The 54968-nt window shown below is 68.4% G+C and carries 54 protein-coding genes and 1 pseudogene (1 of these 55 running past the window's edge); 35 read left to right on the top strand and 20 right to left on the bottom strand.

Annotated features, from left to right (window positions below; all coding sequences use genetic code 11):
* The 7 genes from gph to AABN02_RS17945 all read left to right on the top strand — a co-directional run.
* Positions 1-416, top strand: partial view of a phosphoglycolate phosphatase gene (gene gph / locus AABN02_RS17975; protein ID WP_338416280.1) — the 3' portion only. It extends 283 nt beyond the left edge of the window; 416 of the gene's 699 nt are visible here — the last part of the coding sequence; the start codon falls outside the window, past its left edge; its stop codon occupies positions 414-416.
* Positions 404-1195 (top strand): HAD-IA family hydrolase, encoded by a 792-nt coding sequence (locus AABN02_RS17970; RefSeq protein WP_338416279.1) that lies wholly within the window; start codon positions 404-406, stop codon positions 1193-1195. Before gph ends, AABN02_RS17970 begins: the two co-directional genes overlap by 13 nt.
* Positions 1196-1208: 13 nt before the next feature.
* A complete protein-coding gene (fba, locus tag AABN02_RS17965) occupies positions 1209-2231 on the top strand; it encodes a class II fructose-bisphosphate aldolase (RefSeq protein WP_338416278.1) in 1023 nt (340 codons plus the stop codon).
* 77 nt (positions 2232-2308) lie between these two features.
* Positions 2309-2869 carry a hypothetical protein gene (locus tag AABN02_RS17960; RefSeq protein ID WP_338416277.1) on the top strand — a complete coding sequence of 187 codons (561 nt, stop codon included), beginning with the start codon at positions 2309-2311 and terminating at the stop codon, positions 2867-2869.
* 52 nt (positions 2870-2921) lie between these two features.
* Positions 2922-3251 carry a c-type cytochrome gene (locus AABN02_RS17955; RefSeq protein WP_338416276.1) on the top strand — a complete coding sequence of 110 codons (330 nt, stop codon included), beginning with the start codon at positions 2922-2924 and terminating at the stop codon, positions 3249-3251.
* Position 3252: 1 nt separating this feature from the next.
* Positions 3253-3615 carry a hypothetical protein gene (locus AABN02_RS17950; protein ID WP_338416275.1) on the top strand — a complete coding sequence of 121 codons (363 nt, stop codon included), beginning with the start codon at positions 3253-3255 and terminating at the stop codon, positions 3613-3615.
* Between the two features lie 96 nt (positions 3616-3711).
* Positions 3712-4077 (top strand): metalloregulator ArsR/SmtB family transcription factor, encoded by a 366-nt coding sequence (locus AABN02_RS17945; protein WP_338416274.1) that lies wholly within the window; start codon positions 3712-3714, stop codon positions 4075-4077.
* Positions 4078-4092: 15 nt separating this feature from the next.
* Here the strand turns inward: AABN02_RS17945 and AABN02_RS17940 are convergent, their stop codons facing one another.
* The 5 genes from AABN02_RS17940 to AABN02_RS17920 form a co-directional block, all read right to left on the bottom strand.
* Positions 4093-4539, bottom strand: a complete 447-nt coding sequence (locus AABN02_RS17940; protein ID WP_338416273.1) for an OsmC family protein — start codon at positions 4537-4539, stop codon at positions 4093-4095.
* Between the two features lie 34 nt (positions 4540-4573).
* Entirely contained in the window at positions 4574-4864 is a 291-nt protein-coding gene (locus AABN02_RS17935) for a metal-sensing transcriptional repressor (RefSeq protein WP_338416272.1), read from the bottom strand.
* Positions 4865-4925: 61 nt separating this feature from the next.
* Positions 4926-5150: a DUF2892 domain-containing protein gene (locus AABN02_RS17930; RefSeq protein ID WP_338416271.1), complete on the bottom strand. Its 225-nt coding sequence runs from the start codon at positions 5148-5150 to the stop codon at positions 4926-4928.
* Between the two features lie 2 nt (positions 5151-5152).
* A complete protein-coding gene (locus AABN02_RS17925) occupies positions 5153-8371 on the bottom strand; it encodes an efflux RND transporter permease subunit (protein WP_338416323.1) in 3219 nt (1072 codons plus the stop codon).
* 56 nt (positions 8372-8427) lie between these two features.
* On the bottom strand, positions 8428-9486 hold the full coding sequence (locus tag AABN02_RS17920) for an efflux RND transporter periplasmic adaptor subunit (RefSeq protein ID WP_338416270.1): 1059 nt from the start codon (positions 9484-9486) through the stop codon (positions 8428-8430).
* A gap of 149 nt (positions 9487-9635) precedes the next feature.
* On the opposite strand from AABN02_RS17920, the gene AABN02_RS17915 reads away from it, so the two are divergent.
* Positions 9636-10706: an adenosine deaminase gene (locus AABN02_RS17915; protein WP_338416269.1), complete on the top strand. Its 1071-nt coding sequence runs from the start codon at positions 9636-9638 to the stop codon at positions 10704-10706.
* A gap of 20 nt (positions 10707-10726) precedes the next feature.
* On the opposite strand, the gene AABN02_RS17910 is transcribed toward AABN02_RS17915, so the two are convergent.
* Both AABN02_RS17910 and AABN02_RS17905 read right to left on the bottom strand, forming a co-directional pair.
* Complete coding sequence (locus AABN02_RS17910) at positions 10727-11110, bottom strand: type II toxin-antitoxin system VapC family toxin (RefSeq protein WP_338416268.1); 384 nt, start codon at positions 11108-11110, stop codon at positions 10727-10729.
* Positions 11110-11352, bottom strand: coding sequence for a type II toxin-antitoxin system prevent-host-death family antitoxin (locus tag AABN02_RS17905; protein ID WP_338416267.1), 243 nt, complete (start codon positions 11350-11352; stop codon positions 11110-11112). The genes AABN02_RS17910 and AABN02_RS17905 overlap by 1 nt, the downstream gene beginning before the upstream one ends.
* Before the next feature lie 143 nt (positions 11353-11495).
* On the opposite strand from AABN02_RS17905, the gene AABN02_RS17900 reads away from it, so the two are divergent.
* Genes AABN02_RS17900 through AABN02_RS17885 form a run of 4 tightly spaced genes read left to right on the top strand, consistent with a single transcriptional unit; the run spans position 11496 to position 15840 of the window.
* Complete coding sequence (locus AABN02_RS17900; protein WP_338416266.1) at positions 11496-12596, top strand: BMP family ABC transporter substrate-binding protein; 1101 nt, start codon at positions 11496-11498, stop codon at positions 12594-12596.
* A 60-nt stretch (positions 12597-12656) separates the two neighbouring features.
* On the top strand, positions 12657-13856 hold the full coding sequence (locus AABN02_RS17895) for an AAA family ATPase (RefSeq protein WP_338416265.1): 1200 nt from the start codon (positions 12657-12659) through the stop codon (positions 13854-13856).
* Positions 13853-14512, top strand: a complete 660-nt coding sequence (locus AABN02_RS17890; RefSeq protein WP_338416264.1) for a DUF4276 family protein — start codon at positions 13853-13855, stop codon at positions 14510-14512. Before AABN02_RS17895 ends, AABN02_RS17890 begins: the two co-directional genes overlap by 4 nt.
* A 53-nt stretch (positions 14513-14565) precedes the next feature.
* Positions 14566-15840, top strand: a complete 1275-nt coding sequence (locus tag AABN02_RS17885) for a DEAD/DEAH box helicase (RefSeq protein ID WP_338416263.1) — start codon at positions 14566-14568, stop codon at positions 15838-15840.
* A gap of 83 nt (positions 15841-15923) precedes the next feature.
* Here the strand turns inward: AABN02_RS17885 and AABN02_RS17880 are convergent, their stop codons facing one another.
* Positions 15924-16346, bottom strand: coding sequence for a signal peptide protein (locus AABN02_RS17880; RefSeq protein WP_338416322.1), 423 nt, complete (start codon positions 16344-16346; stop codon positions 15924-15926).
* 97 nt (positions 16347-16443) lie between these two features.
* Complete coding sequence (locus tag AABN02_RS17875) at positions 16444-17292, bottom strand: PA4780 family RIO1-like protein kinase (RefSeq protein ID WP_338416262.1); 849 nt, start codon at positions 17290-17292, stop codon at positions 16444-16446.
* 109 nt (positions 17293-17401) lie between these two features.
* On the opposite strand from AABN02_RS17875, the gene AABN02_RS17870 reads away from it, so the two are divergent.
* Positions 17402-18211: a hypothetical protein gene (locus AABN02_RS17870; protein ID WP_338416261.1), complete on the top strand. Its 810-nt coding sequence runs from the start codon at positions 17402-17404 to the stop codon at positions 18209-18211.
* On the opposite strand, the gene AABN02_RS17865 is transcribed toward AABN02_RS17870, so the two are convergent.
* On the bottom strand, positions 18160-18591 hold the full coding sequence (locus tag AABN02_RS17865; RefSeq protein ID WP_338416260.1) for a hypothetical protein: 432 nt from the start codon (positions 18589-18591) through the stop codon (positions 18160-18162). The genes AABN02_RS17870 and AABN02_RS17865 overlap by 52 nt on opposite strands.
* Before the next feature lie 78 nt (positions 18592-18669).
* On the opposite strand from AABN02_RS17865, the gene AABN02_RS17860 reads away from it, so the two are divergent.
* Positions 18670-18840, top strand: coding sequence for a hypothetical protein (locus AABN02_RS17860; RefSeq protein ID WP_338416325.1), 171 nt, complete (start codon positions 18670-18672; stop codon positions 18838-18840).
* Here AABN02_RS17860 and AABN02_RS17855 read toward each other — a convergent pair.
* The 3 genes from AABN02_RS17855 to AABN02_RS17845 are packed head-to-tail and all read right to left on the bottom strand — an operon-like array spanning position 18800 to position 21353.
* Complete coding sequence (locus tag AABN02_RS17855) at positions 18800-20071, bottom strand: lytic murein transglycosylase (RefSeq protein WP_338416259.1); 1272 nt, start codon at positions 20069-20071, stop codon at positions 18800-18802. The two genes, AABN02_RS17860 and AABN02_RS17855, sit on opposite strands and share 41 nt — an antisense overlap.
* Positions 20068-20412 carry a hypothetical protein gene (locus AABN02_RS17850; RefSeq protein ID WP_338416258.1) on the bottom strand — a complete coding sequence of 115 codons (345 nt, stop codon included), beginning with the start codon at positions 20410-20412 and terminating at the stop codon, positions 20068-20070. The genes AABN02_RS17855 and AABN02_RS17850 overlap by 4 nt, the downstream gene beginning before the upstream one ends.
* Positions 20409-21353, bottom strand: a complete 945-nt coding sequence (locus tag AABN02_RS17845; protein WP_338416257.1) for a LysR family transcriptional regulator — start codon at positions 21351-21353, stop codon at positions 20409-20411. The genes AABN02_RS17850 and AABN02_RS17845 overlap by 4 nt, the downstream gene beginning before the upstream one ends.
* A gap of 100 nt (positions 21354-21453) precedes the next feature.
* Here AABN02_RS17845 and AABN02_RS17840 point away from each other — a divergent pair, with 100 nt between their 5' ends.
* On the top strand, positions 21454-21726 hold the full coding sequence (locus AABN02_RS17840) for a hypothetical protein (RefSeq protein ID WP_338416256.1): 273 nt from the start codon (positions 21454-21456) through the stop codon (positions 21724-21726).
* Positions 21727-21808: 82 nt separating this feature from the next.
* Here the strand turns inward: AABN02_RS17840 and AABN02_RS17835 are convergent, their stop codons facing one another.
* Complete coding sequence (locus AABN02_RS17835) at positions 21809-22990, bottom strand: acetyl-CoA C-acyltransferase family protein (RefSeq protein ID WP_338416255.1); 1182 nt, start codon at positions 22988-22990, stop codon at positions 21809-21811.
* A 120-nt stretch (positions 22991-23110) separates the two neighbouring features.
* On the opposite strand from AABN02_RS17835, the gene AABN02_RS17830 reads away from it, so the two are divergent.
* Positions 23111-24205: an endonuclease/exonuclease/phosphatase family protein gene (locus AABN02_RS17830; protein ID WP_338416254.1), complete on the top strand. Its 1095-nt coding sequence runs from the start codon at positions 23111-23113 to the stop codon at positions 24203-24205.
* Here AABN02_RS17830 and AABN02_RS17825 read toward each other — a convergent pair.
* Entirely contained in the window at positions 24127-24774 is a 648-nt protein-coding gene (locus AABN02_RS17825; RefSeq protein WP_338416253.1) for a hypothetical protein, read from the bottom strand. The genes AABN02_RS17830 and AABN02_RS17825 overlap by 79 nt on opposite strands.
* 72 nt (positions 24775-24846) lie before the next feature.
* Between AABN02_RS17825 and AABN02_RS17820 the strand changes: the two genes are divergently transcribed.
* The gene (locus tag AABN02_RS17820; protein WP_338416252.1) at positions 24847-26196 is read left to right on the top strand and encodes an NYN domain-containing protein; all 1350 of its coding nucleotides are present in this window, start codon (positions 24847-24849) and stop codon (positions 26194-26196) included.
* A gap of 45 nt (positions 26197-26241) precedes the next feature.
* Here the strand turns inward: AABN02_RS17820 and AABN02_RS17815 are convergent.
* A pseudogene (locus tag AABN02_RS17815) lies at positions 26242-27900 on the bottom strand (EAL domain-containing protein); the annotation flags it as partial.
* A gap of 509 nt (positions 27901-28409) precedes the next feature.
* Positions 28410-29258, bottom strand: a complete 849-nt coding sequence (locus tag AABN02_RS17810) for a substrate-binding domain-containing protein (protein WP_338416251.1) — start codon at positions 29256-29258, stop codon at positions 28410-28412.
* A gap of 149 nt (positions 29259-29407) precedes the next feature.
* Between AABN02_RS17810 and AABN02_RS17805 the strand changes: the two genes are divergently transcribed.
* The 7 genes from AABN02_RS17805 (at position 29408) to AABN02_RS17775 (ending at position 37075) form a co-directional block, all read left to right on the top strand.
* Positions 29408-29989 (top strand): DUF302 domain-containing protein, encoded by a 582-nt coding sequence (locus AABN02_RS17805; protein ID WP_338416250.1) that lies wholly within the window; start codon positions 29408-29410, stop codon positions 29987-29989.
* Positions 29990-29991: 2 nt separating this feature from the next.
* The gene (locus tag AABN02_RS17800; protein WP_338416249.1) at positions 29992-31362 is read left to right on the top strand and encodes a cache domain-containing protein; all 1371 of its coding nucleotides are present in this window, start codon (positions 29992-29994) and stop codon (positions 31360-31362) included.
* A gap of 10 nt (positions 31363-31372) precedes the next feature.
* Positions 31373-32002, top strand: coding sequence for a response regulator transcription factor (locus AABN02_RS17795; protein WP_338416248.1), 630 nt, complete (start codon positions 31373-31375; stop codon positions 32000-32002).
* Between the two features lie 146 nt (positions 32003-32148).
* Positions 32149-33393: an ABC transporter substrate-binding protein gene (locus tag AABN02_RS17790; protein WP_338416247.1), complete on the top strand. Its 1245-nt coding sequence runs from the start codon at positions 32149-32151 to the stop codon at positions 33391-33393.
* Between the two features lie 122 nt (positions 33394-33515).
* Positions 33516-34391, top strand: a complete 876-nt coding sequence (locus AABN02_RS17785) for a branched-chain amino acid ABC transporter permease (RefSeq protein WP_338416246.1) — start codon at positions 33516-33518, stop codon at positions 34389-34391.
* Positions 34392-34398: 7 nt separating this feature from the next.
* Complete coding sequence (locus tag AABN02_RS17780) at positions 34399-36330, top strand: ATP-binding cassette domain-containing protein (protein WP_338416245.1); 1932 nt, start codon at positions 34399-34401, stop codon at positions 36328-36330.
* 22 nt (positions 36331-36352) lie between these two features.
* The gene (locus AABN02_RS17775) at positions 36353-37075 is read left to right on the top strand and encodes an ABC transporter ATP-binding protein (protein WP_338416244.1); all 723 of its coding nucleotides are present in this window, start codon (positions 36353-36355) and stop codon (positions 37073-37075) included.
* Here AABN02_RS17775 and AABN02_RS17770 read toward each other — a convergent pair.
* Complete coding sequence (locus tag AABN02_RS17770; protein ID WP_338416243.1) at positions 37072-38145, bottom strand: tartrate dehydrogenase; 1074 nt, start codon at positions 38143-38145, stop codon at positions 37072-37074. The two genes, AABN02_RS17775 and AABN02_RS17770, sit on opposite strands and share 4 nt — an antisense overlap.
* A 194-nt stretch (positions 38146-38339) precedes the next feature.
* Between AABN02_RS17770 and AABN02_RS17765 the strand changes: the two genes are divergently transcribed.
* A complete protein-coding gene (locus AABN02_RS17765) occupies positions 38340-38681 on the top strand; it encodes a type II toxin-antitoxin system prevent-host-death family antitoxin (protein ID WP_338416242.1) in 342 nt (113 codons plus the stop codon).
* The gene (locus AABN02_RS17760; protein ID WP_338416241.1) at positions 38678-39190 is read left to right on the top strand and encodes a DUF3368 domain-containing protein; all 513 of its coding nucleotides are present in this window, start codon (positions 38678-38680) and stop codon (positions 39188-39190) included. Before AABN02_RS17765 ends, AABN02_RS17760 begins: the two co-directional genes overlap by 4 nt.
* Before the next feature lie 4 nt (positions 39191-39194).
* Here AABN02_RS17760 and AABN02_RS17755 read toward each other — a convergent pair whose 3' ends face one another.
* Positions 39195-40244 carry an L-idonate 5-dehydrogenase gene (locus AABN02_RS17755; RefSeq protein WP_338416321.1) on the bottom strand — a complete coding sequence of 350 codons (1050 nt, stop codon included), beginning with the start codon at positions 40242-40244 and terminating at the stop codon, positions 39195-39197.
* Positions 40245-40328: 84 nt separating this feature from the next.
* Here AABN02_RS17755 and AABN02_RS17750 point away from each other — a divergent pair, with 84 nt between their 5' ends.
* The 6 genes from AABN02_RS17750 to AABN02_RS17725 all read left to right on the top strand — a co-directional run bounded on the left by AABN02_RS17750 (position 40329) and on the right by AABN02_RS17725 (position 47962).
* Positions 40329-41099 (top strand): glucose 1-dehydrogenase, encoded by a 771-nt coding sequence (locus tag AABN02_RS17750; protein WP_338416240.1) that lies wholly within the window; start codon positions 40329-40331, stop codon positions 41097-41099.
* A 115-nt stretch (positions 41100-41214) separates the two neighbouring features.
* Positions 41215-41526, top strand: coding sequence for a helix-turn-helix domain-containing protein (locus AABN02_RS17745; protein WP_338416239.1), 312 nt, complete (start codon positions 41215-41217; stop codon positions 41524-41526).
* Positions 41526-42815, top strand: a complete 1290-nt coding sequence (locus AABN02_RS17740; protein WP_338416238.1) for a HipA domain-containing protein — start codon at positions 41526-41528, stop codon at positions 42813-42815. Before AABN02_RS17745 ends, AABN02_RS17740 begins: the two co-directional genes overlap by 1 nt.
* Positions 42816-42888: 73 nt before the next feature.
* On the top strand, positions 42889-43128 hold the full coding sequence (locus AABN02_RS17735; RefSeq protein WP_322586796.1) for a DUF4160 domain-containing protein: 240 nt from the start codon (positions 42889-42891) through the stop codon (positions 43126-43128).
* Positions 43112-43360, top strand: a complete 249-nt coding sequence (locus tag AABN02_RS17730; RefSeq protein WP_338416237.1) for a DUF2442 domain-containing protein — start codon at positions 43112-43114, stop codon at positions 43358-43360. Before AABN02_RS17735 ends, AABN02_RS17730 begins: the two co-directional genes overlap by 17 nt.
* Before the next feature lie 225 nt (positions 43361-43585).
* Positions 43586-47962, top strand: coding sequence for a CHAT domain-containing protein (locus AABN02_RS17725; protein ID WP_338416236.1), 4377 nt, complete (start codon positions 43586-43588; stop codon positions 47960-47962).
* A gap of 48 nt (positions 47963-48010) precedes the next feature.
* On the opposite strand, the gene icmF is transcribed toward AABN02_RS17725, so the two are convergent.
* Positions 48011-51301 (bottom strand): fused isobutyryl-CoA mutase/GTPase IcmF, encoded by a 3291-nt coding sequence (gene icmF / locus AABN02_RS17720; protein WP_338416235.1) that lies wholly within the window; start codon positions 51299-51301, stop codon positions 48011-48013.
* A gap of 425 nt (positions 51302-51726) precedes the next feature.
* On the opposite strand from icmF, the gene AABN02_RS17715 reads away from it, so the two are divergent.
* The 3 genes from AABN02_RS17715 to AABN02_RS17705 are packed head-to-tail and all read left to right on the top strand — an operon-like array spanning position 51727 to position 54831.
* Complete coding sequence (locus AABN02_RS17715) at positions 51727-52980, top strand: CmpA/NrtA family ABC transporter substrate-binding protein (RefSeq protein WP_338416234.1); 1254 nt, start codon at positions 51727-51729, stop codon at positions 52978-52980.
* Positions 52981-53040: 60 nt separating this feature from the next.
* Positions 53041-53946 carry a nitrate ABC transporter permease gene (gene ntrB / locus AABN02_RS17710; protein ID WP_338416320.1) on the top strand — a complete coding sequence of 302 codons (906 nt, stop codon included), beginning with the start codon at positions 53041-53043 and terminating at the stop codon, positions 53944-53946.
* Between the two features lie 45 nt (positions 53947-53991).
* Positions 53992-54831 carry an ABC transporter ATP-binding protein gene (locus AABN02_RS17705; protein ID WP_338416233.1) on the top strand — a complete coding sequence of 280 codons (840 nt, stop codon included), beginning with the start codon at positions 53992-53994 and terminating at the stop codon, positions 54829-54831.
* Positions 54832-54968 lie beyond the last annotated feature (137 nt).

Raw genomic sequence — 54968 nt, 5'->3', positions numbered from 1 at the left:
CGTATCCGGGCGTGCCCGAGGCGCTCGACGCGCTGCTGGCCGAGGGCGTGCGCCTGGGCTGCGTCACCAACAAGGAAGGCCGCCACGCCCGGCGCGTGCTGGAGGTCTGCGGCCTGGCCGGCCGGCTGGAGCTGCTGATCGCCGGCGACACGCTGCCCGAGAAGAAGCCGCACGCCTCGGTGCTGCAGCAGGCGGCGCAGCGGCTGGGCGTGGTGCCGGAGCGGCTGGCGCATGTCGGCGATTCGCGCACCGACATCGAGTCGGCCTGCAACGCCGGGGCCGCAGCCTGGGCGGTGCCCTATGGCTACAACGGTGGCGAGCCGATCGAGTCCGCCGCACCACAACGCATTTTCCCCGGGCTGGCCGAGGTCGCCGCCCACGTGATCGAACGCAGGAGAACACCATGCGCCAACTGAACGCCGTGCTGTGGGATGTGGACGGCACCCTGGCCGAGACCGAGCGCGACGGCCACCGCGTCGCCTTCAACCTGGCCTTCGAGGCCCTCGGCTTGCCGTGGCGCTGGGATGTGGCGCGCTACGGCGAACTGCTGACGGTCACCGGCGGGCGCGAACGCCTGCAGCACGACATGGCCAGCCGCACCGATGCGCCGGTCACGGCCCGCGAGCGGCTCATGCTCGCGGAGGAGTTGCATCGGCTCAAGAACCACCACTATGCCGAACGGGTGCGCAGCGGGGCCGTGGTCCTGCGCCCGGGCGTGGTGGAACTCATGGGGCAATGTGCCGAGCGCGGCGTGCGCATGGCACTGGCGACCACCACCAGCCGCATGAATGTCGAGGCGCTGCTGCGTGTGCATCTGGGCTCGCGCTGGGCCTCGTGGTTCGAGGTGATCGTCTGTGGCGAGGATGTGCGCCACAAGAAGCCCGATCCCGAGGTCTACCACCAGGTGCTCGCCGGACTGAAGCTGCGCCCGCTGCAGGCACTGGCCATCGAGGACTCGCCGATGGGTGCGGCTGCGGCGCGGGCGGCCGAGCTGCCCGTGGTGGTCACGCGCAGCGCGTATTTCGAGCAGGCGATCTTCGACGGGGCGACCGCCATCGGCCCCGGCCTGCACCAGCGCCGCGGCTGGCGCCCGGCGCTGTCCATGGACCAGCAGGGGGCCGACGACGCCCTCGTTGGTCTGGACGACCTCATCGACTGGCACGCGCAGATGGACAGCGTGTCGCAGTTTTCATAAGGAAACAACCCCCATGGCCCTCATCGCACTGCGCCACCTGCTCGACCATGCCGCCGAGCACGACTACGGCGTGCCGGCGTTCAACATCAACAACCTCGAACAGGTCCAGGCGATCATGCAGGCCGCCCAGGCGACCGGCAGCCCGGTGATCCTGCAGGCCTCGGCCGGTGCCCGGAAATACGCGGGCGAAGCCTATCTGCGCCACCTCGTGCTGGCCGCGATCGAGACGCACCCGGACATCCCCGTCGTGCTGCACCAGGACCACGGCGCGTCTGCTGCGGTGTGCGTGCAGGCCATCCGCTCGGGCTTTTCCAGCGTGATGATGGACGGCTCGCTGCTGGAGGACGCCAAGACCCCGGCGAGCTACGACTACAACGTGCGTGTCACGGCCGATGTCTGCCGCATCGCGCGGGCGGTGGGCGTGTCGGTCGAGGGTGAACTCGGCTGTCTCGGTTCGCTGGAAACCGGCGAGGCGGGCGAGGAGGACGGCGTCGGCGCCGAGGGCAAGTTGAGCCACGACCAGATGCTGACCGACCCCGCCGAGGCCCGGGACTTCGTGGCGCGCACGGGAGTGGATGCGCTGGCCATCGCCATCGGCACCAGCCATGGCGCCTACAAGTTCACCCGTCCGCCCACTGGCGACATCCTGGCCATCGACCGCATCGCCGAGATCCACGCAGCGATCCCGAACACGCACCTCGTGATGCACGGCTCGTCCAGCGTGCCGCAGGAGTGGCTGGCGATCATCCGCGAGCACGGCGGCGACCTGAAGGAGACCTACGGCGTGCCGGTCGAGGAGATCGTGCGCGGTATCCGCAGCGGCGTGCGCAAGGTCAACATCGACACCGACATCCGGCTGGTGATGACCGGCGCGATGCGGCGCAGCTTTGCGCAGCAGCCGTCCGAGTTCGACCCGCGCAAGGCACTGGCCGCGGCGACCAGGGCGGCGCAGGCGCTGTGCCAGCAGCGCTTCGAGGCCTTCGGCTGCGCGGGCATGGCCGGGCGGATCCGGGCAAACCCGGTTGCGATGGCCTGAAATATCCGCGTCTGCTGATATAACATTGGGCACCGCGCAAATGTTTATTTGCCACCTGCTTGATCTGGTACCTGCTGATGTCCATTTTTCCTGTCCCTGCCCGTCTGTTCGTGTCCGTGGCGGCGGTGTTCGCGCTGTCAGCCTGCGCGCAGATGGACATGCACCGCGGCGGCCATGACCAGGCCACCCACGCTGGTCACGCTGGCCATGCCGGCCACGGCGCCAACATGGAGGCGCCGGCCGCCGCGCCGGTCGCGCTGGCCGCGCGCACGGTGGTCGATGTCACACCCCAGGAGAGCGCGCACGTGCTGGGTGACATGCAGAACCTGCTGCGTTCGGTGGGCGAGATCAACGGCGCGCTGGCGGCCCGCGACTGGGCCACGGTCGAGCGGATTGCCTCCAGTCTGCGCCCCGAGAAGACCATGGGCAGCCAGGAACCGGCCGCCGTGAGCTTCCACGCCAAGCTGCCCGCCGGCTGGTCCAGTTTCGGTGCACCGATGCACCAGGGCTTTGCCCGCATCGCCGACGAGGCCCGCGGCGGGCAGCGCGTCGACGAGGTGCTGCGCACGCTGTCGCAGACCACCCGCCAGTGCGTGGGCTGCCACGCCCAGTTCCAGTTGCGCTCGGCCCTGCGCTGAGCGGCGCCCGTTTCGATCTCCCCTTCCTTTTGTCCGTTCCAAGGAAATGTCCATGCCCATGTCCCTGACCCGCTCCCTGATCGCCCTGGTCCCCGCCGCCCTCGTGCTGGCCGCGCCGCTGACCGCCCACGCCAACCTCGAACTGGCCAAGAAAAGCGCCTGCATGGCCTGCCACGCCGTGGACAAGAAGCTGGTCGGACCTGCCTTCCAGGACGTGGCCAAGAAGTACGACGGCAAGAAGGACGCGGTCGAGGCCGTGATGGCCAGCATCAAGGCGGGCGGTTCGGGCAAGTGGGGGCCGATCCCGATGCCGGCGCAGGCCGCGTTGAGCGATGCCGACGTCAAGACCCTGGCAAGCTGGGTTCTGGGCGGGGCCAAGTGAGATGAGGGCGGCAGCGATCCGTCGCGGCCTGGGCGGACTGCTGCTGGCCGGGGCCGGCGTGATGGGGTGGGCGCAGGCGCAGACGCAGACGCAGACGCAGACCGTGCCCGCCATCTTCCGTGACGCGGACCTCGCCCTCGGTGAGCGCCTGATCCGCGAGCACCGGTGTGCCGAGTGCCACACCCGGCGAGTCGGCGGGGATGGCAGCGACATCTACAACCCGAAGGGGCGCATCTCGACCCCGGGGGCCTTGCGGGGCATGGTGGAGCTGTGCAACACCGAGATGAACCTGGGGATGTTCCCGGAAGAGGTCACGGCAGTGGCCGCCGTGCTGCAGCGCGACCATTACCGCTTTGCACCCTGAGCGAAGCCGCTGTGCCTCCGCGGTCGAGGCCGTATGCGTTTATCCGTGCGTACGAATAGAATAGGCCCCATCCGAATCTGACTGTGGGCTTTCAACATGGACCGCGACGCGGAGGTCAACAAGGCTGACAACGTCTACGAATCGGTGGCCGAGCTGTTTTCGCTGCTCTCCACCCCGATCCGGCTGAAGATCATCGGCGCGCTGTGCCACGGCGAGAAGAACGTGTCGCAGCTGCTCGCCGAGATCGACACCACCCAGCCCAACATGTCGCAGCACCTCTCGACGCTCTACCGCGCCGGCGTGCTCGGCAAGCGGCGTGACAGCACGCAGATCTACTACCGCCTGCAGAGCGAGCGCGTGGCCACGCTGTGCCGCGCGGTGTGCACGCAGGTGGCGATCGAGCTGGATCCGGACGCCGAGGTCGAGCCAACCGACCGGCTGCTGCCGGGCGGCGTGCGCTGACCGGCCTGTCCGGTTTTATTTCAGCCGCGCCCCGGTGCTGTCGAACACCTCGACGCTGACCGGGAACCCCTGCCTCACGCTCTCGGTGACGGTGCAGAAGGCCTCGAACTGCTCCAGCACCCGGTCCAGATGCGCCAGCGTCGCCGCGGGCACACCCAGCGTCAGCCGGGCGTTCATCTGCAGCACGCGCAGGCGCTTGTCGGCGTTGCGGCCCACGTCGGCCTCGACCGTGCACGACAGCGGCTCGGGCGCCAGCTTGTACTTGCGCATCGAGAACAGCAGCGAGGCCGACAGGCAGTTGCCCACTGCCGCACACAGCAGCTGCACCGGCGACGGCCCCAGCCCGTGGCCGAGGGGCTCGGGCTCGTCGGTCACCAGGTCGCGCACCGCTGCACCGAAGTGGGTGTCGAACTGGTAGTCCTGGCGCTGGGTCAGGTGGATGGTGGTCAGGGCGTCGGACATGGTGGTGGGTTCCGGGGGCAATGCGAGGGGATGGTCAGCGCACCTTGCCCAGCAGCGTCTGCATGTCGTCCAGCAGCGCGTCGAGCTGGGTGACGCCGTCGGGCTGGAGGTCCAGGCGTTCTTTCAGTTCCTGCTGCATGAAGCACACCGTCATGCGCACATAGGCGCTGTCGAGCGCCTTGCGCACGGCGGCCATCTGGCTGGCGATGTCGAGGCAGGGTTCGCCAGATTCGATCATGCGCTGGATGCCGCGCAGCTGGCCTTCGGCGCGCTTGAGTCGGTTGAGCAGGTCGGTGCGGCTGGTTTCGTCTTGGAGCTGGGCCATGGTGCAAGCCTCTCGGGAGGTCAGGTCGGTCATCGGATGCCCCATTGTCCCTGCTCCGTGCTCAGCGTGCGCAGGCCGAGCTGCCTTCGGGCACGCCGAGCTTCTTCAGGAACCAGCCCAGCGGGCAGGCGTTGGTGAAACCGAACTGCAGCAGGTTGGCGCCGACGAAGGCGGTGAAGGCCAGCGCCCAGTGGCTGACGAAGAGCGGGCTGCCCTCGACGCCGAGCGCCAGCGAGATCAGGATGAAGCTGCCCGCGAAGATGCGGATGAGACGGTCGACGGTCATGGTCAGACTCCTTGGCCAGGGGCCGGGGTGGGGTGGCGCCGCTGGTAGACGGCGTAGTAGAGAACCGGGATCACGACCAGCGTCAGCAGCGTCGAGACCATGATCCCGAAGATCAGCGCGATCGCCAGCCCGTTGAAAATCGGGTCGTCGAGGATGAAGAAGGCGCCGATCGTGGCCGCGAGGCCCGTCAGCACGATGGGCTGCGCGCGCACCGCGGCGGAGTTCATCACCGCGTCCTTGAACGCCATGCCTTGGGCGACCTGCAGCTCGATGAAGTCCACCAGCAGGATCGAGTTGCGCACGATGATCCCGGCCAGCGCGATCATCCCGATCATCGAGGTGGCGGTGAACTGCGCGCCCAGCAGCGCGTGGCCCGGCATCACGCCGATCATCGTCAGCGGGATCGGCGCCATGATGATCAGCGGCGTGACGTAGCTGCGGAACTGCGCCACCACCAGCAGGTAGATCAGGATCAGCCCGACGCCGTAGGCCGCACCCATGTCGCGGAAGGTGTCGTAGGTGATCTGCCATTCGCCGTCCCACTTGATGGCGTACTGGCGGTACGGGTCGCTCGGCTGGTGGATCCAGTATTCGCCGAGGTCGCCGGTGCCGGGCAGGGCGGCGTCCTTCAGCTTCGGGCGGATCGCGAACAGGCCGTAGAGCGGCGAATCCAGCTTGCCGGCCATGTCGCCGAAGACGTAGCTCACGCCCTGCAGATCCTTGGTGAACAGCGGCTTGTCGATGATCGCTTTCTCCACCCGCACCAGCTCGCTCAGCGGCACCAGCTGCCCGTTCGCGGCGCGCATCGGCAGCGCGAGCAGCGCGTCCAGCCCGACCTGCGATTCACGCGGCAGTTGCAGCCGCACGGGGATCGGGTACTTGCTCTGGCCGTCGTGCAGGTAAGCGGCGTCCATGCCCGACAGCGCGCCCTGCACGGTCTGCGCGACCGCGGCCACCGGGATGCCCAGCGACTCGGCCCGCTGGCGCTGCACGCGCAGGAAGGTGCGCGGGGCGTCTTCCTTGAGCGAGGTGTCGGTGCCGACGATGTCGGGCGTGGCGGCGAAGGCCTTGGCGATGCGCGCGGCGAGTTGCTGGCGGCCGGCCTCGTCCGGGCCGTAGACCTCGGCGACCAGCGGGCTCATCACCGGCGGGCCGGGCGGCACTTCGACGACCTTCACCCGCGCACCGTGCGCCGCGGCGATCTTCTCCAGTTGCGGGCGGTGGCGCTGCGCGATGACGTGGCTCTTGTCGCTGCGGTGGTGCTTGTCGACGAGGTTGACCTGCAGATCGCCCTGTTCGGCGTCGGCGCGCAGGTAGTACTGGCGCACCAGGCCGTTGAAGGTGATCGGGCTGGCCGTGCCGGCGTAGCCTTGCAGGTTCAGCACCTCGGGCTGCTTGGCCAGATACGCGCCGAGATCCTGCAGCGTTGCGGCGGTGTCCTCCAGCGCGGAGCCGGCCGGCATCTCGACGACGACCTGGTACTCCGACTTGTTGTCGAACGGCAGCATCTTCAGCACCACGAGCTGGACCACGGCCAACCCGACGCTCAGGAACAGCGCGCCCAGGATGCCGGCCAGCAGCAGCCAGCGCTTGGCCGCACTCTCCAGGAACGGCGACAGGAGGCGGCGGAACAGCGTCGGCAGCTTCGCGGCGAGGCCGGTCGGCTCGGCGTGCGCGTGCGCGGCGTCCATCGGCTTCATCAGCTTGGCCGCGAGCCACGGCGTCACCGAGAACGCGATCGCCAGCGAGATCGCCATGCCGAGGCTCGAATTGATCGGGATCGGGCTCATGTACGGCCCCATCAGCCCGGACACGAACGCCATCGGCAGCAGCGCCGCGATCACCGTGAAGGTCGCCAGGATAGTCGGGCTGCCGACTTCATCGACCGCCGCGGGGATGATCGCCAGCAGCGGCTTGCCCGGATGGAGCTGCTGGTGGCGGTGGATGTTCTCCACCACCACGATCGCGTCGTCCACCAGGATGCCGATCGAGAAGATCAGCGCGAACAGCGACACCCGGTTCAGCGTGAAGCCCCAGGCCCACGACGCGAACAGCGTGGCCGTCAGCGTCAGGATCACCGCGGCGCCCACGATCACCGCCTCGCGCCGCCCGAGCGCGAAGCCGACCAGCAGGATCACCGAGCCGGTCGCGAACGCCAGCTTCTGGATCAGCTTGTTGGCCTTCTCGGCGGCGGTCTCTCCATAGTCACGGGTGATGGTCATCTCGATGCCGGCCGGCACCACGGTGTTGCGCAACTCGTCGAGGCGGGCACGGGCGGCCTGGGCCACATCGACCGCGTTCTGGCCGGGCTTCTTGGTGACGGTCATCGTCACGGCCGGGTGCGCGCCGCCCGCGCCGGACGCGGCCACGCCGGGCGTGAACCAGACGTGGCGCTGCGGCTGCGCGGCACCGGTCTCGATCTTCGCGACTTCGCGCAGGTAGACCGGCTTGCCATTGCTCACGCCGACCACCAGCTCGCCCACGTCCTCGGCCGAGCGCAGGAACTCGCCGGTCTCGATGGTGAGCATCTGCGCCGCGCCGTTGGGCATGGCGGCATCGCGGTTGACCACGGTGCCGGCTGGCATCGCCAGATTGGCGGCAGCGATCGTCTGCGTCAGGCGCAGCACGTCGACGCCGCGCTCGCGCAGCCGGCTCGGGTCGAGCACCACCTGCACCGCCTGGCCGGGGCCGCCGATGGTCTGCACCTCGCGGGTGCCGGGGACGCGCTTGAGTTCGGCTTCCAGCGAGCGGGCCACGCGCTCGATCGCCAGCGCCGAGGTGTCGTCCTTGCTCCACAGCGTCACGCCGAGCACCGGCACATCGTCGATGCCCTTGGGCTTGACGATGGGGGGGAGGGTACCCAGGTCGCGCGGCAGCCAGTCCTGGTTCGCGTTGAGCACGTCGTAGAGCCGCACCAGTGCTTCGGTGCGCGGCACGCCAACCTGGAACTGCACCGTCAGCACGGCCACACCGGGCCGTGCCACCGAATAGGTGTGCTCGATGCCGGCGATCTGGCTCAGCGCCTGCTCGGCGGGGCGGGCGACCATGTTCTGCACATCCGCGCTGCTCGCCCCGGGGAAGGGGATCAGCACATTGGCCATGGTCACGTTGATCTGCGGCTCCTCCTCGCGCGGCGTGACCAGCACGGCGAACAGGCCCAGCAGCAGCGCGACGATGGCCAGCAGTGGCGTGATCGCGTTCGACTGGAACATCGCAGCCATGCGGCCGGCGATGCCAAGTGCGGGCGTTCCGGTTTCGGCGGTGATGCGGTCGTCGCTCACGGCCGGGCTCCTGCGAGGCCGGCCTTGACCGCGTCGGTGGCGATGCGGTCACCGGCGTTCAGACCCGCCAGCACCTCGGTCGAGCCGCCCTGCGCCGATCCCGCACGGATGGCGCGCAGCACGAACTGCTGGTCCCGGGCGATGTAGACGGCGGTCAGCTCGCCACGGCGCAGCACGGCGGCATCCGGCACGCTCAGCGTCGCCAGCTTCTGGTCCGCACCGGCGGTGGCGTCCGCGAAGCGCACCCGCACCGTCTGGCCCGGCATCAGCAGCGCGCTGTCGGCCCCGCTCAGGTCGAGCCGCCATTCCACGGTCTGCGACACCGCGTCGGCGGTGGGCAGGTCGGTCTTCTTGATGGGGGCGACCCAGCGCTGGTCGGGCAACTGCACTTCGATGCGCTGCGCGTCGCGGGCGGTGGCCGCCTGCGAGGCCGGCACCTGCACGACCGCCCGCAGCGCGCCCGGCGCGTACACGGTGACGATCGGACGGCCCGGCGCGGCGAGGTCGCCGGTGTCGAGGTGGGTGGCGAGCACGATGCCGTCGAATGGGGCGTTCACGCTGGCGAAGCCTTGTGCCAGCGTCGCCTGGCTGCGGCCGGCGCGCGCCTGGGCGACAGCGGCTTCGGCGGCCTTGAACTGGTTGTCGGCGTTGTCGAGCGCGGACTGGCTGACGTAGCCCTGGCCGCGCAGTTCGCGGGTGCGGTCGAGCTGGGTGCGGGCGTTGCGCAGGTTGGCGTCGGCCTGCGCGAGACCGGCGTCGCTCTGGGCCACGCCAGCGGCGGCGACGCGGGCGTCGAGTTGCGCCAGGGCCTGACCCGCCTTGACGCGGTCACCGGCCTTGACGTTCAGCGCGAGCACATTGCCCGCCGCTTGCGCCGACACCGTCGCCTGCCGGACGGGCTGGATCGCGCCGTCGAGGGTGAGGAGGCGGCCGACGCGGCCCGCCTGCACCACCGTGGTCGGCACCGTGACATCGGCGGCCACCGCCCCACCGCCGATCAGCATCGACGTCATCAGCAGCAGCACCGCGAGGCGAGGGGACACAGGGGAACGCATGGTCAGACTCCTTGATACCCTGCATGGTATATCAATAGGGGTGGGGGTATCAAGAGAATGTCTCAAGATGCCTTGAAGCGGGTGTGGTGCGGATAATGCAAACAGCCCGACAAGCCTGCGCCTGTCCAATCCAACGGAGCCTGATGCCCATGACTGCTGCCCTCCTGACCGGCATGACGACTGCCCGCCTAGACGCCATCGAATCGGCCCGGCTGCCCGCGCTGCTGCGCCAGATGCCCAAGGCCGAGCTGCACATCCACATCGAAGGCTCGCTGGAGCCGGAGCTGATCTTCAAGCTCGCGCAGCGCAATGGCGTCACGCTGCCGTATCCGAGCATCGAGGCCCTGCGTGCGGCCTATGCCTTCACGGACCTGCAGAGCTTTCTCGACATCTACTACGCCGGGGCCAGCGTGCTCCTGAAAGAAGAAGACTTCTTTGACATGGCGTGGGCTTACCTCGAAAAAGCCGCCGCCGACAACGTCGTCCACACCGAAATCTTCTTCGACCCGCAGACGCACACCGCGCGCGGCGTGCCCTTCGAGACGGTGATCAAGGGCCTGAACCACGCCGTCCACCGGGCGCACACGGGGCTGGGCGTGAGCGCGAAGCTGATCCTGTGTTTCCTGCGCCACCTGAGCGAGGAAGAGGCGTTTGCCACGCTGGAAGAAGCGCTGCCCTGGCGCCACCACTTCATCGGCGTCGGGCTGGACAGCAGCGAGGTTGGCCATCCGCCGAGCAAGTTCGAGCGGGTGTTCGCGCGCTGCCGCGAACTCGGGCTGCACGTCGTCGCCCACGCTGGCGAGGAGGGGCCGCCGGCCTACATCCACGAGGCGCTGGACCTGCTGAAAACCGAGCGCATCGACCACGGCGTGCGCTGCCTCGAAGACGAGGACCTGGTCGAGCGGCTGGTCGAGGAGCGCATCCCGCTGACGGTGTGTCCGCTGTCGAACACCAAGCTCTGCGTGTTCCCGACGATGGCCGACCACAACCTGCCGGCGCTACTCGACGCCGGCCTGTGCGCGATGGTCAACTCCGACGATCCGGCCTACTTCGGCGGCTACATGAACCAGAACTTCGTCGAACTCTTCGCCGCGCTGCCGCAGCTCACCGCCCGCCACGCCTACCAGCTCGCACGCAACAGTTTCGAGGCCAGCTTTGTCGGCGAGGAGCAGAAGCGGGCGTGGGTGCACCAGCTCGACGCGGTGTTCAACGCCGGCTGAAGTGGCTTGGTCAAGGCCGTTCAGGCCGACTGGACGCTTTTCCCGTAGCGCTTGAGCGTCTTGTCGGCGCTCAGCAGGGTAATGCCTTCATGCATGGCCTGGGCCACCAGCAGCCGATCGAAAGGGTCGCGGTGGACCCAGGGCAGATCGGCCACCCGCATCACATGTTCGGGCCGAATGCCCAGTTCGGTGAATCCTGCGTCCAGCAAACCCTGGCGCAAGCTCGGCGCATCTACCTGGAAGTCTGGGCGTCCCAGGGAACTCTTGATCGCGACTTCCCAGAGGCTGACCACGCTGAAGGCCACCTCGCTGGACTGTGTCGCCAGCAGTTTCATGGCGCGGGGCGGCAGGCGTTCAGGTGCGAGTGCCGCCCACAGGACCAGGTGCGTGTCAATCAGCACCATCAGGTGGAGCCGAACATGGTGTCGATCTCTGCGTCAAACCCTGCCTTGATGTCCTGTGGAATCTTGCCCTGACCTCTGAGGAAACCGAGTGGGCGGATCGTGACGGCTTCGGGTACCAACGCACTGACCTTCACCAGCGGTTTGCCCGCTCTGGTGATGATGATGTCCTCGCCACGAATGGCCTGGTCGATGAGGTGGGACAGGTGTGCCTTCGCCTCGCTCACGTTGACGGTCACGGTCATGGGCATGCTCTCCAGAGTCCGGGGCAGTCTATAGCGTTGGACGACTCTGCGACAATCCCGCCCCTGCCGCCCGCGTGCCCGACGCGGGCGGCTTCGTTTTGCCCAAGCCTTTTTCTACTTTTCGGGACATGTCGAGGAACACCATGTACAAAAACCTCCTGCGCGCCGCCGTGGCCGCCTGGATTGCCATTCCCCTGACCGCAACGGTCGCCGCCCCCGCCGCACCGGCCAAACCCCCGCTCAAGGTCGCCTTCGTCTACGTGAGCCCGGTCGGCACCGCCGGCTGGACCTACCAGCACAACATGGGCCGCCTCGGGATGGAGCACAAGCTCGGCGACGCGGTCAAGACCACCTACGTCGAGAACGTCGCCGAGGGCGCGGACTCCGAGCGCGTGATGCGCGATCTGGCCGCACAAGGCAACCAGCTGATCTTCGCCACCAGCTTCGGTTACCTGGAGCCGGCGCTGCGGGTGGCCCAGGAGTTCCCCGGCGTCGCCTTCGAGCACATGGGCGGCTACAAGACCAGCGCCAACGTCAACACCTACAACGCCCGCTTCTACGAAGGCCGCTACCTCGCCGGCATGGTCGCCGGCAAGATGAGCAGGACGGGGCTGGCCGGCTACGTGGCAGGTTTTCCCATCCCCGAGGTGGTGCAGGGCATCAACGCTTTCACGCTGGGGATGCGCGCCGCCAACCCGAAGGCGCAGGTCAAGGTCGTCTGGCTCAACACCTGGTTCGACCCCGCCAAGGAGCGCGAGGCCGCGCAGAGCCTGGTCAACGACGGCGCCGACATGCTCACCCACCACAGCGGCTCGACCGCCATTCCCCTGCTGGCCGAGGAGAACGTGGCCAAGGGCGTGCGCCTGCTCGGCTACCAGAGCGACATGCGCCCCTTCGCCCCGAAGGCGCAGCTCACCAGCGTCACGCACCACTGGGAGGCGCGCTACACCGCGGTGGCCAAGTCGGTGATCGCCGGGACGTGGAAGCCGAAGCCCTTCATCGGCGGCGTGCGTGAACGCATCATCCAGATGGCACCGTATTCCGACGAGGTGCCGCGTGACGTGCAGCGCCAGCTCAACGAGGTCGAGCGCGCGATGGCGGCCGGGCGGGTGCATCCCTTCTCGGGCAAGCTGGTCGACCAGGCCGGGCAGGTGCGCCAGAGCCGGGGCGTGCTGGGCGACGAGGCGCTTGCGAAGATGGACTTCTTCGTGCAGGGCGTGGTTGGGTCGATGCCCAAGCGCTGATTCTGTCGACGATGTGCTGGCGTACACTGAATTTCGGATGATGGGACGGAGGACGTTTGAATGGACAACACCCCAGCGAGCACTCCCGCGCCCAAACTGCAGGGCCGCATTGCCAAGGTCAGCATCCAGGGGTTTCGCAGCCTGCGCCAGATCGAATCGCTGGAACTGCCGCAACTCGCGGTGCTGATCGGCGCCAACGGCGCAGGCAAATCAACCCTCATCCAGTTTTTCGAGATGCTGAGCTGGATGCTCAAGGCGCAGCACTTGCAGGAGTTTGTATTGCGCCACGGCGGCGGCGATGACCAGTTTTTCATGGGCGCCAGACAAACCCCGGCGATCCACGCCGAAATTCAGCTTGAAACCCCTGCCGCATTCAATGACTACCGTTTCAGCCTGACGCACCTGTCCGCCAACGACACGGTCATGGTGAGCGGCGAGGCTTACCGCCATTCGGACAAGTCCAAGCCGACCGTGGCCCGCTGGCAGGAGATCCCGGACAGCAGCAAAGAAGCCGTACTCCCCACCAAGGCCAGCACCACCGCCAAGACCATCTGCCACCTGCTGCGGCAATGCACCACCTACCAGTTCCATGACACATCGGACAAGGCATCTATCCGGATGCGCTGGGACGTGACCGATGCGGTGCGGCTGCGCTCTGACGGTGGCAACTTGGCTTCCGTCTTGCTGACCCTGCGCGAGAACCATTTCAAGCGTTATCAGCTCGTGGTGCGCCAGATCCAGCGGGTGCTGCCCACCTTCAAGGAGTTTGTGCTGGAGCCCAACTACGGGAAAGTGGATCTGCGCTGGATCGGTCAGCACAGCGACAAGGTGTTCGGCCCGCACCTGACCTCGGATGGCTCCCTGCGTCTGTTCTGCCTGCTGACGCTGCTGAACCTGCCGCCCGATCAACTGCCGGATGTGATGTTCTTCGACGAGCCGGAACTCGGCTTGCATCCCCACGCCATCACCCTGGTGGCCGAGACACTCAAGCGCCTGTCGAAGAATCGCCAGATCTTCATCGCCACGCAGTCGCCATATCTGGTGGACTGTTTCGAGCTGGAGAACATCATCGTCGCCAGCGCCAACAACGGTGAGACGGTGTTGCGCCACCTGTCGCGTGCGCACTATCAGCGTTGGCTGGATGACGAGTACCAGCTTTCTGACATCTGGCTGCAGCAGGCCACAGGCGGTGTGGCCTGGCTGGGCGACAGTCAGCCCCTCAACAGGGACGGCGCAGCCGGCGCGGAGCGCGCCGAATGATCAGGGTTTGCATCATCTGCGAAGGGCCGACGGAGGTCGAGTTCGTCAACCGATGTCTCGAACCCTATCTGCGCACCAGCGGCATCAGCGCATACGGGACTTTGTTGAGTGCCAGATCAGGGCGTCACCGCGGTGGGCGTGTGACCGTGGACCGGCTCGCCAACAAGATTTCATTGCACTACAGCGAAGCCGACAGAGTCACGACGCTGGTGGACTTTTACGGCTTCCAAGACAGGCAGGCGCGTGGCCGTGCACAACTGGAAGCGGACATTGCCGCAACAGTCCATGCAATGACCACGGGCTACGACCCGCGCTTTGTGCTGCCATATGTGCAGATGCACGAATTCGAGGGGCTGCTGTTCACCGACACCAGCGCCTTTGGATGGGCGGAAGACGGCTGGAGCGACGAGGTAGAAACCGCTTTGACCGCTGTGGCGCGGGCATTCGCCAGCCCGGAGGACATCAATGACAGCCCGGAAACCGCACCGTCCAAGCGCATCGAGAAAATATTTCCGGCGGGAGCCTACTCCAAGCCGGAGCACGGCCCATTGATCGCCGAAGCCATCGGCATCGATGCGATCCGGGAAAAGTGCCCCGCCTTTGATGCATGGGTTCGAACAATGCAAGCCTGGGGAATGAACCCCTCGGATTCTTGAGCAGGTTCCTTGCCAAGCGCTGAGACAATCGCCCCCTCACTCCCTGGACCCCCATGTCATTCGCTTCCCTTGGCCTGAACCCGGCACTGGTCCGCGCCGTCCGCGAAATCGGCTTCACCGAGCCGACGCCCATCCAGGCCCGGGCCATTCCCGCGGCCTTGTCGGGCGCCGATGTGCAGGGCGCTGCGCAGACCGGCTCGGGCAAGACGGTGGCGTACGCGCTGCCGCTGCTGCAGGCGGACATGGCAACCCCCCGCGCCTGGCCGCGCGCGCCGCATGGGCTGGTGCTGGTGCCGACCCGCGAGCTGGCGATCCAGGTGGGCGAGGTGCTGCGCGATCTGGCCCGGATGCTGCCGGACCCGCCGCGGGTGTCGGTGCTGTTCGGCGGCGTGTCGATCAACCCGCAGATGATGGGCCTGCGCGGCGGCACCGAACTCGTCGTCGCCACGCCCGGCCGGCTGCTCGATCTGGTGGACCACAACGCGCTGCGGCTGGACGCCATCCGCCTGCTGGTGCTCGACGAGGCCGACCGGCTGCTCGACCTGGGCTTCGCGGACGAGCTGAACCGCGTGCTGGCGCTGCTGCCGGCGAAGCGGCAGAACCTGTTCTTCTCGGCGACCTTTCCGGACGCGGTGCAGGCGCTGGCCGACGGGCTGCTGCAGGCGCCGACGCGCATCGACATCAGCGCGTCCGTGGCCGAAGCCGGTGGCGACGAGGTGCACCCCGACATCGTCGAGCGCGCCATTGCGCTGGACGCGGGCCGGCGCACGGGCGTGCTGCGCTACCTGATCAAGGAAGGCGGCTGGGACCGCGTGCTGGTGTTCGTCGCGACCCGCTACGCGACGGAGCTGCTCGCGCACAAGCTCGGCCGCGAGGGGCTGCACGCCGCGCCGCTGCACGGCGAACTCAGCCAGGGCACACGCGCCGAGGTGCTGAACGCCTTCCGCGCCGGCCAGGTGCAGGTGCTGGTGGTGACGGATCTGGCGGCGCGCGGCATCGACATCCCGCGGCTGCCGGCGGTGGTCAACTTCGACCTGCCGCGCTCGGCCGACGACTACACCCACCGCGTGGGCCGCACCGGCCGCGCTGGCGAGCCGGGCACGGCGGTGAGCTTCATCACCGCGGCGACCGAGTCGCATTTCCGGCTGATCGAGAAGCGCCAGGGGCGGCGCATTCCGCGCGAGCAGATCCCCGGCTACGAGCAGGTCGAGACGGCCACGCCCGACCAGGCGGCCGGCGGCATCAAGGGCCACCGCATGAGCAAGAAGGACAAGCTGCGGGCGGCGGCTGCCGCTGCCGAGACGGCCGAGGCGCAGGCAAAAAAATAGGCGGTGGCCTGGTGCCACCGCCTGTTCGGGTCTGACCTGACCAGACGCTGGCAAGGTGCCAGCGTCGGACCGCGGTCAAGCGCTTACTTGCAGACCTGGCCCTTGCCGACGTGGGCGCCCTTGGCCTTGGCATCGGCTTCGGTCATGTACGCGCCCTTCTTGGTCTTGCCGTAGAACTTCGTGCCCTCGCAGTGGTAGACCTTGCCATTGACCCACACCTTGCCGGCGCCGCCACCTGCGGCGGGTTGGGCTGCGGCGGGCTTGGCGGGGGCGGCCGGTGCCGGCGCAGCGGCCGGAGCGGCGATCGGCGCAGCGGCCGGAGCGGCCGGAGCGGCGATCGACGCTGCAGGTGCCGGGGCGACGACCGACTTCACTTCGGCGGCCACCGACTTGACGGCCGACGCGGCGGCGGGTGCAGCGGCAGCCGCCTTGGTCAGGGCATTGGTGGCCGGAGCCGCGGTCTGCGCGAAGACGGAACCAACCAGCATCGAGCCAGCCACCAGCATGAACAACGCTTTTTTCACTGAGAACTCCCGAGAGTTGCACGGAACTACGTGCTTGCACTCCATAACGAAGCCTCCGCGCATTGGTTGACGGCCTGGCTCAGTTTCCTGCGATCCGCAGGCGCCGCGCGGCGTCCTCGGCCCGGGCGTCGTCGATCTCGCGCACCACGCTGCCGACGTCCACCGGCCCGTGCTTGTGGACGTAGCGGCCGGTCAGCGGCGTCTCGGTGCGCAGCAGGCCGCGCTCGTACAGCGCCCAGAGTTCGTGCCCGTAGTCGCTGCGCAGCAACTCCGGCGCGAAGCGGCCGAAGAAGTTGCGCAGGTTCTCCACGTCGCGCAGCAGCATCCGTTTGGCGTGGTTGTTGCCCGCAGCGTCCACGGCCTGCGGCAGGTCGATGATCACCGGCCCGTCCGCGGCCAGCAGGATGTTGAACTCCGACAGATCGCCGTGCACCACGCCCGCACCGCACAGCATCCGCACCACCTCGGCGATCAGCGTGGCGTGGTGGCGGCGGGCGTCTTCGGGGGTGAATTCGACGTCGTTGAGGCGCGGCGCGGCGTCGCCGTGTTCGTCCGTCACGAGTTCCATCAGCAGCACGCCGTCCAGGAACAGGTGCGGTTTCGGCACGCGCACGCCCGCGGCGGCGAGCCGGTAGAGCGCATCGACCTCGGCGCTCTGCCAGGCGGCTTCCGTCGCCTCGCGGCCGAAACGGGTGCCCTTGGCCATGGCGCGGGCCTGGCGGGTGTTCTTGACCTTGCGGTTTTCGGTGTAGTCCACGGCCTGCCGGAAGCTGCGGTTGGTCGCTTCCTTGTAGACCTTGGCGCAGCGCGTGTCCTCGCCGCTGCGCACGACATAGACCGTGGCTTCCTTGCCGCTCATCAACTGGCGCACGACCGTGTCGATGAGACCTTCCTCGATCAGCGATTGCAGTCTTTTGGGTGGTTTCATCGGGCGATTTTGCGCCAGCGGCGATCGGTCGGCTGGTTTGCGTTGCATCAATACGGCATGGGGTATGTGACGCATGATGCACCTCCATCTGCATCCACCGGAGAACACCATGCCTTTCCTCCTGCCGACCGTGGCCGCTGGCCCCACCGCCCGACGCCAGCTGCTGGCTGCGCTGGCGCTGCTGCCTCTGGTGCACGCACTGCCGGCGGTGGCGGCCGAGACCGCCGCGCCGCTGAAGGACGCAGCCCGTTCGGCGATGGTCGCGTTCGACGCGGTCTACATCCCCGCGCTGTTCCTGACCGGCAGTGCCGGCAAGAGCCCTGAGGGTCCAGCGAAGGCCGAGGCCTCGATGCAGCGCCTGCTCGCCGACTGGCCAACCCGCCGCGTGGCACTGGCGGCGGCGCTGCCCGGGGCCAAGGTCTGGACCGCCGCACTGGACAAGGTCGGACGCAGCCTGACCGAAGCCAGCCAGCAGGTCACCCGCCGCCAGTGGGAGGACTCGCACGCGACGCTGGAGCATGTGCGCGAAGCGATGTTCGAGGCGCGCCAGTCGCTCGGCATCGACTACGCGCTGGACCACTACACCGCCTACCACGGTGCGATGGAGGCGCTGGCGAACGCCACCACGGTGCAGCGCCCCGCGATGGAGGCGGATTACGCCAAGGCCCGTGCACTGTGGCGTGGCCTGGAACAAGTCACCATCGATCCGGCTGCCTACGGCCTGTCTGCGCCACGCCAGGCCCAGCTCCGGAAGGCCCTGGCCGAAGAGACCGAGGCCCTGAGCCGCCTGTCGATGGCCCTGCGCGGCGCCAGCGATGCCGAGTTGCTGAAGGCCGCTGCTGCGCTCAAGCCGCCGTTCGTGCGCGCCTATGTGGCCTTCGGCTGGGCGCCGGGCGAGTCGCCAGTCCTGCCCAGCTGAGCGGACGGCGTCCACAGCCGCCGCAGCACCTCGGCGGCCCAGTCGGTGAGCGACTCGCCATCCCACGGTTCGGCGAGTGTGTACTCGTCGCCGTCGATCACCGCGCTGTGCGTCAGCAGGGCGTGGCCGTCCACCGACAGCGTCACCCAACCCCGCTCGCCGGCTTCCCAGTTGAAGTGGAGGGCGCCATCCGGCTGCGCCTCGATCTCGGGGGCGGGCAGGGCGGCGGTGGCGGCGAGCAGCGCGAGCAGTTGCGTGGCTTCGGCTTCGGTGGCGGGCGTGGGGAGGGTCCACGGGCGGGCAGCGGCGAGAAGGCGGGCTTCCCGGAGTGCGTCGGCGAGGGCGGCGGTGGGGGCGGCGGTGGGAGCTTCAGAGGACATGGCCGTCACTGTGACCGATCCCGCGCGCCGCGTCGCGGGCAGCGTACGATAGCCCCATGACCGGCACATCGCCGCGCCATGAACCCCACCCTGTATCGAACGGAGATCACCATGCCCAAAGGCCAGCGCAGCAGCAAGGAAACCAAGAAACCGAAGAAGGACACGTCGCCGCCGAAGCCGATGTCGTCCGATCCCGTGCGTCCCACGGTCACGACGGTCGTGCCGGATCGCTCGAAGAAGAAGGCATGAGCGGTGTGACCGGCTCGGGGGCTGCCGGCGCGGCCGGTGGAGCCGCCGCCCGCAGTGCCTTCAGCAGCCGCTGACCGGCCCGCCCGTTGACCTCGTGGCCGAGGCGGGCCTGCTCGGTGCGCACCGCGGCCTTGCTGCGGTCGCCGAGCATCCCGTCCGCCTCGCCGATGTCGTGGCCGCGCGCCGACAGCAGCGTCTGTACCTCGCGGCGCTCGGCGCGTGACAGGCCGGCATCGTCGGTCGGCCACGGCGTCGTGAACGGCCCGCCGCCGCGCAGCCGGTCCGACAGGTGCGCGATCGCCAGCCCGTAGCTCTCGGCGGCGTTGTAGCTGTAGAGCGCATCGAAGTTGCGCGTCACCAGGAAGGCCGGCCCGGTCGGCCCCGCCAGCGTCATCAGTCCGGCCGGTTCGGCGCCCGCCGGCAAGGGACTGCCATCCGCGAGCCGCAATCCGGCCGCCGCCCAGGCGGTCAGCGGCTGCCGGATCTTGCGACCCTGTCCGGCGGTGGAAAACCCCGCTGGCAGCCGCACCTCCCAGCCCCACATCCGGTCGCCCTGCCAGCCTGCCTTGGCCAGGAAATTGGCGGTCGAGGCCAGCGCGTCCGGCACGCTGTCCATCAGGTCGCGCCGCCCGTCGCCATCGAAATCCACCGCCAGCCGCTCGAAGGTGCTCGGCATGAACTGCGTGTGCCCGAAGGCGCCGGCCCACGAGCCGACCAGCCGCTCCGGCGCGATGTGCCCGGCCTGCAGGATGCGCAGCGTGGCGAACAGCTCGCCGCGGAAATACGTCTGGCGCCGCCCGATGCACGACAGCGTGCCCAGCGCCTGCACCAGCGGGTACTTGCCGAAGGTCTGCCCGAAGTTGCTCTCCACGCCCCACACCGCCACGACGGTCGCCGGATCGACGCTGTAGCGCTGCTGCACCTGCGCGAGCACGGCGGCGTGCTGCACGAGCAGGGCGCGGCCTTGCGCGACCCGCTCGTCGTCCACCAGCCCGGCCAGGTAGTCCCAGATCGGCGTCTTGAACTCGGGCTGGACGTTCAGCTTGTCGATCACCGTCAGGTCGGCGGTCAGGCCCAGGGTGTGGCGGTCGTAGGTGTCGCCGCGCACGCCCGCGGCCAGCGCGGCGGGTTTCAGGTCGGCCAGACAGCGCGGAAACTCGTCGGTCTGGGCCAGGGCGGTCGAACAGGCCAGCGCGAGGGCCGCGGCGGTAGAGCAGGTGGGCAGGGTCATGGGGTGTCGTCGTTCACATCGTCCAGTTCGATGTCGCAGTCGCAGCCGACACCGGCCGCGATCATCCGCCGTGCGCCGCGTTGCAGCAAGCCGCCCAGCGGCCGCCAGCCGGCTGGCAGCACGTCGCGCCGGCCCACCAGCACGCCGCAGAGGTAACGCGCCTGCGTGTCGTCCCACACCAGCGCGGTGCAGGCGCCGCTGCGCCGGCCGCTCAGCACCATGCCGATGGGGCAGGGCACGCTCAGGCAGCACACGCCACAGCCGTTGCAGGGGGCGCCCCAGGCCGGCTTGGGAGGGGCCTCGGCGTGGATGGCGATGGTGGGGCTGGGTCGGCTGATCATGCGTCGGCAGGGTTGTGGCTGGCGCTGGCCTCGATCATCTGCTGGTGCAGCCACCGGTGCGCCGGATCGATGTCATGCCGCCGGTGCCACACCATCTGCAACTGCAGCGGCGGCAGCTTCACCGGCAGCGGCCGGCACACCAGGTCCTCCGCCGCCCCGGTGACGGCCAGGAAGGCGCGTGGCATCACCGTCAGCAGATCGGTCCGTGCGACGACCCGCCCCGCGGTGAAGTACTGGTTCACCGCCAGCACCACCCGGCGCTGCAGCCCCAGCCCGGCCAGCGCTTCATCGACCTGTCCGTGTGCCCGCCCGGAAAAGCTCACCAGCAGGTGTTCCGCCGCGCAGTAGTCCGCCAGCGTCAACTCCACGGCCTCCAGCGGATGCCCGCGCCGCATCACGCAGACGTGTTCGCTCGCGTCGAGCCGCTGGTGGCGCAGCGGTGCGTTGGCGCCGAGCGTGACCTGCCGCGACACCAGCTCCGGAAAATGCCCGATCGCCAGATCGGCTTCGCCGCGGTCGAGCAGCGGTGTCGGGTCGCGCGTGATCAGCGGCAGCACGCGCAGGTCCGCCAGCGCGCGCTGGGCCTGCAGGCGCTGCACCAGCGGCGGCAGCAGCAGCGCCGAGGCCGCGTCCGCCATCGCCAGCGCGAAGGTGCGCGGCTGGTGGACCGGGTCGTAGTCGGTCGGCTCGAAGACGTGCCGCAGCTGCGCCAGCGCCGTGCGCACCTCGGGCCAGAGCGCGTCGGCCCGGGCGGTCGGCACCACGCCGAAGGCGGCGCGGGTGAACAGCGTCTCGCCCACGGCGTCCTTCAACCGGCGCAGCGCATTGCTCACCGCGGGCTGCGTCATGGCGAGGCGGTCGGCGGCGCGGGTCAGGTTGCGCTCGGCCATCACGGTGTCGAACACGCGCAGCAGGTTGAGGTCGAGGGTGCGGAAATTCATTCACAAATCGTATATCAATGATTCACACAATGACCTAACAGCATATCTAGGGTTTACCCGATACTCCGTCTAACCAAGGGTTAACCCTAAGGAGTTTGAAATGTCGATGGTTCTCGTTCCCGCTACCAATGTCTCTGCGACTGCCACCACCGCCCGTTCGTTCGCGGTGTCCCTCGTTGATGCCACGGCCAATGCGCTGCACAAGCTGGCCACGCGCATCGCTGAAGCCGGCCGGCCTTACGAGCCGCGCACCGCTGAAGAGCTGATCGAATGGGCCAACAGCTACGAGGCGACCCAGCCGTCGTATGCGGCCGATCTGCGCGCTGCGGCGCTGCATGCCCAGGAAATCGCTGGCCGCGCCAAGTACAACTGATCCGTTCCGTGTCCGGTCGGACGAAAAAAAGCCGGGCCTTTCGGCCCGGCTTTTCCTGCGTGCTGTGGCCTGAGGCCGTGGATCAGCAGCGTTCGAAGATCGCCGCGATGCCCTGACCGCCGCCGATGCACATCGTGGCCAGCGCGTAGCGGCCGTTGATGCGCTGCAGTTCGTACAGGGCCTTGGTCGTGATGATCGCGCCGGTGCCGCCGATCGGGTGGCCCAGCGAGATGCCCGAGCCGTTCGGGTTGACCTTGGCCGGGTCGAGGTTGAGTTCCTTCGACACGGCGCAGGCCTGTGCGGCGAAGGCTTCGTTGGCTTCGATCACGTCCATGTCGGCGATCGACAGGCCGGCGCGCTTCAGCGCGATGCGGGTCGACGGCACCGGGCCGATGCCCATGATGTTGGGGTCCACGCCAGCGTGCGCGTAGGTCACCAGACGGGCGAGCGGCTTCAGGCCGTGGGCCTTGACCGCTTCGCCGCTGGCCAGCACGACCGCGCCAGCGCCGTCATTGATGCCCGAGGCGTTGCCAGCGGTGACCATGCCGTCCTTCTTGAAGGCCGGGCGCATCTTGCCCAGGCTTTCCATCGTGGTGTCGGCCTTGACGTGCTCGTCGATCAGGAAGGGGACCATGCCCTTGCGGGTCTTGATCTCGATCGGCACGATCTGGCTGGTGAAGCGGCCTTCGGCGATGGCCTGCGCCGCACGGCGGTGGCTCTCGACGGTCAGCTCGTCCATCATCTGGCGCGTGATGCCGTACTTGTCGGCCACGTTCTCGGCCGTCATGCCCATGTGGATCTTGTGGAAGGGGTCGTGCAGCGCGCCGACCATCAGGTCGATCACCTGCGCGTCGCCCATGCGGGCGCCCCAGCGGTTGGTCGGCAGCAGGTAGGCGCCGCGGCTCATGTTCTCGGCACCGGCGCCGATGGCGACTTCGCAGTCGCCCAGCAGGATGGCCTGGGCCGACGAGATGATGGCCTGCAGGCCCGAACCGCACAGGCGGTTCACGTTGAAGGCGGGCGTTTCCTGCGGGCAGCCGGCATTCACGGCGGCCACGCGGCTCAGGTAGCAGTCACGCGGCTCGGTGGTGACGACGGTGCCCATCGCCAGATGGCCGACGGCGTCGGCCGGCACGCCGCTGCGCTCCAGCGCGGCCTTGACGATGGTGGTGGCCAGATCGACCAGCGGCGTGTCCTTGAGGGTACCGCCATAGGTGCCGATGGCCGAACGGGCTGCGCTGACGATGAATACTTCGCGGGTCATGGGTGTCTTCCTCCAGGGGTGGATCGGGATTCCGGAATCGGGGCTCGAGTTCGAGCGCAAACGGTACTCCGCCTGCAATACAGATTGCTGACGTGCATCAAGTCCCGCAGACTTCGGGGCATGAACGAAGCGCTGCCTCCCGAGATCCCCAACGCACCCGACTGGGCCACCCTGCAGGTCGCGAGTTGCAATCTGCTCAATCTGGCCCTGCCGGCGCGGGTGTTCTACCCCAACCAGGAGCCCTACGGCACGAGCGAGTACGAGCGCAAGCTGGACTGGCTGGGCGGCATGTTCCGCCGCCTGAACGCGGACGTGATCGGCGTGCAGGAGGTGTGGGACGAGGCCGCGCTCAAGGCGGCCGTGGCCCGCAGCGGCCTGCGTCCACCACAGGCGCTGGTGCCCGGCGCGGAAACCGGGGCCGAGGGCACGCCACGCGTCGGGCTGGTCACGCGGCTGGCGGTCGAGTCGGTGCGCAGCATCGCCGACTTCGCGCCCGGCGAGGCGGTCACCGTGCCCGAGATCGGCCTGCAGACCCGCTTCGAGCGCCCGGTGCTGCACGCCGCGCTGCGCACGAAACGCGGGCAGCTCCTGCATGTGCTGGTCACGCACCTCAAGTCCAAGCGCCCCAAGTTCCTGCAGGACGCGGCCGGCGTGGAACTGGAGGACCGCAGCGATCCGCGGGTCGTCGCCCGGGCCTCGCTGCGCTCGCTCATCCAGCGCGGGGCCGAATCGGCGGCGCTGCGCGGCCTGGTGACCGACCTGATCCACCGCACGCGCGATCCGCTGGTGCTGCTGGGCGACATGAACGACGGCCCCCAGTCGGTGACCAGCCAGCTCATCGCGGCCACCCAGGCCGTGGCCTACGACCGCAAGGCGCGCGATGTCGCGCTGTTCCACGCCTACGACGTGCAGAGCGAGCCGGCGCTGCGCCGCGACATGGCGTACTCGCACGTCTTCCAGGGCTGGCCGGACCTGCTCGACCAGATCTGGGTCAGCGAGGAACTGGTCAGCACGGCGAAGTTCGCGCTCGGCGACGTGCGCCGGGTCGAGTACTTCAACGACCACCTGCACGAGGGCCGCGACCGCACGCGCAGCGACCACGGCTTCGTGCGGGCGCTGCTGCGCTTCCGCGGGAATCAGGCGGCTGGCGGTTCCGCGGGTGGCTCGGGGGGCGTTGCCGGTGCTGCGGGGGCCTCGCCGCTGGGGGTGTCGTAGAGCCGGCGCAGCCGCTCCAGCCCTTCGCGGTAGGACTGCGCGTCGCCGTATTCGAAGAAGCGCGGGTAGCGGTCGTGGGCCGCGATCACGCGCCGGGCGTGCTTGATCGGGCACCAGTACTGCTCGGTGCGCGCCGCGGCTTCGCGCAGGTAGGCCGCCACGCCGTTGCCGTACGAGCAGTAGAAGCAGTTGAGCTTCTCGATCAGATTCAGGTAGGGCAGGTCGGTGCGGTCGAAGACGATGTAGTCGCTGCGGCGCGCCTTGGGGATGCCGTAGACCGGAAAGCAGACCGCCTGGTAGAGGGTGACGAACAGGTCCATCAGCGCGAAGACGATGAAGCCCGCATAGATCACCGGCGCCGTCAGCACCGTGGCCAGGCTGCTCTGGGCGAGGTAGTGCCACAGCCCGACCTTGTGCTGGCGGTGCAACTGCATCACCTCCTGCGCGAACTTGACGCGGCGGTTCTCGACCACGAACTCGATCTCGTTGCGCCGGCGTGCGAGTTCGGCTTCCAGCTCCGCTTCGAGGTGTTGCATCCGGGTGAGCAGGTCATCGATGTGGGTGTTCATGGGCGGATCTTCTTACACTGCAGGGTTGACGCCTCCCCTGATGATGCAGAACAACAGCTACTGGACAACAAGATGAAGTCGGCCCTGTTCGTGGATTTCGACAATGTGTACTCGGGCCTGCGCAAGCTCGACCCGATGATCGCCGAGCGTTTCGGCCGCCAGCCGCTGGAGTGGGTGCAGTGGCTGATCAAGGATCTGGCCCTGCCGGACGGCGCACCTGCGAACGCGCAGCGCCGCCTGCTGGTGCGCCGCGTCTACCTGAATCCGCAGGTCTACCAGCGCTTCCGGCCCTCGTTCAACCACGGCGGCTTCGAGATCGTCGACTGCCCGGCGATGACCAGCGAGGGCAAGACCAGCACCGACATCCACATGGTGCTGGACATGGTCGACCTGCTGCAGCACCAGGTGCACTACGACGAGTTCATCGTCTTCTCCGCCGACGCCGACTTCACGCCCGTGCTGCGCAAGCTGCGCCGCTGGGACCGCCGCACGACGGTGCTGGCGGTGGGCTTCCCCTCGGCGGCCTACCGCGCGTCGGCCGATCTGCTGATCGACACCGACCTGTTCGTGCGCGACGCGCTGGGCATGGGCGTGCGCGAGTTCGACGAGCCGCCGCTGCCGGTGATTTCGCAGCCGGATGGGTCGCCGCTGTCCACACCGTTCACATCAGCGACGCTGAACGCCGCACCGACATCCGCCCCCGCCCCCGCACCTGCACCCGCCGCACAGCCCTTGCCGACCGCAGACGCCCTGGTCGAGCGTATTCGCGCCGAGGTGGCGCGGGCGGATCTGCCGGTGCCGTGTGCCCGTCTGGCCTCGCGTCTGATGCACGAATACCCCGGGCTCTCGCCGGACTGGCTGGGGCAGGGCGGTTTCCGCCGTTTCCTGGAGTCACTGGCGCTGGCGCCGCTGGTGCTGGACTGGACTGCGTCGGGCGGGCACCTCTACGACCCGGTGCGCCATGTGCTGCGGGCGCCATCGTCGGCGGTCCGGAGCAGCTTCGACGCGGCGGACTGGGGCATCGAGCCGGCCCTGCTGGCGCTGATCCGCCAGGTGCACGACACCACCGGCGTGCCGCTGCTGTCGCCGCGCGATTTCCGGGCGCTGTTCGAGGCGGTGGCCGCCGATGTGGCCGCCGAGCCCTTCCAGCTCAACGACACCGGCAAGCGGGTGCGCGACCAGTTGCGCGAGACCGGCCACGACGTCAGCCGCGAATCGGTCAACTGGGTGCTGCGCGGGCTGCTGCTGTGCGGCCACGAGTTCGGCAAAGGCGAGGACGACGTGCCGACGCTGTCATACCGACTCGTCGGCAACCTGATCAACCTGTGCCGGCGCGAGCAGGTGCTGATGGACGACGGGGCTCCCGCCCTGCTGCAGCGCTGGGTCAGCGGCCAGGTCGCCAGCGAGGGGCCTGAACTCTGAGCCGCGGGCCGGCAAGGGGGCTGGCAGCGCCTGCGGGCGCTGCACGCCGTAGCCCTGCGCGTAGTCGACCCCGAGTGCACGCAACTCGCCGATCACCTCCGCCGATTCGGCGAACTCGCCCACCGTCTGCAGCCCCATCAGGTGGCCGATGCGGTTGATGGTCTCGGTCATGGCGCGGTCGATCGGGTCGGTGGTGATGTTGCGCACGAAGCTGCCGTCGATCTTCAGGTAGTCGACCGGCAGCGTCTTCAGGTAGGCAAAGGAGCTGGTGCCGATGCCGAAATCGTCGAGCGCGAAGCTGAAGCCCAGCACCTTCACGTCGGTCATGAACTGCGCCGTCAGGTGCAGGTTGTTGATCGCGGCCGTCTCGGTGATCTCGAAGCAGACCGCCCCGCGCGGCAGCGCGTGCTGCGCGGCCTGCAGGCGGATGTAGTCGAGCAGGCCCTCGGAGTTCAGCGTCGTGCCGGAGAGGTTGATCGCACAGGTCAGCGGGTGGCCCATCTGCGCGACGAGGTCGTGGTAGCGGCTGAACACCGTGCCGATGACCCAGCGGTCGATGGCCGGCATCAGGTTGTAGCGCTCGGCCGCCGGCAGGAAGGAGCCGGGGGGCACCAGCGTGCCGTCCTCGTCGATCAGGCGGATGAGCATCTCGATGTGCTGGCGACCGCCGGTTTCCGGACCGAGCTGCAGGTAGGGCTGGTAGTGCAGGCACAGCCGGTCTTCCTCCATCGCGCGGGTCAGGCGACCGGCCCAGTCCATCTCGGTGCGCCGCTGCGCCATGTCGCGGTCGCTGCGGTGGAAGACGCAGAGCCGGTTGCGCCCCTGCTCCTTGGCCGAGTAGCAGGCGGTGTCGGCGGCGCTGAACACGTCGGCGCGGTCGCGCACCTCGGCGTCCAGCACGACCAGCCCGAGGCTGGCGCTGACGGTGAAGGCCTTGCCCTCCCACGGAAAACGGAACTCGCGCAGCACGTCGAGCAGCCGGCTGGCGACCTCGCGGGCCTGCGCCAGCGGGCAGTCCTGCAGCAGGACGCCGAACTCGTCGCCGCCGAGGCGGGCCAGCGTGTCCTGCCGGCCCAGGCGCTGGGCGAGCAGCGTGGCCACCTGGCGCAGCAGCGCGTCGCCGGCCGCGTGTCCGCAGGTGTCGTTGACGACCTTGAACTGGTCGAGGTCCATGTAGCAGACAGCGTGGACCCGCCCGTCGGTGCGGGCACTGGCGATGGCGGTCTCGACCCGCAGGTCGAACTCGCGCCGGTTCGCCAGCCCGGTGAGGGGGTCGTGGGTGGCCGCCCACGAGATGCGCTGCGCCATGCGGCGGGTGACGGTGACGTCCCGGAACACCCAGGCCGCGCCGATGACCGCGCCGCCGCCGCCGCGCAGCGGTGCGACCGACTCCTCGATCGCCAGCGTGGTCCCGTCGCGCCGGACGAGCGCGAGTTCTTCCACCTCGAGCGAGCCGCCCTGGCCGTCGTGCAGGGCCTGTTGGATCGGTGCATCGATCGCCGTCATCGTGCGCTCGTCGATCAAGCTGCAGAGTTCGACCAGGGGGCGGCCCCGGGCCTCGTCGAGCGTCCACTGCGTCAGGCGTTCGGCGACCGGGTTGAGGTAGTCGACGCGGCCGTCGCGGTCGGTGGTGATCACGGCGTCGGCGATGGAGTGGAGCGTCACGCTGGCGCGCTCCTGCTGGTCGCGCAGGCGGTCGCGCATGGCCAGATCGCGCTGGTGGAAGCGGCGCAGCAGCCTGGCCAGCAGGCCACCCAGCAGCAGACCGGACAGGGCGGCCACGCCCGTGTCGACCAGCACGCCGCGCAGGGACTGGCGGATCTCGACCCGTCCGACCTCGAGGCCGGCGTCGAACAGGGCGGTGCTGCGTCCCAGATAAAGACTCGGCAACTGGTGCGTGGACTGGGCGGCCACCTGACCGTCGGCGGTCACGACGCGGGCGGCTTCGTCCGGGAGTTCGGCGGGCAGGCGGTTGAGCTGTTCGGTGAGCCGGTGCTCCTCGAAGCGCCACATGTCCGGCGAGTGGCTGATCAGCTGGTTGACCAGCTCGGCCTTGACGGCCAGGCGAGTCTCGACCGCCGAGGCCAGTGCCGAGTAGCGCAGGCCGAACACGCTGAGCGGAATCGCCAGCGCCACCAGCGCCGCCAGGGCGTGGGCCAGCGCGTGCAGCCGGCGCTCGCTGCGCGACGCCATGTCCGCAGACTGCCTGACGGTCATCGGACCCAGTGCCCTGTCTGGCGCAGGATGTCGCGGCCGGCCGGCGAGCGCAGGAAGCCGATGAAGGCCTCGGTGACCGGTGTGACCTGCGGGCCCGTCACCAGGTACAGCACCTTGTGCAGCGGGTAGCGGCCATCGGCGATGCTGCGGATGTCGGGCACGATGCCGTCCAGCGTCAGCGCCCGCAGCGGGCGCTGCTCGGTGAGGATCTGGGCCAGCGTGGTCGTGCCGATCGCACCGGGGATCTTCTCGATGCTGTCGGCCGCTTCCTGGTCGGTCACCGCGAAGGCCATGCCCTTGCGCTGCTCCGCCAGCCCCTTGGCCTGCGCCATGGCGGGCGAGAGCGTCTTGACGAGTTCGCTGTCGGCATCGCCGACGGGCCGCATCACCAGCCGCACGCGCGTCCCGTCGGGCCACTGCTCGACCTGACCGGCATAGAAGTCGACCAGCTGGGCGGAGGTGACGCCAGTGATCGGGCGCCGCAGGGCGGTGGCGAACACGAAGGGGGTGCGGCCGTACTCGGTGGCGGTGGCGCCGGCCGCGGTTTCCGCGCTGCTGAGCGGGCGGGCGCTGAGACCGATCTGGAGCTGGCCGGCGATCGCTGCCTTGATCCCGCCGCCGCTGCCCATGCTCGGGAGCACGGTGACATGCACGTCCGGCCTGGCGGCGATGAAAGCCCGACCGAGGCGCTGCATGGCCCCCAGGCTGGCGCCCGTGCCGCCGATGCGCAGCTCTTCGGCGGCCTGCGCAGGCAGCACCGCCAGCAGACCCAGTGCAGCCAGCCAGGCGGTGACGTTCCGGCGGACAGGGTGCCTGCGGACGGGAAAGAGTGCGGAAGCGGGCATGGCGGTGGGTTGTTGGCGGCCGGAGCTGGTGTCGGTGCTATCGACCACCCACCGTGAAAGCTTGAATGCGCCGACCACGCGCTCTGCGTACACTCGCCCGACCCCCTTGTGCTCTGTGCCTGTTCTCCCCGCCTGCGCGAACCCCGCCGATGACCCGAACTGCTGTGTCCCTGTCGATGCGCCTCGTCCTGTGCGCCAGCCTGCTGGCGTGGCTGACCGGCTGCGGCACCGTGCGCGCCATCGGCCAGACCGAGGCGGGTGCCGGCAGCGAAGCCCTGCAGATCTGGGACCGCTGGGTCGACAGCGGCGGCGACATCGCCGTGGCGACGACCTGGGAGCGCCGCGCCGCGCCGGGGGTGACGGTCGCGCACATCGAGCAGGCCTTTGCCAGCGTCGCCGCCGAGTACAACCTGCGCGCCGTCGGCGAGCTGCCGCTGTCGAAGGAGCTGGAGGCGCGCACCGGCCAGCCGCAGCCCTTCCTCCAGGTCTACAGCTACTGCAACCCGTCCACGGCGCGGCGCATGCTCGACTTCTCGCCCAACATGGCCGCCTTCCTGCCCTGCCGCGTCACGGTGATGGAGCGCGGGGACGGGCTGTGGCTCTACACGCTGAACATGGACATGATGACCCGCATGGGCCGGCGCATGCCGCCCGAGCTGAAGGCCGAGACCAGCAGGGTGCGGGACGCCATCCGGGCCATGGTGGACCGCGGCGCGGCCGGCGAGTTCTGACCGTGCGGCTCAAGCTCAAGGTCATGCTGCTGGCGATGGTGCCGCTCATCGCGTCCGGCGGGCTGATCGTGATGGCCCAGCACCAGCAGGAGCAGCTGCTGGCCCAGCGGCAGGAGGCCCTGGTGCGCAAGGCCTACATCGAGGCCTCGCGCGCCGAGCTGCGCCACTTCGCCGCGCTGGCGCTGTCCACGCTCAGCCCGCTCTACAACACCGGCCGCGACGACGACGAGATCAAGGCCCAGGCCATGCGCCAGCTCGCCGCGCTCGACTACGGCAGCGACGGCTACTTCTTCCTCTACGACTTCGACGGCATCAACCTGATGCACCCGCGCCAGCCGGGGCTGGTCGGGCGCAACCTGCTCCAGCTCAAGGATGAACGGGGCCGCTACCCGATCCTGGCGATGCGCGACCTCGCCCGCACCGGCGGCGGCTTCGTCGACTACAGCTGGAACAAGCCCTCGACCCAGGACCTGGCGCCCAAGATCGCCTACGTCACCCCGCTGCCGCGCTGGAACTGGTGGTTCGGCACGGGGGTCTACGTCGACGACATCGACCGCGTGGTCGCCGATCTGAACCTCGCGCTGGCCGCGAGCACGGCCTCCACCATGCGCTGGATCGGCCTGATCATGGGCGGCGGGTTGCTGCTGATCTTCGGCGGAGGGTTGTGGCTGAGCCTGCACGAACTGCGTCTGGCCGACGCCAAGCTCACCCTGCTGGCGCGCCAGGTGGTCGGCTCGCAGGAGGCCGAACGCGCCCACCTCTCGCGCGAACTGCACGACGGCACCAGCCAGACCCTGGTGTCGATCAAGCTGCTCACCGAGGCGGCGATGGACCGCCTGCCGCCCGAGGAAACGGTGACCCGCGCCGCGCTCGGCCGCGCGGTCGACCGGCTGGCCGATGCGCTGACGGAGGTGCGCGGCATGTCGCACCGGCTGCGCCCGGTCATGCTCGACACGCTGGGCCTCAGCGCCGCGCTGGGGCAGCTCGCCGACGAGATGTGGTCGCTCTCCGGCACGGCGTTCACGATGGAGGTCGACGGCGAGCCCTTCGATCTGCCGGACGACATCAAGACGGTGCTGTTCCGCGTCACGCAGGAGGCGCTGACCAACATCCAGAAGCACGCCCGGGCCTCGCAGGTGGCGCTGGAGTTGGTGTTTTCCACGGGCGGCGTGCTGCTGCGCGTGCGGGACAATGGCACCGGCTTCGACACCGAGGCCGTCCTGCGCCACCCCAGTCGTGGCATCGGCCTGCGCAACATGCGCGAACGCCTGGCCTCGATCGATGGCCAACTGGTCGTGCAGTCGCGGCCCGGGGCGACGGTGGTGCTCGCTGAAGTGTCCGAAGCCGCGATCCTGCGCTTCGCCCGTTCCTAGACCGACACCCATGTCTCCTGCCCGCATCCGACTGATGATCGTCGACGACCACGCCGTCGTGCGCGATGGGCTGAAGGCCGTGTTCAGTCTGGTCGACGACCTGGAGGTGGTGGCCGAGGCGGGCACCGGTGCCGAAGCGCTGGAGCGCGCCCGCAGCCACCACCCCGACGTCGTGCTGATGGACATCGGCATGAAGGGCGAGAACGGCATCGAACTCGCCGCCCGCCTGATCGACGAGAACCCGGAGCGCGCGGTGCTGATGCTGACGATGCACGACGGCGTCGAACACGCCCAGCGCGCGCTCAAGGCCGGCGCGCGCGGCTATGTGCTGAAGGATTCACGCTCGGCCGAGATCGTCGGCGCGATCCGCACGGTGCACGCCGGCGGCACCTACCTGAGCCCCTCGGTGGCGCAGGCGCTGTTCCGCGCGCCGCAGGCCCGGCCGATGCTCTCCGACCGCGAGCAGCAGATCCTGACCTTTCTCGGCCAGGGCCACCCGAGCAAGGTCATCGCCAGCGCGCTCGACCTGAGCGTGCGCACCGTCGAGTCGCACCGCCAGAGCATCCGCCGCAAGCTCAATCTGGCCGGGCAGGCCGAGCTGATCAAGTACGCGGTGGAGCACGCGGGGCGGGGTGGGTAATACCCGTCAGGGTTTGTGCTGATGGGGTTTACGTTTGCGTAAAGCCGCTAGACCGGCGTGCGTAGTCAGACGGTAGCGGCAGGCGGGGACGAGGCAGACACTGCGGTTCAGGATTTCAACTCGAACCACCGCCCGGAGACTGCCCCATGAACCCCGTTGCCAAGCCCATCCGCATCGCCTTCACCACCCTGGCCCTGGCCAGCGCGCTGACCCTGGCCCACGCGGCCGAGCCGATCAAGATCGGCGTGTCCGGCCCGTTCACGGGCGGCTCGTCGTCGATGGGCGTGAGCATGCGCGACGGTGTGCGTCTGGCGACGGACGAGATCAACAAGGCCGGCGGGGTGCTGGGCCGCCAGATCCAGCTCGTCGAGCGTGACGACGAAGCCAAGAACGAGCGTGGCGTGCAGATCGCCCAGGAAATGATCAACAAGGAGAAGGTCGCCGCCACGGTGGGCTACATCAACACCGGCGTCGCCCTGGCCTCGCAGCGCTTCTACCAGGAAGCCAAGATCCCGGTGATGAACAACGTCGCCACCGGCTCGCTGATCACCCACCAGTTCGACGACCAGGCCGAGAACTACATCTTCCGCAATGCTGCGCATGACAGCATCCAGGCGCCGATGATCGTGGAAGAAGCCGTCGCACGCCGCGGCTTCAAGAAGGTCGCGATCCTGGCCGACTCGACCAACTACGGCCAGCTCGGCCGCACCGACCTGGAGAAGGCACTTGAACTGAAGGGCATCAAGGCGGTGGCGGTGGAGAAGTTCAACGTCAAGGACGTGGACATGACCCCGCAGCTGCTCAAGGCCAAGGAAGCCGGCGCCGAGGCCGTCCTGACCTACGCCATCGGCCCGGAGCTGGCGCAGATCGCCAACGGCATGACCAAGCTGGGCTGGAAGGTGCCGATGATCGGCTCGTGGACCCTGTCGATGGCCAACTTCATCGACAACGCCGGCCCCGGCGGTGAAGGCGCGCGCATGCCGCAGACCTTCATCCAGGAGCCGACGACGCCCAAGCGCCAGTCCTTCATCATCAGCTACCTGAAGACCTTCAACCCGAAGAACGCCCGCATCGACTCGCCGGTGTCGGCCGCCCAGGGCTATGACTCGGTCTACCTGCTGGCTGCGGCCATCAAGCAGGCCGGCTCCACCGACGGCCCGAAGATCAAGGCCGCGCTGGAAGACCTGAAGACGCCGGTCGACGGCGTGGTGACGACCTACAACAAGCCCTTCACCGCCAAGGACCACGAGGCCATCACCGCCAACATCCCGGTGTTCGGCGAGGTCAAGGGCCAGCGCGTGGTCTACGCCTACGACGGCGACTTCAAGAAGGCCGCGGAAGTGCGCGTCAAGGACGTGAACGCCAAGGGCGCGCTGACCGTCAAGAAGTGACGCGCTGAGCCCGCGGGCGGCCTGTTCAGGCCGGCCCGCTTCTCCTTTTTCTGTCTACCTCCGCCGGGCCTTCCCCGGCGGCCTGCGTTCGTCTTCTCGGCTTTGCGCCACCGGACCCTGCCATGCAGATCTTCACTCAACTCGTGTTCAGCGGCATCGCGCTGGGCATGATCTACGCCGTCATCGCCTTCGGCTACCAGCTCACCTTCGCCACCTCCGACACGCTGAACTTCGGCCAGGGCGACGCCCTGATGCTGGGCGCGCTGGTCGGGCTGTCGCTGGTCGGCTGGGGCGTCAACTACTGGCTGATGATCCCGCTGGTCTGCCTGTTCGGCGTGGTGCAGGGCGCGGTGGTCGAGCGCATCGGCGTGCGGCCCGCCATCAAGATGAAGTCCGAGTTCGGCTGGATCATGTCCACCATCGCGCTCGGCATCATCTTCAAGAACGTGGCCGAGAACGTCTGGGGCCGCGACGACCTGAAGTTCCCGTCGCCGCTGCCGGAAGCGCCGCTGCATTTCCTGGGCGCCAACGTGCTGCCGATGGAGATCCTGGTGGTGGTGGGCGCGCTGCTGATGATGCTGGCGGTGGAGCTGTTCAACCGCCGCTCCATCTACGGCAAGGCCGTCGTCGCCACCTTCAATGACCGCGACGCCGCCAAGCTGATGGGCATCAACACCGGTCTGGTGATCACCTTCTCGTACGCGCTGTCGTCGCTGACCGCCGCCTTCGCCGGCGTGCTGATCGCGCCGCTGACGCTCACAGGCGCCACGATGGGCTCGGTGCTTGGTCTCAAGGCCTTCGCGGTCGCCATCATCGGCGGCCTGACGAGCGGCATGGGCATCGTGGTCGGCGGCGTCATCCTCGGCGTGGCCGAGACGACCACCGGCTTCTATCTCTCCACCGGCTACAAGGATGTGCCCGGTCTGGTGCTGCTGCTGATCGTGCTGGCCGTCAAGCCCGCGGGTCTGTTCGGCAAGTCGGCGATCAAGAAGGTCTGAACCCCCCATGAAGCCCCAACAACTCATTGCCGCCGCCGTCGCGGTGGCGGCGCTGGTCGCCTTCCCGGTCGCGGTCGGCAACCCGTACTACATCCACCTGGTCGAGACCATCATGATCTACGCGATCGTGCTGTTCGGCCTCGACATCGTCGTCGGCTACACCGGCCAGGTCTCGCTGGGCCACGCCGGCCTGTTCGGCATCGGCGCCTACACGGCTGGTGTGCTGGTGATGAAGCTCGACGCCTCGCTGTGGCTCACGCTGCCGGCGGCGATCGCGTTCACCGCCGGTTTCGGCGCGCTGCTGGCGCTGCCGGCGCTGCGCGTCAGCGGGCCCTACCTGGCGATGGTGACGCTGGCCTTCGGCACCATCATCCAGATCCTCATCAACGAGATGACCTTCCTCACCGAAGGTCCGATGGGCATCACGCTGACCAAGCCCAGCCTGTTCGGCCACCGGCTGGACGAGACCGAGTATTACTGGGTCGTGGTGGTGATGCTGCTGGCCTCGCTGATCTTCGTCCACCGCGTGCTGCGCTCCCACCTGGGCCGCGCGTTCGAGGCGCTGCGCGGCAGCCCGGTCGCGTCGGACTGCATGGGCGTGTCGGTCTACAAGTACAAGGTCTACGCCTTCGTCATCAGCGCCGGTCTGGCCGGTCTGGCCGGGGCGCTGTATGCGTATTCCGAGCAGTACATCTCGCCCAACACCTACAACTTCGAGCAGACCGTGCTCTTCCTGCTGGCCGTGATCATGGGCGGCCGCAAGACCCGCACCGGCGCGCTGCTGGGCGCCACCATCATCGTGCTGCTGCCCAAGCTGCTCGATGACCTGGGCCTGTTCCGCATCGTCTCGGTGCTGCTGGCGGTGCTGGTGACGGTGGCGGTCGGGGTGGCCTACCAGCGCGGCAAGATGACGCTGAAGGACGCGGTGATTCCGGTGGTGGGCAGCATCGCGCTGGCCGGGCTGTCGTTCGTGCTGCAGACCATGACCGACTGGCGCCTGTCGGTGTTCGGCCTGATCACGCTCTTCGTCGTGTACTACCTGCAGGACGGCATCGTCGGCTTCGTGCGCAATGCGCTGAACCTGCGTGGCCACGGCGCCACCGACGCCGACGAGGCCGCGCAGATGGCCCCGAGCGGCGACGCACTCAGCCAGGCCACCGGCCGTGGCGATGGCGGCACGCTGCTCGAAGCCAAGGGCATCCTGATGCAGTTCGGCGGCCTGAAGGCGCTGAACAACGTCGACCTGACCATCCGCCGCGGCACCATCCACGGCCTGATCGGCCCGAACGGCTCCGGCAAGAGCACGATGATGAACGTGCTCACCGGCATCTATGTGCCGACCGCCGGCAGCGTCAGCTTTGCCGGCACCGCGCAGGCAGGCCGCACCTCGTCGGACATCGCGCTGTCGGGCATCGCACGCACATTCCAGAACGTGCAGCTTTTCGGCGAGATGACCGCGCTGCAGAACGTGATGGTCGGCCTGCACCACACCTTCCACAGCACGCTGCCCGAGGTCGCGCTGCACCTGCCGCGCTACCTGCGCGAGCACGGCGATGCCACGGCGCGGGCGATTGGCCTGCTGCGCTTCGTCGGCCTGTCCGATCTGGCCGGCGAAGAAGCGCGCAACCTGCCGTATGGCAAGCAGCGCCTGCTGGAAATCGCCCGCGCGCTGGCGCTGGATCCGCAACTGCTGCTGCTCGACGAGCCGGCCGCCGGCCTGACCGCGCCCGACATCAAGGAGCTGCTGGCGATCATCCAGAAGATCCGCGAACACGGCGTGACCGTGATCCTGATCGAGCACCACATGGACGTGGTGATGAGCCTGTGCGACACCGTCTCGGTGCTCGACTTCGGCCAGAAGATCGCCGAGGGCGTGCCCGCGGCGGTGCAGGCCGACGAAAAGGTCATCGAAGCCTACCTCGGCGGCCAGGCGGCCTGACCGGCACCCAGAGGATCCCCCCATGTTGACCATCAAGAACCTCAGCGCCGGCTACGGCAAGGTCCAGGTGCTGCACGGCATCTCCATCGACGTCCCCCGCGGCAAGGTCGTGACGCTGATCGGCTCCAACGGCGCCGGCAAGACCACGACGATGCGCGCCGTCAGCGGCATGATCGCGCCCACCGGCGGCGAGATCACGCTCAATGGCGAGCGCATCGACGGCAAGGAACCTTTCGACATCGCCCGGCGCGGCCTGGCGCATTCACCGGAAGGCCGCCGTGTCTTCGCGACGATGACGGTGGCGGACAACCTGCTGCTCGGCGCCTTCCCGCGCATGACCGGTGCCCGGCCGCGCGGCGATGTCGCGCAGGATCTGGAGCGGGCGATGGAGCTGTTCCCGCGCCTGAAGGAGCGCCGCCAGCAGCTCGCCGGCACGCTCTCCGGCGGCGAGCAGCAGATGCTGGCCATGGCCCGTGCGGTGATGCTGAACCCGGACGTGGTGCTGCTCGACGAACCCTCGATGGGCCTGGCGCCGATCCTGGTCGAGGAGGTCTTCCGCATCATCGCCCGCCTGAAGAGCGAGGGCGTGACGATGCTGCTGGTCGAGCAGTTCGCCGCCGCCGCGCTGGCGGTGGCCGACTATGGCTATGTGCTGGAGAACGGCATCATCAACGTCCACGGTCCGGCGGAGAAGCTGCGCAACGACCCGGCCGTCAAGGCGGCGTATCTCGGAGGCGGGCACTAACGCGCCAGCAACTCGCACACCGCCTGCGTCACCGCGGCGGTGGTGGCCGTGCCGCCCAGATCGCCGGTGTGCAGCGCGGGATTGGCGGTGACGGCTTCGATGGCGGCCATCAGGCGTTGGGCGGCTTCGGGTTCGCCGAGGTGCTCCAGCAGCATCACGCAGCTCCAGAAGGTGCCGACCGGGTTGGCCAGTCCCTTGCCCATGATGTCGAAGGCGGAGCCGTGGATCGGCTCGAACATCGACGGGTAGCGGCGCTCGGGGTCGATGTTGCCGGTCGGCGCGATCCCCAGGCTGCCGGCGAGTGCGGCGGCCAGGTCGCTCAGGATGTCGGCGTGCAGGTTGGTCGCGACGAGGGTGTCGAGCGTGGCGGGGCGGTTGACCATGCGCGCAGTGCAGGCGTCCACGATCTCCTTGTCCCACTTGACGTCGGGGAACTCCAGCGCGATCTGCGCGGCGATCTCGTCCCACATCACCATCGCGTGGCGCTGCGCGTTGCTCTTGGTCACGACGGTCAGCAGCTTGCGCGGCCGGCTCTGCGCCAGCTTGAACGCGAAGCGCATGACACGCTCGACGCCGACGCGGGTCATCATCGTCACGTCGGTGGCGACCTCGATCGGGTGGCCCTGGTGGACGCGGCCGCCGACGCCGGAGTACTCGCCTTCCGAGTTCTCGCGCACGATCACCCAGTTCAGGTCTTCGGGCCGGCAGCGCTTCAGCGGTGCGTCGATGCCGGGCAGGATGCGCGTCGGGCGCACGTTGGCGTACTGGTCGAAGCCCTGGCAGATCTTCAGGCGCAGGCCCCACAGCGTGATGTGGTCGGGGATCTGCGGGTCGCCGGCCGAACCGAACAGGATCGCGTCCTTGCCCCGCAGCGCGTCCAGCCCATCGGCCGGCATCATCACGCCGTGGGCGCGGTAGTAGTCGCCGCCCCAGCCGAAGTTCTCGAAGGCGAAGCGGAAGGTGTTGCCAATGCCGGACTCGGCCAGTGCCTGGAGCACCTGCTGGCCGGCGGGCACGACCTCCTTGCCGATGCCGTCGCCCGGGATGGTTGCGATCGCGTAGGTCTTCATGGGCTGTCCTGTGCTGGGGCTGAGGGAGAGGGTGGCCGGACTATAGAGACTGGGCACCGGCTCTGCGGAGGGCCGGAGTGAAACCGTTCCACTTCCCGGGAATCAGCGCACAATCCAGTTTGTGCCATCAAGTAGCGGTAAATATTTTCCGCATGGCCTTGGCCAAACCATCCCGAACATCCAAGAGGTGCCCCATGCAGACCTTCTCCGTACGCGACCTGCGTGACCGCACGGGTGAACTCATCCGCGAGGCCGAGGCCGGCCACCTCAGCGTGGTCGCCAAACACGGCCAGCCCGTGTTCGTGGCCGTGCCGCTGGACGAGCCGATGCTGCAGCACGGTGTCCGGGTCGCGCTGGCGATGAAGCTGTTCCAGGACGGGGTGCTCAGTCTGGCCAAGGCCGCGCGGTTTGCCGAACAGGACAAGTTCCGCTTCATGCAGCAGCTCGCCGATGCCGGTGTCCCTGCGGTGGATTACCCGGCAGAGGCGCTGGACCAGGAGCTGGCGGCACTGGACACCCTCGGCCCGCGCGGATGAAGGTCCGTTCCGCTGGCGTTGTGCTGGTGGCCGACAGCAGCCCGTTGATCGTGTTCGCCCGGGTGGAACAACTGGCCGTGCTGTGGGGGGTGACGGGTGGGGTGGTGGTGCCGCGCACCGTGTGGCGCGAATGCACGGAGACCGGCGATCGGCCCGGTGCGCCCGCCTTGCAGCAAGCCCAGGCGCAGGGCTGGATCCGGGTGCTGGACGATGCGCTGGCCCTGTCCGCGCTGCGTCCGCTTCCCTCACTGGACGCGGGAGAAACGGCCGCCATCGCGCTGGCGCTGGAACTCCAGGCCACGGTGCTGATGGATGAGCGACTGGGCCGAGAGGTCGCCCAGCGTCGAGGGCTGGCGGTCGTGGGCAGCGCGGGCGTGCTCCTGCAGGCCAGGCGCAAGGGCTTGCTGCCGGCGGTGGCGCCCGTGCTGGCGCGCATGAAAGCCGAGGGGTATTTCCTGTCGGATGTGCTGGTGCGCGAGGTGCTGCGGCGAGCCGGCGAGGCCGTCTGACCGCTCAAGCCTCGAAGTCGATGAGCACCTTCATCGCCTTGCGCCGATCGCTCGCCAGCTCGAACGCCTCCCGCGCCTGCTCCAGCGGGAAGGTCCGCGTCACCATCGGCCGCAGATCCACCCGCCCCTCGTTGATGAGCCGCACCGCCAGCGCGAACTCCGCATGGAAGCGGAAACTGCCGCACAGGCTCAGTTCCTTGGCGACGATGAGGTTCTGCGGGATGTTCACATCGCCGCCCAGGCCGAGCTGCACCACCACGCCGCGCGGGCGCATCACGTCCAGCCCTGCGCGCAGCGCCCGCTCGTTGCCTGAGCATTCGATCATCACGTCGAAGGTGCCCTTGTCCGGGCTGTAGCGCGCGACCCAGTCGGTGTCGGTGGCGACGTTGATCGTCCGGTCGGCGCCCATGGCCTGGGCGACCGCCAGCGTCTCGTCGGTCACGTCCACCGCGACGATCTCGGCCGCGCCATGCACCCGCGCCGCCGCGATCGCCAGACAGCCGATCGGCCCGCAGCCCGACACCAGCACCCGCTTGCCCAGCAGCGACCCCGCCCGCGACACCGCGTGCAGCCCGACCGAGAACGGCTCCGCCAGCGCCGCCAGCGACAGCGGCACACTGGCCGCCACGGTCTCGCACTGCACCGCGTCGCAGACCAGCAGGTTGCGGAACGCGCCTTCGATGTGCGGATCGCGCATCGCGCTGCCGTAGAAGCGCATGTCGAGGCACTGGTTCGGCAGGCCCTCCAGGCAGTACTTGCACGCGCGGCACGGCCGGCTCGGGTTGACCGCCACCCGGTCGCCGACCTGCACCCGCGTCACGTCCGGCGCGACCGCGACGACTGTGCCCGCGATCTCGTGGCCGAGCACCATCGGCCGCTGGATGCGCACGGTGCCGAAGCCGCCGTGGTGGAAGTAGTGCAGGTCCGAGCCGCAGATGCCGCCCATGCCGACCTGCACCGTCACCTGCCCCGGGGCCATCTCGCCCGCGTCGCGCTCCTCGAGGCGCAGGTCGTCCGGCGCGTGGATCATCAGGCACAGGCAGCGCAGGCGCAGCGGGCGCCCGACGGTGTCCTCGGTTGTGGTGTCGTCAGTCATCGGATCTCCTCGGGGTGCTGCGCGGCACTATACTTTCGTATGATGATTAGAGCCAACCCTTTCGACCTGACAGGCCGCATCGCCCTCATCACCGGATCCAGCAAGGGCATCGGCCTGGCGCTGGCGTGCGCGCTGGCCTCGGCAGGTGCCCGGGTGGTGCTCAATGCCCGCGACGCCGAGCGGCTGGAGGAAACCCGGCTGGCGCTGGCGGGGCAGGGCATCGACGCGCAGGCCTTCGCCTTCGACGTGACCGATGCCGACGCGGTGCAGGCCGGCGTGGCGCGCATCGAGGAGGAGGTCGGCCCGATCGACATCCTCGTCAACAACGCCGGCATGCAGCACCGCGCGCCCTTTGCCGAGTTCCCGCTCGACGCCTGGCACCGCATCACCACCACCAACATCGACAGCGTCTTCCTCGTCGGGCAGGCGGTGGCGCGCTGCATGATCCCGCGCGGGCGGGGCAAGATCATCAACGTCTGCTCGGTCCAGAGCGAACTCGGCCGCCCCGGCATCGCGCCCTATGCGGCGACCAAGGGCGCGGTGAAGATGCTGACCAAGGGCATGGCGATCGACCTCGGCAAACACGGCATCCAGGTGAACGGCCTCGGCCCCGGCTACTTCAAGACCGAACTCACCAGCGCGCTGGTCGCCGACCCCACCTTCACCGCCTGGCTGACCGCGCACACGCCCTCGGGCCGCTGGGGCGATGTGGAGGAACTGGGCGGGGCGGCGATCTTCCTGGCGTCGGACGCCTCCAGCTTCGTGAACGGGCACATCCTGTACGTGGATGGCGGGATCACGGCGAGTCTGTGAACGGTGCCATGACCATCAGCGCCGTCCACGCGTCGGCCAATGGGTATCGCTGATTTCAACGATCAGCCATCGAACATCGTTGTGATGACAATGATCTCGGCTTACATTGAGGGGCATGGACACGCCCCGATCCCGCACACCCAAGCCCACCCCAGTGCTGGTGCAGGCCAGCCTCGACCGCCTCGGTCGGCGTCTGGCCCGCGCCCGCAAGCTGCGCGAGCTGACGCAGGAAGACCTGGCGCACCTGTCCGACGTGTCGCTGTCCACGCTGCGCTCGCTGGAGGCTGGTGCGGATGGCGTCGCCCTGGGCAACTTCCTCAAGGTGCTGCAGGGCCTGAGCCTGCTGGAGCAGGTCGAGGACTGGCTGGATCCGCGGCGTGATCCGGAAACGGTGAACTTCGTCGAACGTCGGCTGGGGAGCGGCTGATGGGGGCCGTGCCGGTCTGGGTCTGGTTGCCCGGCAGCGCCGAGCCAGTGCTGGCGGGCGAGCTGGCGGGCGTTGGTCCCGGTGCCCGCTTCACCTACCTGCCGGACTATCTTCTCGGTCGCGCGGATGCCTTGGCGCTCGATCCGGTCGAGCTGCGCCTGACGCGCAAGAAAAGGGGCACGGTCGTCACCGCGTCGGACGGATTGCCGGGCGTGATCCGGGATGCCAAGCCGGCCGGCTACGGCGCCGACCGCCTGGACGCCCAGGCGGGCAGGGCGCTGACGGCGCTGGAGTTGCTGGAGCGCGGGGTGCCGGACGGCGTGGGCGCCATCGAGGTGTGCCATGACATCGAAGCCAAGCTGGCCTGGCAACCCAAGGCCCTGGACCAGTTGCAATCGCTGGCGCAGGAACTGGACGCAGCGGCCCCGGCCAGCCGGGTACTGCGCCGGCTTGATGCGGATCTCGACACCAGCGCTGGTGGTGAGCGTCCGAAGACCACGCTGGTGCACGACGGGCGCCTGTGGCTGGCCAAGATGCAGTCGCGTGGCGACCGACCCGCCTTGCCGGCGCGCGAGTTCGTCGCCATGCGGCTGGCGCGCATGGCGGGGTTGTCGGTGGCCGAGGTGGAACTGCACACCTTCGGCGCGCACCAGGTGCTGCTGGTCGAGCGATTCGACCGGGCGGGTGATCCCCGACAGCCGCAGCGCCGCCTCTACGCCAGCGCGCACACCGTGCTCAGGCTGGCGCCGCAGTCGGTCCGGGGGGATCCGCAACGCTCGTATCTGAACCTGGGCGACCGCCTGCGGATCTGGGCGCGTGACCGCGAGGATCTGCCGAGGCAACTGCACGAGGTCTGGCGGCGCATGGCCTTCAATGCGCTGGTGGGCAATGTCGATGACCATCCACTCAACCACGGCGTGCTGCACGACGGTGCGTCATCGCTTGGCTGGCGGCTGTCTCCGGCGTTCGACATCACCCCCGCCGCGGCAACCCTGTCTGGCCGACCGGAGGACGGGCCACTGCTGTCGATGGCCACGGGGGTGGATGGTTCGGCACGCACTGGCGCCGATCAGTTGCTGGCCGCGGCCCATCACCTGGCGTTGGCGCCTGACGCGGCGCGGGCCTGGCTGCGGGACACGGCCGCCATGGTCGCGCGCCACTGGGAGCCGATGCTCAGAGCGGCGGCGAGGCCGGTCATGGGCGACCCGGCTCGGCTGGAGGCGCTGGTGGCCGAGGCGCGGGTCGCGTTTGCCTATGGCGAGTGGCTGGCGGAGAACACAACGCTCTGACAGGCTCTCTGCGTTGCTGGGCATCCCCGCGAGCAGTCGAACGCCACAAAGTCGGTACATCTATGATGGCGCGATGCCGGTCGTCTTCCGCCATCGCAACTTCCGCTTCTTCTTCTATTCCAACGAAGGCAATCCCCGCGAGCCGCTGCACATCCATGTGCAGGGCGATGGGGCCGAAGCGAAGTTCTGGGTACGGCCTGTCTGTCTGGCCCACAGCGACGGGTTTGACGCACGAACACTGCGTGAACTGGCGGCGGTCATCGAGACGAAGGCCGACCAGATCGAAAGGACGTGGAATGACTACTTCGCCTAAGTCGGTGCGTTTCGACGACAACAGCCTGTGGGTCGATCTGACCGATGGCCGGGTGATCGCGGTGCCGCTGACGTGGTTTCCACGGCTGCTGAACGCTTCGCCTCAGCAGCGCGAGCAGGTGGAACTCAGCCGCTATGGCCTGCACTGGGAGGCGCTGGACGAGGACATCTCGGTGGCTGGCTTGCTGGCAGGGCAGGGCGATATGACCCACCAGCGTCCGAAGGCGGCCTGAGCCGCCCAGTTCACATGCTGCGGCGGTATTGCCCGCCCACCTCGAACAACGCCCCCGTGATCTGCACCAGCGAGCACACCCGCACCGCGTCCATCAGCACCTCGAACACGTTGGCGTTGTCGATCACCGTCTGCTGAAGCCGCTGGAGCCTGGCACGCGAGATAGGGTCTCAAACTGGCATATCCTGACAACCTGTCAAGGCGAACAGAACAGTAGGGGGTCACGATGCCGAGCAAGCTCTTCATCTCGCACAGCACGCAGGACGACGATCTGGTGCGCCGGCTGCGGCAGGCGCTAGCCGATCTGGGTCAGGAAGGATGGATCGATTCGCGCGAGCTGCGCGGCGGGGATCCGCTCTGGACAACTGTTTGCACCGCCATTGAATCAGCAGCAGGGTTCGCGGTTGTGGTCACCCCGAAGGCTCATTCGTCCAAGTGGGTCGGCAAGGAATTGAAGTACGCACTCAAGGTGCAGGCCGAGCGCGGCCGGGACACCTACCCGGTTGTCGCGCTAATCGTGGATGACTGCTCGCTTGGAGGCCTGGAAAGCCACTTCGACGAGGAACCGCTCCAAGTTCTGATGCGGACCACGGCCGGTGTAGACGCGTCCGTACACGATTTGCTTGTCGCGCTGCGGCTGCGTGACCCGAGCGATCCGGCGCCCGTGATCCAGCCCCCCGCCGCACCGATGGAAGAACTGGTGCTGGAGCTGTCCCGGCTGTCGATCCACGAAGCGGACGGCAAGCGCCGCGCGCGCGGCAGCGCCCGACTGGTGTACGAGCCAGCCGACCGAGACAAGCGCGAGGTGCGCAGTCTGAAGAGCTGGACGTTCGAGGCCCCGCTCGGCCCGATCGAGGTCGAGGAGCTGCGCTGGTATCTGGAAACCTACGCCGTCTGGCCAAGCCGTTTCGACGAGGAGCGCGTCAAGAGAATCGAGGCCAACCTTGTCGAATGGGGCAAGGCGCTGCACCACGCTGCGATGCCGGCAGACAAGGCGGCCAGCGTGCTGCAGGCCTGGGCGCAGGTGGGCGACGGTGCAGCGCGGCGCTTCTCGGTGCATGTCGAGCCCGAGCTGGACGACGGCACGCCCGAGGCCGACGCGCTGGCCGCCCGCGAAGCCGCGACGCTGCTGCTCGGCCTGCCGTGGGAGTTGCTGCACGACGGGCGCGGCTTCCTGTTCCAGGGCGGCCGGCCGGTGCGGGTGCGCCGGCGCCTGCCGAACACGCATGCGGTCGAGCCGCCAGTGCTGGCCACGCCGATCCGCATCCTGTTGGCGAGCCCGCGGCCGGAGGACGAGGCCTGCGGCTACATCGACCACCGCGCCAGCAGCCTGCCGCTGGTCAAGGCGATGGAGGAACTCGGCGAGGTGGTGCACCTGACGCTGCTGGCCACGCCGACGCTCTCGGCGCTGCAGCAGGAACTGCAGCGCGCCAAGGCGGTCGGGCAGCCGTACCACGTGCTGCACTTCGACGGCCACGGCGTCTACGACCGCCGCGTCGGCCTTGGCGGGCTGTGCTTCGAGCACGACGAGGATGGCGAGAAGATCGGCCCGCGCCGCCATCGCACCGTCTACACCGACGTGCTCGGCCCGCTGCTGCGCGACCACGGCATCGCGCTGGTGTTCCTGGAAGCCTGCCAGAGCGCGCAGGCCGAGCAGGCCAGCGAATCGGTCGCCAGCGAGATGCTCAAGACCGGCGTCGCGTCGGTGGTGGCAATGAGCCACAGCGTGCTGGTCGAGACGTCGCGGCGCTTCGTCACCGCGTTCTATGGCGCGCTGGCCAAGGGTGCCCGCGTCGGCGACGCGATGCTGGCCGGCCAGAGCGAGCTGCACGCGCGGCCGTTCCGGGGCCGCATCTTCGGCGAGGCCGATCTGGAGCTGCGCGACTGGTTCGTGCCCGTGCTGTTCCAGGACAAGGCTGATCCGCAACTGTTCAAGGAAACCCCCGCGCGGCAGACCGCCGAAGACCGCCGCACGCGCATCAACGGCCGACTGCACGCCACGCCGCCCGAACCCGCCACCACCTTCATCGGCCGCAGCCGCGAGCTGCTGCGGCTGGAGCGCGTGCTGCAGCGACAGCGTTACGCCGTGCTGCGCGGCCAGGGTGGTGAAGGCAAGACCGCGCTGGCGGCCGAGTTCGCGCGCTGGCGTGTGCGGTCGCGGCAGGTGCGGCGGGCGGCGTTCGTGTCGGTCGAGCAGCACAGCCACGACCGGGCGGTGCTGGATGTGCTCGGGCGGCAACTGGTCGGGCAGGACTACTCGGTGGCGACGTTCGCTACGCTCGACGACGCCTGCCGGCCGGTCGAGCGTGTGCTACGCGAGGACAGCGTGCTGCTGGTGATCGACAACCTGGAATCGGTGCTGCCCGCCCCGCCGCTGCCCGGTGCGGCGCCCGATCCGCTGGCGGATCTCACGGCTGATGCGGCTGGCGCCATCTTCCAACTCTGCGCTCGCCTGGGCGCCATCGGCGACACCCGCCTCGTCTTCACCAGCCGCGAGGCGCTGCCCGCGCCGTTCGACGCCCCGCAGGCGCGCATCGAACTGCACCGCCTCTCGGCCGCAGACGCCATCCGGCTGGTCGAGCGCACCCTTGAAACCGATGCCAGCGCCAGCCCCTCCGCCGGCCCCGCCCTGCGCAACGCCAGCGCCGCCGACATCCGCGATCTGGTGGACGCCGTCCACGGCCACGCCCGCACGCTGGCGCTGCTGGCCCCGTCGCTGCGCCACGACGGCGTGGCCGCCACCCGCGCCCGGCTGGTCGAACTGATGGCGCAGATGGAGCGCGATCACCCCGGTGAGCGGGAAAAGTCGCTCTACGCCAGCGTCGAGCTGTCGCTGCGGCGGCTGCCGCCGGAGATGCAGGAGCGGGTGAAGGTGCTGGCGGTGTTTCATGGTGGGGTTGCACTGCCCATACTGCAACTCATGATGGAGTGGCAACACGATGACGTAGCCGCCCTAGCTACTGGGCTGGTCGGCACCGGTCTGGCAACGCCCAACTCCTCCAACCACCTGAGCCTCAACCCGGCGCTGTGCCCCTACCTGCGATCCCGGGCCAGCGCCGAACCACTGGCCGACTGGCAGGTGCGCTGGGCGGCGGTAATGCTGCAATACGTGGAAATCCTGCGGCTGCAAGACAGCCAAGATACCCTGCAGTCCGCTACCCTCACGCAGCTTGAACTACCCAACCTGATGGCGCTGCTGACCGAGGTCGAACGTGCCGGGCAGGCTGAAGCCACGATCGACCTGTGTACTAGCCTGTATCAACTGCTGCAGGCTCTCGGTCGGCCACGCTTGCTGCAAAGGGTGTCGGCAGCACGTGACGCCGCCCAGGCGGCGCTGGGTGAAGGCTGGAGCTATGCGCGCTTCCAGGCCGAACGAACCCGTATTGAGCAGCTTTTGTCTCAGGGGCGTTTGCAAGAGGCGTTCGATGGCGCCCAGGCACTGAGGCAGCGTGCCCAGTCGGCGGGTGAAGCGGCCTATCAGGGTGCCGACTACGATTGGGCGGGTGCGTGTTGGCTTCTTGGGCGGATCTTGAGATTTGCCTGTGCGGCCGGAGCCGCGCTGCCCTTGCTGACAGAGGCTCAGCAACGATTTGAAAACGTTGCAGCGGCCCGACTTAATCGCAATGCAGAGGGCATGGCCTCGGCCTCCATTACCGAAGTAGGAGGCTGTCTGCTGGATCTGGGTCGACGCGACGAGGCGGCGGCGGCCTATCAACGCGCCATTCAGCTTAGTGAAGCTCGACAAGCCTACCGGAGTGTGGCGGTCAACAAACTCCAGCTCGGCACCGTGCGCCTGCAGCAAAGCCGCTACGTCGACGCGCTGGCGGCGTATGAAAACGCCCGCCGGACTTTCGAGTCGCTGGGTGAACCGGGTACCGTTGCTATGGTTTGGCACCAGATCGGCATGGTGCATCAGGAGATCGGCCAGCCGCAGGCCGCTGAAGAGGCTTACCGCCGTGCGCTGGCCATCAATGTGCAGCTTGGTGATACAGCTGGTCAGGGGATGACGTTGGGCCAGCTCGGCAATCTCCATGACCAACTCGGCCGCCTCGAAGAAGCCGCTGCCTTCTACCGGCAGGCGGCGGATCGCCTCAAGGATGACCGGGCCAAGGAAGGGTTGACACGAAGCAACCTCGCCGACACTTTGCGCAAGCTGGGGCGGCTGGACGAGGCGCGGCAGGAGATCGAGCGGGCCATCGTCTGCAAACAGGGTCTTGGCCATGCGGCCGTGCCGTGGACAACCTGGGGCATCCTGTCCGAAATCGAAACAGATGCCGGCCGGCTGCCCGAGGCGCAGCAGGCGCGGCGTCAGGCGATCGAGGCATATCGGGCCTACCGATGTGATGGCGGGGAGAACCAGGATCCGGATGGACGGCTGTGCAACACCATCTGCCAGCAGGTGCAGGCCGGCCAGATAGGTGAGGCGCAGGAACTGCTCCGGCAGCGTGGCGCGAAACCGAATTTGCCGACTTGGCTACCACCGCTGCTCCCGGTACTGCAAGCCATCGTGGCCGGCAGCCGCGACCCGGCCTTGGCGGAGGCGCCGGAGTTCCGCTTCGATACCGCCGCCGAAGTGCTGTGGCTGATCGAGCGCCTGGGGTGACCGCCAGCAGGACGGGGATCGAAGTCCAGTTCCCTCGCCAGCCTCGCCTTACATCGACCGCCGATACTGCCCGCCCACCTCAAACAGCGCACTGGTGATCTGCCCCAGCGAACACACCCGCACCGCGTCCATCAACACCTCGAACACGTTCGCGTTGTCGATCACCGCCTGCTGAAGCCGCTTCAGCATCGCCGGCGCCTGGGCCGCATGGCGCGTGTGGAAATCGTTCAGCCGCGCGAGCTGCGACGCCTTCTCGTCGTCGGTGGAGCGCGCCAGCTCGATCGTCTCCGGGATCTCGTCGCCCTTCGGGTTGCGGAAGGTGTTGACGCCGATGATCGGGTACTCGCCGGTGTGCTTGAGCATCTCGTAGTGCATCGACTCTTCCTGGATCTTCGAGCGCTGGTAGCCCGTCTCCATCGCGCCGAGCACGCCGCCGCGGTCGGCGATCTTCTCGAACTCGGCCAGCACGGCTTCCTCCACCAGCTCGGTCAGCTCGTCGATGATGAACGCGCCCTGGTTCGGGTTCTCGTTCTTCGCCAGGCCCCACTCGCGGTTGATGATCATCTGGATCGCCATCGCGCGGCGCACCGATTCCTCGGTCGGCGTCGTGATCGCCTCGTCGAAGGCGTTGGTGTGCAGCGAGTTGCAGTTGTCGTATACCGCGATCAGCGCCTGCAGCGTCGTGCGGATGTCGTTGAACTGGATCTCCTGCGCGTGCAGGCTGCGGCCCGAGGTCTGGATGTGGTACTTCAGCTTCTGGCTGCGGTCGTTGGCGCCGTACTTGTCGCGCATCGCCACGGCCCAGATGCGGCGGGCGACGCGGCCGAGCACGGTGTATTCCGGGTCCATGCCGTTCGAGAAGAAGAACGACAGGTTGGGCGCGAAGTCGTCGATGTGCATCCCGCGCGCCAGATACGCCTCGACGAACGTGAAGCCGTTTGACAGCGTGAAGGCGAGCTGGCTGATCGGGTTCGCGCCGGCTTCGGCGATGTGATAACCGCTGATCGACACCGAGTAGAAGTTGCGCACGTCATGGTGGACGAAGTACGAGGCGATGTCGCCCATCACCTTGAGGCTGAACTCGGTCGAGAAGATGCAGGTGTTCTGGCCCTGGTCTTCCTTGAGGATGTCGGCCTGCACCGTGCCGCGCACATTCGCCAGCACCCACGCCTTGATCTTCGACGCCTCGTCAGCCGTCGGGTCGCGGTGGTTGTCGGCCTTGAACTTGTCGAGCTGCTGGTCGATGGCCGCGTTCATGAACATCGCCAGGATGCTCGGCGCCGGGCCGTTGATCGTCATGCTCACCGAGGTCGTCGGGCTGCACAGGTCGAAGCCTGAATACAGCACCTTCAGGTCGTCCAGCGTCGCGATGCTCACGCCGGAGTTGCCGACCTTGCCGTAGATGTCCGGGCGCGGATCGGGGTCGGCGCCATACAGCGTCACCGAGTCGAAGGCGGTGGACAGGCGCTTGGCGGGGATGCCCTCGGACACCAGCTTGAAGCGGCGGTTGGTGCGGAAGGCGTCGCCCTCGCCCGCGAACATGCGCGTCGGGTCTTCGCCTTCGCGCTTGAACGCGAACACGCCGGCCGTGAACGGGAAGCTGCCGGGCACGTTGTCCAGCATCAGCCACTTGAGCAGCTCGCCGTGGCACTCGTAGCCGGGCAGGGCGACCTTGCGGATCTTGTTGCCGCTCAGCGTGGTGTGGACCAGGTTGGTGCGCAGTTCCTTGTCGCGGATCTTCACGACGTATTCGTCACCGGCGTAGGCGCGCTGCATCTCGGGCCACATGCCGAGCAGCTTCTTCGCGCCGGGGTCGAGCCGGGCTTCGCGTTCCTCGGCGAGGGCGCCCAGGGCGTCGACGCCGCGGCTCTTGGCGGGATTGGCTTGCCGGAACATCGTGGCGCTGGCGCGCAGCTGCTGGATCTCGCGGGCGAGCCGGGCCTGCTGGCGCACCTTGGCCTTGTAGCCGCGCACGGTGTCGGCGATCTCGGCGAGGTAGCGGGTGCGGGCGGCCGGGACGATGGGGGTCTGGTGCGTACTGTGGCGGGTGTTGACCAGCGGCAGGCGGCCTTCGGCGAGGGACAGGCCGAGTTCGCCGAGGCGGACCTTGAGCGCCTGGTAGAGCGCGGTCACGCCGTCGTCGTTGAAGCGGCTGGCCATGGTGCCGAATACCGGCATCTGGTCCGGCATCACGGTGAAGGCCTCGCGGTTGCGCTGCACCTGCTTGGCGACATCGCGCAGCGCGTCGGCCGAGCCCTTGCGGTCGAACTTGTTGATGGCGACGAACTCGGCGAAGTCGAGCATGTCGATCTTCTCCAGCTGGCTGGCGGCGCCGAACTCGGGCGTCATCACGTACATCGGCACGTCGACAAACGGCACGATCGCCGCGTCACCCTGGCCGATGCCGGAGGTCTCCACGATGATGAGGTCGAAGCCGGCGACCTTGGCCGCGGCCAGCACCTCGGGCAGCGCGGCCGAGACTTCCGAGCCGGTGTCGCGCGTGGCGAGGCTGCGCACGTAGACGCGCGGGCCCTTGGACCACGGGCCGGTGGCGTTCATGCGGATGCGGTCGCCAAGCAGGGCGCCGCCGCTCTTGCGCCGCGAGGGGTCGATCGAGATGACGGCGATGCGCAGGCTGTCGTCCTGGTCCAGGCGCAGGCGGCGGATCAGCTCGTCGGTCAGGCTGGACTTGCCCGCGCCGCCGGTGCCGGTGATGCCGAGCACGGGGGTCTTGCAGGCCTTGGCGGCTTCATGGACGGCGGCGACGAGGTCGGCGTCGGCCTGGCCGTTTTCCAGCGCGGTGATGAGCTGGGCGAGCGAGCGCCAGGCGGCTTCGGTGTGGCCCTGCAGGGCGCCGAGGTCGGTGGGGGCGTAGCTGGACAGGTCCTTGTCGCAGCGCATCACCATCTCGCCGATCATCCCCTGCAGCCCCATGCGCTGACCGTCCTCGGGGCTGAAGATGCGCACGCCGTGGCTGCTCAGGTCGCGGATCTCGGCCGGCACGATCACGCCGCCGCCACCGCCGAAGACCTGGATGTGCGCGCCGCCACGGGCCTTGAGCAGCTCGACCATGTACTTGAAGTATTCGACGTGGCCGCCCTGGTAGGAGCTGACCGCGATGCCCTGCACGTCTTCCTGCAGCGCGGCGGTGACCACTTCATCCACCGAGCGGTTGTGGCCCAGGTGGATCACCTCGGTGCCCATGCCCTGCAGGATGCGCCGCATGATGTTGATGGCCGCGTCGTGGCCGTCGAACAGGCTCGCGGCGGTGACGAAACGCACCTTGTTCGTCGGGCGGTAGCTGGCAAGGGCCTTGTAGTCGGCGGACAGGTCGGTCATCGAAAGACTCCGTTTGGGGCAGGGCGGGGGAACAGCGGGGGAAGCGCAGGGCATCAGGACATGGACGCTGATTGTCCATTGACGTTTACGTAAACGTCAGTTGGGGGGAACCCGCAGAAAACGGGGTGTTCATGCATCGAGATGTGTCTGATGCGCACCGTTCCGGTGCGAGTGGAGGGTGTTTTGCGTGCCGATGGTGCGATGCAGCATGGCTGGACGTGTGTTCAGGGGCGGAATCAGGCTGGCACGGTCCCTGCAATACCTTCTGCGAGTCTCCGGCCACGGGGGCTCACTAGGTGGGACATTTTGGACAACGGCGTCCGATCGTCCCGATTCTTCCGGTGCAAGCCGGGGGGTCGGATCAACGATCGTGACGCCGCTTTTTTTTGCCCGAATCGGCCCCCGCGGGGCCCGGAGAACTGCACATGACGACGCCCCTGTTTCCTGTCAACCCGTCCCGACGCGACTTCATCCAGCGTGCCGCCGCCGTGACGGCCGCAGGCAGCGCGGTCGCCCTGCCCGGCGGTGCCTGGGCCGCTGGCTCGGACGCGCCCGAGAAGAAGGAAGTCCGCATCGGTTTCATCCCGCTGACCGACTGCGCCTCCGTCGTGATGGCCTCGGTCCTGAAATTCGACGAGAAGTACGGCATCAAGATCATCGCGTCCAAGGAGTCGTCCTGGGCCGCCGTGCGCGACAAGCTGGTCAACGGCGAGCTGGATGCGGCGCACGTGCTCTACGGTCTGGTCTACGGTGTCCACCTCGGCGTCAGCGGCCCGAAGAAGGACATGGCGGTGCTGATGACCCTCAACAACAACGGCCAGGCGATCACGCTGTCCAAGAAGCTGGCCGACAAGGGCGCGGTGGACGGCGCAGGGCTCGCCAAGGTCATGAAGGCCGAGCCGCGCGAATACACCTTCGCGCAGACCTTCCCGACCGGCACCCACGCGATGTGGCTGTACTACTGGCTGGCCTCCAACGGCATCAACCCAATGTCGGACGCCAAGGTCATCACCGTGCCGCCGCCGCAGATGGTCGCCAACATGCGCGTGGGCAACATGGACGGCTTCTGCGTCGGCGAGCCCTGGAACCACCGCGCCATCATCGACGGCATCGGCGTGACCGCGACGACGACCCAGGACATCTGGAAGGACCACCCCGAGAAGGTGCTCGGCTGCACCGCCGAGTTCGTCCAGAAGAACCCGAACACGGCGCGCGCCATGGTCATGGCGGTGCTCGAAGCCAGCCGCTGGATCGACACCGGCTTGCAGAACAAGATGAAGATGGCGGAGACGATCGCCGAGAAGTCCTATGTGAACACCTCGGTGGACGCGATCAACCAGCGCATCCTGGGCCGCTACCAGAACGGCATGGGCAAGACCTGGGACGACCCGAACCACATGAAGTTCTTCAACGACGGCGCGGTGAACTACCCCTACCTGTCGGATGGCATGTGGTTCCTGACCCAGCACAAGCGCTGGGGCCTGCTCAAGAGCGACCCGGACTACCTCGGCGTGGCCAAGGCGATCAACCAGACGGCGCTCTACAAGGAAGCCGCCGCGCAACTGAAGATCAACGTGCCCAAGAGCGACCTGCGCAGCAGCAAGCTGAGCGATGGCGTGGTGTGGGACGGCACGAACCCGGCCAAGTACGCCGCCTCGTTCAAGATCAAGGCGGCCTGAGCGGGCGCCCTGGAGCTTGCCGCCATGCCCCATCCACCCCAGGAGAATTCGATGAACGCCATGACCCTGCCCCTGTCGGCCAGCGGTGCACCCGACGGTGTGGCCACTCCCGTGACCGCTGCCACGGCAGCGCCCGTGGTCGATGCCGCCGCCCAGGCACGACTCAAGGCCCAGGTCGTGGCCATGGCACGGGCCCAGCGCCTGAAGACGATGGCGCGCTTCGCCGCCCCGGTGCTGGGCTTCCTGGTGCTGCTGCTGGTCTGGCAGGCGGTGGCGCACAGCGGCGACAAGCAGCTGCCCGGCCCGATCCCGGTGTGGCACGCGGCGGTCAAGCTGTTCGCCGATCCGTTCTACGTCAACGGCCCGAACGACCAGGGCATCGGCTGGAATGTGCTGTCCTCGCTGCAGCGGGTGGGCATGGGCTTCGGTCTGGCGGCGCTGGTGGGCATTCCGCTGGGCTTCATGATCGGGCGCTTCAACTTCCTGAACCAGATGCTGGAGCCGATCATCAGCCTGCTGCGCCCGGTGTCGCCGCTGGCCTGGCTGCCAATCGGCCTGATGGTGTTCAAGGCGGCGAATCCGGCGGCGATCTGGACGATCTTCATCTGCTCGATCTGGCCGATGGTGATCAACACGGCGGTCGGTGTGCGGCAGGTGCCGCAGGACTACCTCAACGTCGCCCGTGTGCTGAACCTGTCGGAGCTGACGATCATGCGCAAGATCCTGTTCCCGGCCGTGCTGCCCTACATGCTGACCGGCGTGCGGCTGGCGGTGGGCACGGCGTGGCTGGTGATCGTGGCGGCCGAGATGCTGACCGGCGGGCAGGGCATCGGCTTCTGGCTGTGGGACGAGTGGAACAACCTCAACGTCGCGCACATCCTGATCGCCATCTTCGTCATCGGCGCCGTGGGCGTGGCGCTCGAAGCGCTGCTGGTGGCCATTGCCCGCCGCTTCGACTATTCCTGACTCCCTGATTCCAAGACTCCCTGAGCTTTCGAGAGGACCCGCACCATGAGCACCACCTCCCTGGACGAGCGCAGTCAGCGCTTTCTGCGCATCGAGAACGTCGGGATGTCCTTCCCGACCAAGAAGGGCACCTTCGTCGCGCTGCGCGACATCAACCTGGACGTGGCCCGCGGCGAGTTCATCACCATGATCGGCCACTCGGGCTGCGGCAAGTCGACGCTGCTGAACCTCGTGGCCGGCCTGACGACGCCGACCTCGGGCGTGCTGCTGCTCGATGGCCGCGAGCTGAAAGGCCCCGGTCCGGAGCGCGCGGTGGTGTTCCAGAACCACTCGCTGCTGCCCTGGATGACCTGCCAGGAAAACGTCGGTCTGGCGGTGGACCGCGTGTTCGGCGCCACCGAGTCGAAGGCGCAACTGCGTGACCGCGCGCTGGCCGCCCTCGACCTCGTCGGCCTGACCCATGCCAAGGACAAGCGGCCCGGCGAGATCTCCGGCGGCATGAAGCAGCGCGTGGGCATCGCCCGGGCGCTGGCGATGGAGCCGAAGATGCTGCTGATGGACGAGCCCTTCGGCGCGCTGGACGCACTGACGCGCGCCAAGCTGCAGGACGAGCTGATGAAGATCGTCGCCACCACCGGCTCGACCGTGATGATGGTGACGCACGATGTGGACGAGGCGGTGCTGCTGTCCGACCGCATCGTGATGCTGACCAACGGCCCGGCGGCGACGATCGGCGAGGTGCACCAGGTGCCGCTGCCGCCGGTGCGCGAACAGTTCCGCCCGCGGCTGGAGATGGCGCACAACAGCGACTACCTGCACGCCCGCGAGGCGGTGCTGGAATTCCTGTACCACAAGCAGGCGCACGTCGAGAAGGACGCCGCCTGACCCGGACGAAGCGACAAGCCCCGGGGTTCAGCCCGGGGTCGAGCGTTCAAGCCGGGACGGCTTGTCAACCGACATGTATGGAAATACAGTTGCCGGATGGAAGCCGTGAAGACCCTCAAGCTGCGCATCAAGGACAA

Origin of the sequence: uncultured Sphaerotilus sp. (assembly GCF_963924895.1) — a bacterium.
Lineage (GTDB): Bacteria > Pseudomonadota > Gammaproteobacteria > Burkholderiales > Burkholderiaceae_C > Sphaerotilus.
The sequence above is the reverse complement of the archived record's forward strand: the minus strand, read 5'-3'. Positions and strand labels throughout refer to the sequence as shown.

What these genes read in the sequence shown, in the direction of transcription:
- AABN02_RS17890 (WP_338416264.1), top strand. Translation starts at nt 13,853, where the DNA reads ATGATCAGGGTTTGCATCATCTGCGAAGGGCCGACGGAGGTCGAGTTC.
- AABN02_RS17950 (WP_338416275.1), top strand. Translation starts at nt 3,253, where the DNA reads ATGAGGGCGGCAGCGATCCGTCGCGGCCTGGGCGGACTGCTGCTGGCC.
- fba (WP_338416278.1), top strand. Translation starts at nt 1,209, where the DNA reads ATGGCCCTCATCGCACTGCGCCACCTGCTCGACCATGCCGCCGAGCAC.
- AABN02_RS17850 (WP_338416258.1), bottom strand. Translation starts at nt 20,412, where the DNA reads ATGATCAGCCGACCCAGCCCCACCATCGCCATCCACGCCGAGGCCCCT.
- AABN02_RS17915 (WP_338416269.1), top strand. Translation starts at nt 9,636, where the DNA reads ATGACTGCTGCCCTCCTGACCGGCATGACGACTGCCCGCCTAGACGCC.
- AABN02_RS17785 (WP_338416246.1), top strand. Translation starts at nt 33,516, where the DNA reads ATGCAGATCTTCACTCAACTCGTGTTCAGCGGCATCGCGCTGGGCATG.
- AABN02_RS17880 (WP_338416322.1), bottom strand. Translation starts at nt 16,346, where the DNA reads ATGCTGGTGGCTGGCTCGATGCTGGTTGGTTCCGTCTTCGCGCAGACC.
- AABN02_RS17935 (WP_338416272.1), bottom strand. Translation starts at nt 4,864, where the DNA reads ATGGCCCAGCTCCAAGACGAAACCAGCCGCACCGACCTGCTCAACCGA.
- AABN02_RS17795 (WP_338416248.1), top strand. Translation starts at nt 31,373, where the DNA reads ATGTCTCCTGCCCGCATCCGACTGATGATCGTCGACGACCACGCCGTC.
- AABN02_RS17820 (WP_338416252.1), top strand. Translation starts at nt 24,847, where the DNA reads ATGAAGTCGGCCCTGTTCGTGGATTTCGACAATGTGTACTCGGGCCTG.
- AABN02_RS17900 (WP_338416266.1), top strand. Translation starts at nt 11,496, where the DNA reads ATGTACAAAAACCTCCTGCGCGCCGCCGTGGCCGCCTGGATTGCCATT.
- AABN02_RS17775 (WP_338416244.1), top strand. Translation starts at nt 36,353, where the DNA reads ATGTTGACCATCAAGAACCTCAGCGCCGGCTACGGCAAGGTCCAGGTG.
- AABN02_RS17715 (WP_338416234.1), top strand. Translation starts at nt 51,727, where the DNA reads ATGACGACGCCCCTGTTTCCTGTCAACCCGTCCCGACGCGACTTCATC.
- AABN02_RS17730 (WP_338416237.1), top strand. Translation starts at nt 43,112, where the DNA reads ATGACTACTTCGCCTAAGTCGGTGCGTTTCGACGACAACAGCCTGTGG.
- AABN02_RS17960 (WP_338416277.1), top strand. Translation starts at nt 2,309, where the DNA reads ATGTCCATTTTTCCTGTCCCTGCCCGTCTGTTCGTGTCCGTGGCGGCG.
- AABN02_RS17765 (WP_338416242.1), top strand. Translation starts at nt 38,340, where the DNA reads ATGCAGACCTTCTCCGTACGCGACCTGCGTGACCGCACGGGTGAACTC.
- AABN02_RS17910 (WP_338416268.1), bottom strand. Translation starts at nt 11,110, where the DNA reads ATGGTGCTGATTGACACGCACCTGGTCCTGTGGGCGGCACTCGCACCT.
- AABN02_RS17895 (WP_338416265.1), top strand. Translation starts at nt 12,657, where the DNA reads ATGGACAACACCCCAGCGAGCACTCCCGCGCCCAAACTGCAGGGCCGC.
- ntrB (WP_338416320.1), top strand. Translation starts at nt 53,041, where the DNA reads ATGACCCTGCCCCTGTCGGCCAGCGGTGCACCCGACGGTGTGGCCACT.
- AABN02_RS17970 (WP_338416279.1), top strand. Translation starts at nt 404, where the DNA reads ATGCGCCAACTGAACGCCGTGCTGTGGGATGTGGACGGCACCCTGGCC.
- AABN02_RS17925 (WP_338416323.1), bottom strand. Translation starts at nt 8,371, where the DNA reads ATGGCTGCGATGTTCCAGTCGAACGCGATCACGCCACTGCTGGCCATC.
- icmF (WP_338416235.1), bottom strand. Translation starts at nt 51,301, where the DNA reads ATGACCGACCTGTCCGCCGACTACAAGGCCCTTGCCAGCTACCGCCCG.
- AABN02_RS17940 (WP_338416273.1), bottom strand. Translation starts at nt 4,539, where the DNA reads ATGTCCGACGCCCTGACCACCATCCACCTGACCCAGCGCCAGGACTAC.
- AABN02_RS17885 (WP_338416263.1), top strand. Translation starts at nt 14,566, where the DNA reads ATGTCATTCGCTTCCCTTGGCCTGAACCCGGCACTGGTCCGCGCCGTC.
- AABN02_RS17750 (WP_338416240.1), top strand. Translation starts at nt 40,329, where the DNA reads ATGATTAGAGCCAACCCTTTCGACCTGACAGGCCGCATCGCCCTCATC.
- AABN02_RS17770 (WP_338416243.1), bottom strand. Translation starts at nt 38,145, where the DNA reads ATGAAGACCTACGCGATCGCAACCATCCCGGGCGACGGCATCGGCAAG.
- AABN02_RS17955 (WP_338416276.1), top strand. Translation starts at nt 2,922, where the DNA reads ATGCCCATGTCCCTGACCCGCTCCCTGATCGCCCTGGTCCCCGCCGCC.
- AABN02_RS17920 (WP_338416270.1), bottom strand. Translation starts at nt 9,486, where the DNA reads ATGCGTTCCCCTGTGTCCCCTCGCCTCGCGGTGCTGCTGCTGATGACG.
- AABN02_RS17930 (WP_338416271.1), bottom strand. Translation starts at nt 5,150, where the DNA reads ATGACCGTCGACCGTCTCATCCGCATCTTCGCGGGCAGCTTCATCCTG.
- AABN02_RS17905 (WP_338416267.1), bottom strand. Translation starts at nt 11,352, where the DNA reads ATGACCGTGACCGTCAACGTGAGCGAGGCGAAGGCACACCTGTCCCAC.
- AABN02_RS17725 (WP_338416236.1), top strand. Translation starts at nt 43,586, where the DNA reads ATGCCGAGCAAGCTCTTCATCTCGCACAGCACGCAGGACGACGATCTG.
- AABN02_RS17825 (WP_338416253.1), bottom strand. Translation starts at nt 24,774, where the DNA reads ATGAACACCCACATCGATGACCTGCTCACCCGGATGCAACACCTCGAA.
- AABN02_RS17760 (WP_338416241.1), top strand. Translation starts at nt 38,678, where the DNA reads ATGAAGGTCCGTTCCGCTGGCGTTGTGCTGGTGGCCGACAGCAGCCCG.
- AABN02_RS17810 (WP_338416251.1), bottom strand. Translation starts at nt 29,258, where the DNA reads ATGCCCGCTTCCGCACTCTTTCCCGTCCGCAGGCACCCTGTCCGCCGG.
- AABN02_RS17740 (WP_338416238.1), top strand. Translation starts at nt 41,526, where the DNA reads ATGGGGGCCGTGCCGGTCTGGGTCTGGTTGCCCGGCAGCGCCGAGCCA.
- AABN02_RS17870 (WP_338416261.1), top strand. Translation starts at nt 17,402, where the DNA reads ATGCCTTTCCTCCTGCCGACCGTGGCCGCTGGCCCCACCGCCCGACGC.
- AABN02_RS17840 (WP_338416256.1), top strand. Translation starts at nt 21,454, where the DNA reads ATGTCGATGGTTCTCGTTCCCGCTACCAATGTCTCTGCGACTGCCACC.
- AABN02_RS17845 (WP_338416257.1), bottom strand. Translation starts at nt 21,353, where the DNA reads ATGAATTTCCGCACCCTCGACCTCAACCTGCTGCGCGTGTTCGACACC.
- AABN02_RS17830 (WP_338416254.1), top strand. Translation starts at nt 23,111, where the DNA reads ATGAACGAAGCGCTGCCTCCCGAGATCCCCAACGCACCCGACTGGGCC.
- AABN02_RS17745 (WP_338416239.1), top strand. Translation starts at nt 41,215, where the DNA reads ATGGACACGCCCCGATCCCGCACACCCAAGCCCACCCCAGTGCTGGTG.
- AABN02_RS17945 (WP_338416274.1), top strand. Translation starts at nt 3,712, where the DNA reads ATGGACCGCGACGCGGAGGTCAACAAGGCTGACAACGTCTACGAATCG.
- AABN02_RS17735 (WP_322586796.1), top strand. Translation starts at nt 42,889, where the DNA reads ATGCCGGTCGTCTTCCGCCATCGCAACTTCCGCTTCTTCTTCTATTCC.
- AABN02_RS17875 (WP_338416262.1), bottom strand. Translation starts at nt 17,292, where the DNA reads ATGAAACCACCCAAAAGACTGCAATCGCTGATCGAGGAAGGTCTCATC.
- AABN02_RS17790 (WP_338416247.1), top strand. Translation starts at nt 32,149, where the DNA reads ATGAACCCCGTTGCCAAGCCCATCCGCATCGCCTTCACCACCCTGGCC.
- AABN02_RS17705 (WP_338416233.1), top strand. Translation starts at nt 53,992, where the DNA reads ATGAGCACCACCTCCCTGGACGAGCGCAGTCAGCGCTTTCTGCGCATC.
- AABN02_RS17805 (WP_338416250.1), top strand. Translation starts at nt 29,408, where the DNA reads ATGACCCGAACTGCTGTGTCCCTGTCGATGCGCCTCGTCCTGTGCGCC.
- AABN02_RS17835 (WP_338416255.1), bottom strand. Translation starts at nt 22,990, where the DNA reads ATGACCCGCGAAGTATTCATCGTCAGCGCAGCCCGTTCGGCCATCGGC.
- AABN02_RS17860 (WP_338416325.1), top strand. Translation starts at nt 18,670, where the DNA reads ATGAACCCCACCCTGTATCGAACGGAGATCACCATGCCCAAAGGCCAG.
- AABN02_RS17865 (WP_338416260.1), bottom strand. Translation starts at nt 18,591, where the DNA reads ATGTCCTCTGAAGCTCCCACCGCCGCCCCCACCGCCGCCCTCGCCGAC.
- AABN02_RS17780 (WP_338416245.1), top strand. Translation starts at nt 34,399, where the DNA reads ATGAAGCCCCAACAACTCATTGCCGCCGCCGTCGCGGTGGCGGCGCTG.
- AABN02_RS17855 (WP_338416259.1), bottom strand. Translation starts at nt 20,071, where the DNA reads ATGACCCTGCCCACCTGCTCTACCGCCGCGGCCCTCGCGCTGGCCTGT.